The following is a 52,012-nucleotide window of genomic DNA, read 5'->3' on the forward strand; positions in this document are numbered from 1 at the left end:
TGCTGTTATTCCTTACTTTGGTTATGCCCGTCAGGATCGCCGTCCGCGTTCCGCACGTGTGGCTATCAGCGCGAAAGTCGTCGCTGACATGCTTACCGTAGTCGGCATCGATCGTGTTCTCACGGTTGATCTGCATGCTGACCAAATCCAGGGTTTCTTCGATATTCCGGTAGATAACATCTACGGCTCCCCCGTATTGGTGGATGACATTGAAGATCAGCGCTTCGAAAACCTGATGATCGTGTCCCCGGACATTGGCGGCGTCGTGCGTGCACGTGCTGTTGCCAAATCCCTGGGCGTAGATCTCGGGATCATCGACAAACGCCGTGAGAAAGCCAATCACTCTGAAGTGATGCATATCATCGGTGATGTCGAAGGGCGTACCTGTATTCTGGTCGATGACATGGTCGATACCGCCGGCACTCTGTGCCACGCGGCCAAGGCCCTGAAAGAGCATGGCGCTGCCAAGGTTTTCGCCTACTGCACACACCCTGTGCTGTCCGGTCGGGCGATCGAAAACATTGAAAATTCCATGCTGGACGAACTGGTGGTGACTAACACCATCCCGTTGTCCGCTGCTGCTCAAGCCTGTTCGCGTATCCGTCAACTGGATATCGCGCCGGTAGTTGCCGAGGCGGTCCGCCGCATCAGCAATGAAGAATCGATCAGCGCGATGTTCCGTTAAGGGCCCTGCCCTTCTCGAATGTCTCGTTGACGAAAAGCGCCCCGCCCCGGCATTCCTGTCGGGGCGGGGCTTTTTTGCCCATATCGCCTTTAGCGCTGGTCGCAACCGCTGGGGCGAATGTGGTTATTTTGGAGATACAACATGAACGATTTTACTCTGAATGCTGAAGTGCGTTCCGACCTGGGGAAAGGTGCGAGCCGCCGCCTGCGTCGTCTCGCAAGCCTGGTACCAGCTGTAGTTTACGGTGGCGAAAAAGCCCCTGAATCCATCAGCATGCTGGCTAAAGAAGTTGCCAAACTGCTCGAAAACGAAGCGGCTTACAGCCACATCATCGAGCTGAACGTTGGCGGCACCAAGCAGAACGTAATCATCAAAGCTCTGCAACGTCACCCGGCTAAAGGTCACGTACTGCACGCTGACTTCGTACGCGTAGTAGCTGGTCAGAAACTGACCGCTGTTGTGCCTGTACACTTCATTGGTGAAGAAGCCCCGATCAAGAAAGGCGGCGAAGTTTCGCACGTTGTTTCGGAAATCGAAGTGACCTGCCTGCCGAAAGACCTGCCTGAATTCATCGAAGTCGACCTGGCTAACGCCGAAATCGGTTCGATCATTCACTTGTCCGACCTCAAAGCCCCTAAAGGCGTTGAGTTTGTTGCTCTGGCACACGGTGATGACAAGGCTGTTGCCAACGTCCACGCCCCACGTGTTGCTCCAGAAGCTACCGAAGAAGGCGCAGCAGAGTAATTTCACTCTGTTCGCCGGAGTGACCGGAAACATCGCGGACTAGAGCGTAGCGAGAAAGCGGGCGAGAACGCGGAGTTTACATAATGGTAAATGAGCACTTGTCGTCCACTTTTGCCGCACTCCCTGATTGCGGCGATGTTATCCACCACTCCAAGGAAGGGCCCCTATCGTGACTGCCATCAAACTGATCGTTGGCCTGGGAAATCCAGGCGCTGAATACGAACAGACCCGGCATAACGCAGGGGCCCTTTTTGTTGAGCGCATCGCGAACGCACAAGGCGTAAATCTTGTGGCGGACCGCAAATATTTCGGCCTGACCGGGCGCTATTCGCATCAGGGTCAGGATGTTCGTCTGCTGATTCCCACCACGTACATGAACCGCAGCGGCCAAGCCGTCGCGGCACTCGCTGGATTCTTCCGCATCAAGCCTGAAGAAATCCTCGTGGCGCATGACGAACTCGACCTGCCACCGGGCGTTGCCAAACTCAAACTGGGTGGCGGCCATGGCGGTCACAACGGGTTACGCGACATCATCGCGCAGCTGGGCAATCAGAATACCTTCTACCGCTTGCGGCTTGGCATTGGCCACCCGGGCGTAGCCAGTATGGTTTCAAATTTCGTCCTGGGTCGTGCGCCACGCGCCGAACAGGAAAAACTCGATGCCAGCATCGACTTTGCCCTCGGCGTGCTGCCGGATATCCTCGCCGGGGAATGGAACCGCGCGATGAAAAACCTGCACAGCCAGAAGGCCTGACTCACTCCTCGGGGAAAACACCATGGGATTCAATTGCGGCATCGTCGGCCTGCCTAACGTCGGCAAGTCCACCCTATTCAACGCCCTGACCAAATCCGGGATCGCGGCCGAGAACTTCCCCTTCTGCACCATCGAGCCGAACACCGGTATCGTGCCGATGCCGGATCCGCGTCTGGAAGCCCTGGCAGCCATCGTCAATCCAAAACGCATCCTGCCGACCACCATGGAATTCGTCGACATCGCGGGCCTGGTTGCCGGCGCCTCGAAAGGTGAAGGCCTGGGCAACAAGTTTCTGGCCAACATCCGTGAAACCGATGCCATCGCCCACGTGGTCCGCTGCTTCGAAGACGAGAACGTGATTCACGTCTCCAACAGCGTCGACCCGAAACGCGACATCGAAATCATCGACCTGGAACTGATCTTCGCCGACCTCGACAGCTGCGAGAAGCAACTGCAGAAAGTCACCCGCAACGCCAAGGGTGGCGACAAGGATGCAGTGGTCCAGAAAGGCCTGCTGGAGCAATTGATCGCTCACTTCACCCTCGGCAAGCCAGCGCGCACCCTGATGAAGAACATGGGCGCCGACGATAAAGCAGTGGTTCGTGGTTTCCACCTGCTGACCACCAAGCCGGTCATGTACATCGCTAACGTCGCTGAAGACGGTTTCGAGAACAACCCGCTGCTGGACATCGTCAAGGCCATCGCCGAAGAAGAAGGCGCCATGGTGGTTCCGGTCTGCAACAAGATTGAAGCCGAAATCGCCGAGCTGGAAGACGGCGAAGAGAAAGACATGTTCCTCGAAGCCCTGGGCCTGGAAGAACCTGGCCTGAACCGCGTGATCCGCGCCGGCTACGAGATGCTGCACCTGCAGACCTACTTCACCGCCGGTGTCGAAGAAGTCCGCGCCTGGACCGTCCGCGTCGGTGCCACCGCACCGCAAGCCGCTGGCGTGATCCACACCGACTTCGAAAAAGGCTTCATCCGCGCCGAAGTCATCGCCTACGACGACTTCATCCAGTACAAGGGCGAAGCCGGCACCAAAGAAGCCGGTAAATGGCGTCTGGAAGGCAAGGACTACATCGTCAAAGACGGCGACGTGATGCACTTCCGTTTCAACGTTTAACAAGGACCGTGGTTTACACGGACCTCGATAGACAAAAAAATCCCCGTAATCATTCGATGATACGGGGATTTTTCGTTTCAGATGCACAGCGTTAACGCGCGTGCATGGTGCAGGATTTCATGCTCAAGCATGGTTCAGAGAACGCCAGGCGTTAAGCGCTTTACCTCCAGGCGCCCGCAAGGTGGCCCACTCAGTTGCTCACCTGTTTCGAGGCTAAACACTGAAAAATGTAATGGGCACGTAATGCTTTTGCGCTTTTCGTTGATGGTCCCGTGGATCAGCCAGCCATCACGGTGAGGGCAGGCATGCGGCACTTGATATTGCTGATCATCGACAACGAGGGTAAATGTGCCGGAACGATGAAACTCAGATAGCTCGTTCAACAACCCGCCCCCTCTCGAAGAGCTTCTGACGCTGCGCCTTGTCCACGGCGGCATCAAAAGCAGCGTTGGTAATGTCGCGCCCCATACAGATGCCGTGCCAGGCTTTTACCGGGTCCAGATCCCCCGTCGCATCCATCGCTTTAAGCAGGCGCTGGCCTTCTATGGCATGGAATACGTCAATGTGCACGTGCTCCGAATAATACGTATGGGCCTTGATCTGTAAACGCTCGCATATCGACGTGTAACACTCGAAGAAAAAAGGTACGACGGTCTCGAAATAGGTAATGACACCGGCGAAGTACGAAGGATCATCCGCGCGCATCGTTAACCAACAGAACATGTTGGGGAACGAGAAACCGGCCGATGAGTTGGCACCGACGTAGAACTCCAGGTCGATCGGCATTTCCAGCTCTTTGAGGAGGTCGACATACAACGTGGTGTGCGAGCGCTTGAGATTGCCGGAACCAAACTCGTCGATCATCATTCGCAACATTGGCATCTGTGCCGCAAGGCTGAGACGCGGCATGAGGTGATAGAACACCTGCGCTTCGGTAAGACCATCGAGTGCGAATTCCTGAACCAGGATTTTGAACTCGTCTCGCGGCATGTGCTCGGCAACGTAGCGAGCACTTGCAGGGACCTCGCTGCGATCCTCTTCCACCAGGTCGGCCAATTGCTGGCGTAATGCGCCGAGATCGGCCGGCGTATTCGCAGTGCGGGTCTTGTTGATTGTCGAGTAAATCCAGTCACGCTCGAAGGCGGCGATCCGGCTATCAAGTGGCTTGAGCTGCTTGATGCAGGCGCGATTAGCCAGAAACAGCTCTTTCTGCAAATCGCTCATCCCACCGTCCCCTTTTCCGCCAACACCAGGCCTGTGCTGATGACACCTCGGGCCTTGAGTTCTTTTTTGACCTGAGCGTACCAATCGTCAGCCGCAAGATCGAAGTACACGTTGAGCGTCGCGACCAGTTCCCCAATCGATGCTTGTCGAGCGCCAATCGCCAGCCGACAGAGACCGGGTTCCAGATTGGCCAACGAAACGACATTTCCGTCAGACTCAAGCTCCCGTGCCAGCAGCATTTCCCAGCCGATGAAGTAATCCAGGCCTTGTGCGCGCAATAGCTCGATTTGCTTTTGCGTGCGCGGTAGAGAAGGCGAATCCTTGATGCCAATCACCCGAGGCAGTTCAGCGATGGCCAGCAACGTCTCGAAGTTTTTTTCGTTACCGGATAGCGCAGATTCGTTGTAGATGTAGATATTCAATGAGGTGGAATCGTGAACCTCACGATAATGCTCAATCATCTGGTCCTGGCGCGTTCCTTCAGCAAACGGGGAAGTAAACATGACGGCCTGAGCCCCCAATTCCTGCGCCAGCAATGCGTATTCAAGTACCTCGGCAGTCGTTGCGCGCTCGATGCCGGCGATCACCGTTTTATCCTGCGCGTACGCCAATGTCAGTTCCAGCATTCGCTGCCAATCCCTTCGCCCCAGACGCCAGCCTTCACCCGAGGTCAGGCAGGGGATGTAACCGTCGACATACGGTCGCGAACACTGCAGCAGGCGACGCACACTCGACTCACAGATTTGCGACAGTTCATCCAGCGGTGAAATCAACGGAACGAAAACGCTCTTACCAGACATTCAGGAAGTCCTCTTGGTTGATTAACATTTCACCGGACTGCTCAAAAAGGGTCTGCAAGGATTGAGGAAAAGCGGGGCCGGAAACCCACAGGGGGAAAGCCTGGAGGAAAGGCTGCAACACTGTCATTTCCAGCAATTGCTGATCATGAGTAAAAAGAGGCCGGCGATGCTCGAGAACATGCGCGGCCAGCAATTTCTTCTCGACGTTCAGGTGCCCCCAATCAGACTCCAGGCAGGCGCGGCGCAACACTTCATTGCAGTACCCCTGACGCTGGATATCCATTTCTGTATGGAGGACGTCCATGAAGGGGTAATAGACATCCTGCAGGTGACGACTCTTCTTCCAGATGATTGCATCGCAGATACCGATTTGGCCGAAGCTCATCAGCACCTGACGCTCAGAGAAACTGTTGAAGAAACCCAGCGACTTTGCCCGCAGTAGTGGTTCGCTGTGGTGCATCCCCATGAAAACGGTGGCATCGATAATCGGCAGGACGACTTCATCCATGATAATTCTCCAGCGCCTGGGCAATGGTTTCGATCGCCAACTGGAACTCTTCGGGTTTGCGTGCCAGCGCCAGACGGATGTATTTCTGGCCTGTCTGCGGCTTGCTCCAGTAAAAATACTTACCTGGCAGGACGTAAACCGCGTAGTCCATCAGGTAAGCCTGCAGGTCATCGGCTGATACACCTTTGCGCACGATTTCGAACCAGGCCACGCTGGTTTCAACCATGGGCGTCAGGTAGTTCAAAAAGTCACCCTGCAAATGACGCCGGGCGGTCTCGCGATTGACATCGAGCACACAGCGCACGGATTCAAAATCGTCATCACGGCTGTCGTTAATGTATTGCGTCACCACATTCAGAATGAACGGCGAGACATTCAGCAAGACACTGGTCACGATGCTGTAAATGTCGGCGTTGAGGGCCTTACTGGCCATGATCGTGGCGCACTTTGTATCTTGTAGCGGCCAGGTCTTGCCCGTGTCCTCCATGATGATGTACTGGGTACCGATGTCATCGAGAATCGCATACGCATCTAATCGGCTGCCGCCGGCGGTCTTGAAGAACGCCGCAAAGCAGAAATCCAGAATCAGCAACTTGCCGTAGTCCTTGCAGTAACGCGCCACTTCCATAAAGGCCTGCGCGCCGTCAGCGAACATACTTGAGCCGGTGGGATTGTTAGGGTCAACCAGGAAAATCGCATCGACCTTTGCCGCTGCGGTCTGAAGATTTGCGTAGACATCGCTCGGCGAACGAAAGATCGCCTCGTCCAGCGGCGACAGCGGCACTTCCATGTGTTTGAGCAAGTCATGCAGGTTATCGAAACAAGGTTCAATCAGCCCGACACTCATGTCGCGCTTGCGCAGATAGGTCGCTGTGATATGCATGGCGATCGAAGCCGCATAGACCAGGTAAATTTCATCGTGACGCTTGAGCGCATGCTCTTGTCCGTGAAAAGTGAAGAAGGCCTGGATGAACTCTTGCTCGCTCTGGTACTGAGTTTGCCCCTGAGCGCGATACCACAATTCAGGAAGACGATCGACAATCTGTCGCTGGGTGAAACTCTGATCTTGATGTGTATGGGCATCTGCAAGATTGAATCGGGTCTTCAAGGCTGAAATTTCATGTTGCGTGATGTCATCTTTAGTTTTCTGGCGGGTACTCACGACACTCATATTATTGTTCCTGTAAGAGTTAATAGTCATCCGCTGGATAGGCCTCCTTATACTTATCGCTGCGCGGACAACCGACAACTGTACCTACGTGCGAATCAACATCGATTGGCAATCTGAATGATTACAAGATGAGTAAAGCGCCGCCCCTGATTCTAGGTACAGTTGATTTATTCAAACCGTCACTTCATCCTGTTTGTGAATAAGTGGTGGCCACCACCTGCCCTCTTCTTCCACGGACGGAAACTGCGATCAGCATGGACAAAGTCAGCTTTTATAATGTCGAGCACTCAAATGCTTCCCAAGCGCTATTGGGAAACTTGTATGGATTACGAAAAGAGGTGTTCGCTGACAGGCTTAATTGGAGAGTTAGTGTTTGTGGTGGCCATGAAGTCGACGAGTATGACAATGCCTTTTCGACTTACCTGATAGGGACGTGTTCGGGAGTATCGTTAGCCAGTCTGCGCCTGATCAACACGGTGTATCCCTACATGGTTGAGGGACCATTTCGCGATTTTTTCGAGTACACATTGCCCAAGAATATCCGGATCGCAGAGTCAAGCCGGTTTTTCGTCGACAAGACTCGCTCTCGGGCGTTGGGGCTGGGCCAATTTGCCCTCACCGAGATGCTTCTCCTGGCCATGCACACCTACGCTGCCCGTGCAGGGCTTGACTCGATCATCACAGTCGTCAGCCAAGCCATGTCGCGCATCGTTCGCAAGGCGGGATGGCACTACGAAGTACTGGACAGCGGCGAAGCCTCGCCAGGAGAGAAAGTACTGCTGCTCAATATGCCGGTGTCCAGCGAGAATGATCAGCGTCTCAAAGACGCCATCGAATCGAAGAACGGCCAGCCGCTACATGAAGTGGTCGATATCAATTGCCAGCCCACTCCATACCAGTGAACAGCACGGGATTCAGACAATTCCCAGGCTCACAGCCTTGTAGACCGCCTGTTTGGCGTTGCTCACCTGTAGTTTGTTAACGACATTGGACATGTGGAACTTCACGGTACGCACAGAAATGGCGTGAATCGCAGCAACTTCGCTGTAGGCCTTGCCCATCACCACCCATTTCAGTATGCCCATTTCCTTGTCTGAAAGACTGGTATCACCCGACTCTGGAAAGAGTTCACTCGGCGTAAAACTGGCTGTCAGGTTGTTGTGGAACCGGATGAGCGTCATCTGAATTTCTGCCGTGCGGTTCATCATGACTTGCTCGAAGTCGACTCTGTGCTCGGTATTGCAAATGCTGAGTGCTGCGAACAAACCGTTCGAGTCATGCAGATTGAAGGTGAACCCCTTCGAGATCTGGTATTTCTCCGACAAGGTAAATACGTCATTGCCTTGCCCTGGCTCTGTGGACTCAAGCGCCTCTCGCCAGGAGAAAGGAGCAATACACTTCATGCCGTGATTGATCACAGGATCTATCAAGTGGAAATCGGCGGCCTTATAAGCTTCGAGCCAAGGTTCGGGATAGTTCGAAATAATTCGCGGTTTGACTTGCAGGCTTTTATGCATCACAAAATAAGCATAATGACAGCCATTCAAGGATTCAAAGCACCTCTCGAAGGCACGACGCAATCGATAATCCAGTTCGGACTCATCTTTAGCCACCACCCTGTGGTCAAATAGTTGAGTGATCATAAAAAATCCTGTTTTTATAGTATTCAGCTAATTGAATCACCCTTCAATATCGATTACTCAATCAATATCGAATCCAAGGGCCAGGCTTGTAGTAAAAATAAAAGCGCACTACATAGACGAATTTAAGCACGAGCGCCGTAATAGCACAGTCATACAAACCGATCTTTATTAAAAAATGACAGATGACTCATCTGATTAAAGCATACGCTATTTTATTTATAATAATACGTTGAATATAAAAAGCCGCCCTTCCCTCCGGATGAGTGCGGCTTTATGAGCAAGCGGATAATTGAAATAACGGTGTCAGTTCGCGGAGGCTTCCCGAGAATCAGCCAGCCCTGCCTGTACCGCTGGCCGCGACTCGATAACCTCCAGCCAGCGACTCACATGGCTGAACGGTGTGATATCCAGTTCGAGTTCCTCGTGCGTTCGCAACCAGGGAAAAGCCGCAATATCGGCTATTGAGTAGCTGTCTGATGCCAGGTAGACACTCACCGCCAACCGCTGATCCACCACGTTGTAAATGCGTAATGCCTCTTTGCGATAACGCGCAATCGCTTCTTGGTTCTGCGACTTACTGCCGTGCAAAAACCACCAGAGCTGACCGAGCATCGGGCCGATGGCGCCGACCTGGAAAAACAACCATTGCTGGACCACAAGCTGTTCGGCAGCAGACTTCGGCTGCAAACAATCGAACTTGTGCGACAAGTAACTCAAGATGGCTGCTGATTCGAAAACCGAAATTCCGGCCTGATGATCAACGATTGCGGGGATCTTTCCGTTCGGATTGATCAGCAGGTACTCCGGTGAATGTTGTCGTCCTTCGGACAGATTGAACTTCACCTGCTCACAAATGATGTGGGCTTCTTTCAGGAAAATGCTGATCTTCTGCCCGTTGGGTGTATCAGCCGTATAAAAAGTAAGGGGATAAGAGGCGTTCATCGGAGGCTCCATTTGACAGTGATGAATATCATTGCATTTGCAATCATATTAACGCGTGCAGTATGGTGCAAGGACGACGGAACGCACGGAGTGCTTTGAAATATGATCGGTTTTTCCAGTTTCAGCACAACCCGGGAGACCGGCCTGGCAGCCCAGGCCTGTATCGAAAAGATTCAGGCGCTTGCCGATCAGCCCCATGAAGGATCCGCTTCACCGCTCGACACCATGATCGAAATTGCCGATCGCCTGGAACAAGATCCGGAAACGGCAACGAATGTCTGGGTGGTGCGATCCAATCAGCAACCTGGCGCGGAAGCAGCGCACACGCGTATCAGCGCTTGGCCACTGCGGTTCAGCCCACAGGCCTGTTCCAGTGAAAAACCTTTGTTGTACCTGACCCGTTCCGCAACGTCGGCAGAGCTTTGCGCGCTGTCCAACGAGTCCGCCCAGCGCGGGATTTTCTGTAACGACATTGAGACGCTGTCCTCCACCTGGCCCAAGGGCACTCATCCCTGGGTGTCTCTCTGGCTGGCCGCCAACCCGCAATGCCTGCCATTCGATCCAGCCAGCGGCGCGGAGGCACGCGCCATTGCAATGGCTGCGTTGCAGAGCTTGTATGTCGAAGGCCGTCACGGTTTTTACTACATGGCGCTGCACGATGAGCCCAACGAATTCATGGACCCCATCAGCAGCTTCAGCGCGAGCCAGGCGCTCAAAGGCATGTACAAGATCAGCGAGAAAGAAGCTGGCACGCAGCAGCCAAGCGTTCGCCTGTTGGGAGCGGGACTCGCCTTGCGTGCGGTGATTTCAGCGGCGCGGATGTTGCGTGACGACTGGGGCGTGGCCAGCGAGCTCTGGAGTTGCCCCAGCTATACCCGTCTGGCGCGGGATGCCGATAGCGCCCAACGCTGGACCCGAGTGCATCCCGGCATGCCACGGCGCTCCTCGCATCTGCGCGAATGCCTGGACGCCGAGGACTCTCCGGTTATTGCCGTGACCGGCTATGCGCAGCATGTAGTCGATCAGATAGGCGCACACATCACCGCGCGTTTTGTAGCCCTCGGTGCCGAATCAACCGCATCGCTACCAGCCGCACCGAACGCGGGACAGACGGTAGACAAGCGCTGGATTGTCACCTTGGCGCTGCGAGCCCTGGCGCAGGAAGACAAGATCCCCCACGAGTACGTCGAGCAGGCGATGCAGCGTTATCAGTTGCAATGAACCGGCGGTGCTCACACGCCCCGCGAGCTGTTTCTGGCGGCACTTGCCGCGCGCTCCAGGGCTTCGCTGAAGAAACGTTGCTGCTGATCATCGAATTGCGCCAGAAACAGTTCGTCGACGGCGCTTTCGTAAATCTGCCACATCTTCTTGCGCAGCACTTTGCCTCGCTCGGTGATGGCGGCATAGGCACCCCGGCCGTCGTCGCTGGCACGACTGCGCTCGACAAGGCCCTCGGCCTCCAGGCGGTCAATCAGGCGCGTGAGGTTGTAGCGTTCGATCGCCATGACATCGGCCAATTCATTCATGCGCCGGGTGCCGTTGGGACCACTTTCCAGCCCCCACAACGCATCGTACCAAGCGTAAGCAGGTAGCCCGGCCGCAGCCAGGCGGCGCTCGATTTCCCGTATCAGGCACCGATGCGCCCTGACGAATCTGAACCAGGTATCCGGCTCGCTTGAAGACATGCTGCACCCTTCCAATGGAATCGATTTAGTTGCAATTGTAACGCGCAGCACGATAAATTCCGCACATAGTTGCAGTTGCAACTAAAAGCATTCCGAGGGATTGGTGCATGCCGATCCCCTTCGCCAGGGAACCGAACATTCGGTTCTCCCGCTGCACCATCCAGGAGACGACGATGGCACAACAATCAGTGTTTCTCGACGAAGACCCACAAGAAACCCGCGAATGGCTCGAGTCCATTGAATCGGTTCTGAGCGTCGAAGGCCGCCCTCGAGCCCATTACCTGATCGATCAGTTGCTGGACTTCGATGTCACCCAGCATGGAGATTTTTACGGGCGAGTCACTACGCCCTACGTCAACACGATTGCGGTGGACCGCCAGCAAGCCTATCCCGGCGATCTGGCCGTGGAGCGGCGGATCAATGCTTACATCCGCTGGAATGCCCTGGCCATGGTGCTGCGCGCCGGCAAGCATTCGAATGTGGGCGGACACATCGCCTCCTATGCCTCGGCCGCGATCCTCTACGACGTCGGCTTCGAACATTTCTTCCGCGGTCGAACCGAGCAGTTCGGTGGCGACATGGTGTACATCCAGGGCCACTCCTCGCCGGGTATCTATGGGCGCGCCTACCTTGAAGGACGCTTGAGCGAAGATCAGCTGGATAACTTTCGGCGCGAGACCGATCGCGATGGCGTGTCGTCCTATCCCCACCCTCGGCTCATGCCCGATTTCTGGCAGTTCCCCACCGTATCCATGGGCCTGGGGCCAATCACTGCGGCCTACCAGGCACGCTTCATGCGCTACCTCGAAGATCGCGGCCTGAAAGAACATCAGGGGCGAAAAGTCTGGGCATTCCTGGGCGATGGAGAAATGGACCAGCCGGAATCCCTGGCCGCCATTTCCCTCGCCGGCCGGGAGAAACTCGACAACATTATCTTCGTCGTCAACTGCAACCTGCAGCGTCTGGATGGCCCGGTGCGCGGCAACGCCAAAGTGATCCAGGAATTCGAAAGCCTGTACCGGGCGGCCGGCTGGAATGTCATCAAAGTGATCTGGGGCGGTGGCTGGGATGCCCTGCTGGACAAGGACAAAAGCGGTCTGCTACGCCAGCGCATGATGGAATGTGTCGACGGCGAATATCAAAACTACAAATCCCAGAACGGCGCTTACGTACGCGAACACTTCTTCGGTAAATACCCCGAGCTGCTGGAACTGGTCAGCGACATGACCGACGAGGAAATCTGGAAGCTGTCTCGCGGCGGTCACGACCCGGAAAAAGTCTACAACGCCTATGCTGCGGCCATGCGCCACACCGGCGGGCCGACCGTCATTCTGGCCAAGACCGTCAAAGGTTTTGGCATGGGTGAAGCGGGCGAAGGCCAGAACATCAATCATCAACTGAAGAAGATGGGCGAGGATGCGATCAGGGCATTCCGCGATCGTTTTTCGCTGGAAATCACTGACGATCAACTGGGCGAAATGCCCTATCTCAAACCTGCCCCGGACAGTGTCGAGGCGCGATACCTGCAAGCCAGGCGCACCGAACTGGGTGGCTACATTCCAGAGCGAATCAGTGTGGCCGAACCGCTGCAGATCCCACCGTTATCAACCCTGGGCACCCAGCTCAAAGGCACTGGCGAGCGTGAGATCTCCACCACCATGGCCTTCGTGCGGATCCTTGGGACGCTGCTCAAGGACCCGAATATCGGCAAACTGATCGTGCCGATCGTCCCGGACGAATCACGGACCTTCGGCATGGAAAGCCTGTTCCGCCAAATCGGCATTCATTCCCACGTCGGCCAACTGTATACGCCTCAGGATGCTGGCCAACTCAGCTACTACAAAGAGGCCCGGGACGGTCAGATCATGCAGGAGGGCCTGAACGAATCAGGCGCCATCTCCTCTTGGATTGCGGCGAGCACTTCATACAGCACACACGGTGTGATGACCGTGCCCTTCTATATCTTCTATTCCATGTTTGGTTTCCAGCGAGTCGGCGACCTCGCTTGGGCCGCCGGTGACGCTCGGGCCAGGGGCTTTCTGCTCGGTGCGACTTCGGGCCGGACCACCTTGATGGGTGAAGGGTTGCAACACGACGATGGCCACAGTCACGTGCTGTCTTCGACCGTCCCGTGCTGTGTGTCTTACGACCCGACCTATGCCTATGAATTGGCCGTGATTATCCAGGACGGCATGCGCCGCATGTACGTCGAGAACGAGGACATCTACTACTACATCACCCTGCTCAACGAAAACTACGCCCACCCGGACATGCCCGATGGCGCCGAACAAGGGATTCTCAAAGGGATGTACCCGCTCTCGGCCACGGCCACGCAGGTCGAAGGCAAACATGTGCAGTTGATGGGTTGTGGTTCGATCCTGCTGGAAGTCATCGCCGCTGCCCAGTTGCTGGAGTCTGACTTCGGCGTCAGCAGCGAAGTATGGAGCGTGACAAGCCTGACCGAGCTACGTCGCGAAGGCCAGGAAGTCGAGCGCTGGAACCTGCTGCACCCGCAAGAGACGCAGCGAATCGGCCATGTGGAAAGCTGCTTGCAGGACAAGCAGGGCCCCGTGGTCGTCGCGACCGACTACATGAAAATATTCGCCGATCAAATCCGTCCGTTTGTGCCCAAACGTCGCTTCGTCGCGCTGGGTACCGATGGTTTCGGTCAATCGGATACCCGCGAATCACTGCGCAGGTTTTTCGAAGTCGATCGCCACTTTATTGCCGTAGCCGCCCTGAAGGCGCTGGCCGATGAAGGTACGTTGCCAAGGGAAAAAGTGGCGCAGGCAATTGCCCTTTATGGCATTGATCCGGAAAAACAAAACCCCGCCACAGTCTGATAGTTCATCGCTCAAGAAAAAGCCGCGTTTGATACGCGGCTTTTTTGTGCCTGAAATTCGGCCAACACCACCGCCCTTGTAGGAGCGAGGCTTGCCCGCGAAGGCGGAGTGTCAGCTGGCATCAATGGCGAATGACACACCGCCTTCGCGGGCAAGCCTCGCTCCTACACAGGTCGGTGGTGATCAGGCCTTTTTGGTTCTCGGCAGGAAGATCGCCAACACCCCAAACAGCGGCAAGAACGAGCATAGGAAGTACACGTATTCGATGCCGTGAACATCCGCCAGATGCCCCAGCAACGCCGCACCAATCCCGCCAAAACCAAACATCAAACCGAAGAACACCCCGGCAATCATCCCGACGTTACCTGGCACCAATTCCTGCGCATACACCACGATGGCGGAGAACGCCGAGGCGAGGATGAAGCCGATGACCACGCTGAGAATGCTGGTCCAGAACAGATCAACATGCGGCAGGATCAGGGTGAACGGCGCAACGCCAAGGATCGAAAACCAGATCACTGCCTTACGCCCGATCTTGTCGCCAATCGGCCCGCCGAAGAACGTCCCCGCCGCCACCGCACCGAGGAACAGGAACAGGTGCAATTGCGAACTGGCCACCGACAGGTCGAATTTCTCGATCAGGTAGAAGGTGAAGTAACTGGTGAAACTGGCCATGTAGAAATACTTGGAGAACACCAGCAAACCGAGGACCACCAGCGCACTGATCACCCGCTGTTTCGACAAGCCATGGGTCGCCGCCTGGCCTTGCTTGAGCTTGAACAGGTTCAAGTGGTTGGCGTACCAACGACTGATGCGATAAAGCACGAACAGCGCAAACACCGCGAACAACCCGAACCACGCGACGTGGCCCTGGCCGTAAGGAATGATGATCGCCGCCGCCAGCAATGGACCGAACGCCGAACCAGCATTACCACCGACCTGGAAGGTCGATTGCGCCAGGCCGAAACGCCCGCCCGAGGCCAGTCGCGCCACGCGGGAAGCCTCCGGGTGAAAGGTCGAAGAACCGATGCCGATCAATCCGGCCGCCAGCAGGATCATCGGGAAGCTACCGACCACCGACATCATCAGAATGCCGATCAACGTGCACACCGTACCGGCCGGCAATAACCACGGTTTTGGATGGCGATCTGTGTGGTAACCGACCCACGGCTGCAGCAGCGAGGCGGTCAGTTGGAACGTCAGGGTGATCAGGCCGACCTGGGTAAAGGTCAGGCCATAGTTGGCCTTGAGCATCGGATAAATCGACGGCAGCACTGACTGAATCAAGTCGTTGATCAGGTGCGCCAGCGCCACGGCGCCGATGATGCGCATGACCAAAGGGCTGCTTTGTGGAGTCGCGGACGCCGGCGTAGCGCCGGTCTGGGCATTGCTGATAGCCATGAGAATTTCCGTACAACAGAGGGTGCACACGGGCAGGTGCGTCAATGTGCCATTTTTCAGTGCAGCAGCGCCATCCCCTTAGCCTGCTAACGACCTCGTCGTTCATCGAAGAGTGGGTGATAGCGCAACGCCATGGTCTGAATCTTGCCTTGCTTATCCGCTTCAACGCGGCCCCCTTACAAAGGGGATCGAGAATGGGAAGTTTCGCTACAGAGTCGGCCTACAGAGCTGGCGAGGGTGAACTTTCGAGGCCTTTTAAAAGGGCACAAGTCGCGGTCGCAACGATCACGACGCACGCCAATGGTGCGTGGTGTCCAGAGGAGTCATGGGGCATGCAGGCTTTTTTATCACCGGGGATCGGACTGCTGGGGCGTTTTGGCTTCGCACGCAAGTTTCAGTTGCTATTTCTACTATTCATCCTCCCGCTGGCCGGCAGCCTGTTGATGATCGGCCAGGATTATCGCGACAAGCTGCAACTGATTTCCGGCGAACGCGCCGGGGTTCGTCAACTGCTGTCCCTGGATGCGCTCGACAACCTGCTCGCCGCCCAACGTGATCGCGCCGCCCGCTGGCGCGCCACTGAAACCAATCGCCAGCCGACACCGGCAACGATCGCCGCCATGGGCGCTTTCGACGCCGTGCAGCCCGCCGTCGCCCAAGCCACGACAGATTTGGGCAATGCCCTGCAAACCGAAGGCGCGGAAGGTGAAACCCTGAGCCGCTATCAAGCCCTGCAAACCGCGCTCAACGGCCTCGACTCGAAAAGCCTGAGCAGCGTCGGCTGGTGGCCGGACGGTTACGACCGTTTCACCAATGCCCTGAGCGCCTTGCAAGCCTTGCGCGAACAGATCGTCATGGACAATCGCCTGACCCTGGCGCCGTGGTTGGAAACCTATTTGCTGACGCAGATCTCCACGCAGCATGCACCGGACCTGATTGAACGGGTCGGCCGGCTCGCAGCAGTCGGCCAGGCTTCGGTGGTGTCCGGGCAGTTCACTCTGCAAAGCCGCCTGCAATTGCGCGATTTGCGCAGTCGCATCGGGGATGCGCGGGAGCAACTGGTGAAGACCGCCAGCCTGCTCGAAGCGCGGCTGCCGAGTGCCTTGCAGACGTGGGCCGGGCAGTACCATGACAGCCTCAAGCATCTGGATTCGACCTTGAAAGTGCTGGACGACGGCGTGTTCGGCGGCAGCATCAACCTCAAGCCGGAAGACTTCGAACGCAACCTCGATTCACTGCTCACGGACCTCGCCTCGCTGCGCCAGCAATCGCTGGTGTCACTGGATCAACGCCTGGATTACTACCACAGCTCGGCGATCCGCCAATTCATCCTGGTGGCGACGATCTTTGGTTGCCTGCTGCTGGCCGCGCTGTATTTGTTCGTGTGCTTGCAGGCTTCGATTCGTCGTAGCGCCAGCGGCATCACTGTGCTGGCCGAAGCCTTGCGCGACGGAAACCTCAGCCTGCAAGTGCCGGTGCAGGGTCGCGATGAACTGGCGGCAATCAGCACTGCGTTGAATGTCGCGGTGGTGCAACTGCGCAACAGTTTGCTCGGGGTCGATCATGAGACGTTGCAACTGAGCAATGCCGTGCGCACCCTCAACGATCATTCCAGTGGCGCCTTGGGCGAAGTCGAAGCCCAGCAAATCCAGATCAGCCAGATCGCCGCCGCTGCCACGCAATTGGCCGCCACTTCGCAAGGCGTCGCCCAGAGCTGTGAACAAGCGTCCGGCAGCGCCCAGCACACTCAGCGCATCGCCGCCGACAGCAGCCGCGACAGCCAGCGCACCACGGCGAGCATTCAGCAGCTCAATCAACGCCTCAACGACACCGCTGCGGCATTGGGCCGGGTCAGTGAGCAAGGGCAACAGATTCAATTGGTGGTCGACACCATTCGCGGTGTCGCCGAGCAGACCAACCTGTTAGCGCTCAACGCTGCCATTGAGGCTGCTCGTGCGGGCGAACAAGGTCGCGGCTTTGCCGTAGTGGCCGATGAAGTGCGCAGTCTGTCCCAGCGCACGCAATCCTCCACCGCGCAAATCGCCGGCACCGTCGACAGCCTGCGCAATACAGTGAATGAAGCCGTGAGCTTGATGGAAGCCGCTTGCGGCCAGGCCCAATCCGACGCCGAAGCCGTCACGGGTCTGGGTGAACGTCTGGGAGAAATCGCCAGCGCCGTACAGAGCGTCACCGACACCCTGGCGCAAATCGCTACTGCGGTCGAAGAGCAAGCGAGCACCGCCGATGAGGTCAGCGGCAATATCCAGCAGGTCGATCAGGCCGCCGTCAGGCTGCTGGAAGGCGCGCGGGCCGTGAACCTGGCGGCAGACACCCTGAGCCAGGGCAGCAAGGCCTTGAGTGCGAATACCGGGAGATTTCAGCTGCGTTGACGGCCTGCCCCGCCCTGTTTTTTCGGGCCAGGACGATAACCGGTTGAAAGTGTGGGGAAATATTTTAAATTTACGCTTGACGCATCTTCGTTCCAGGTGAATAATGCGCGCCACTTGGCTACATAGCTCAGTTGGTTAGAGCATAGCATTCATAATGCTGGGGTCCGGGGTTCAAGTCCCTGTGTAGCCACCAAGTACTAAAAACGGCTTACCGAAAGGTAGGCCGTTTTTTTATGCCTCGAGAAAAGTGCCCGACAATAGTCAGGCCCGCATCGTCGACAACGCCGACAATCCCCGCTCCCAGATCTGCCAGGTGCGCAGCCAGACCATGGCCTGCCAGTCGCTGTCGGCCGGATAGAACTGCTCCAGCAGATTGAGTTTGATCCCGCGCCCCACCGCATCACTCGGGTTGCCGTGCAGATGCAGCCAATGGTCATCGCGCAAATGACGATGAACGTCTGGCCCCGGATACGTCCCGCACTCGATCACAAACGGCATCAGCCGCATTTGCGGCAAGGCGTTGAGTAATGCCTGCGAGGTGTAACCGGTTGCCGTCGCCGCCACCCCGGTTTCGCTGGTGGTATTGGCGCCGGTGTGCAAGGTGTAGAGCCATGGGCCGTAAATGGCTTGGGCTTCTTCCAGCGCCGGATACGCCGCTTCGGTGATGGTCAACAGCATCGGATGCCCGTACTCCCCTGCCCCGGTGTGCAGGTCGAAGCACATCGCGACCTCGGCATGGGCCACATGTTTGCGCATGATCTGCTGCAACGTGTGGTTCGACCAACTCGGCGCCAGCCCGCCATAGAACAGACCATCGGGGTGACTGTGCTGGCCGCCCTCGACAATCGACATCACCGCCGGCCAACCGTGTTCCTTGATTTGCGCATCGAGCAAAGCATCGGCGCGATCACGCTCGGGGCCCTGCAAATCAGAGCTGGCATAGATCTCATGCAGCGTCGCGTAGGCCTGGTTGTCTGGCAGCGGACGTTCGAAATCCAGGTGATTGCGATTGAGGTCGATGTTGTCTTCATTGACCCGACGCAGCCACGCCGTGCCCCACGGATTGATCAAGTGGATCATCACCACCGCGACATCCGCCGGCAGTGAGCGCTTGCCCAAGTCCTGCATCCATTTGATCTGACACCCGGAGCCATAATAGCCTTCGACCCCGTGAGTACCGCTCAACGCAATGAGCAACCGTTTGGCCGCCGGATCACCGAGCACCGCCACGTCAGTGCTCAACGATTCACCGAACGGCCCTTTAAGTGGGTGCGGATATTCGGTCAACGTCGCGCCGGCAGCGGTGGCCGCCGCGAGGAATTGTTCACGTTGCCCACGGTAACTTGGCTGGGTAGGAAACTCGGTGTGCATGTCTGCCTCTTGTTGGTTTTCTGGCCGTCCTGATGTTCTCGACCCTACAGAAAATCTGCCGGTTCATGAAGGGCAAAAGTGCCTTTGCTGTAGGACGCAGTTTGCGTCGCACCCTGTCCGCCGATAAAGTCCCTCGAACCTTTTCCCACGGACGGAGTGCCCCACGTGTTCCCAGCCTTCCACTTGAGCCGCTATCGCCTGTCAGCCTTGTCGCTGATTGCCGCCGCGCTAACCCTCGCCGCGTGCAACGCGCCACCCACGTCGACATTGCCCCTGGCGCCGGAAGCTGCCACCGGTTTCCGCACGGACCTGCAAACCCGCCACGCCGCGAAACACATGGCGGCAGCGGCCAATCCACTGGCGGCGGCGGCCGGGCGGGAGATGCTGCGTCAGGGCGGCTCGGCCATCGACGCTGCCATCGCGATGCAAGCCGTGTTGACCTTGGTGGAACCGCAGTCGTCGGGCATCGGCGGCGGTGCGTTGATCGTGTTGTGGGACGGTAAGGCCGTGCGCACTTATGACGGTCGAGAAACCGCTCCGTCTGGCGCCACCGAGAAACTTTTCCTGCAAGCTGACGGCACGCCGATGCCGTTCACCCAGGCGCAGATCGGTGGCCGCTCAGTCGGCACGCCAGGCGTGTTGCGTGCGCTTGAGGTGGCGCATCAGAAACACGGGCGCCTGCCTTGGTCCAAGCTGTTCGAGCCGGCGATCCAACTTGCCGAGCAAGGCTTTGCGATCTCGCCGCGTTTGCATCTGCTGATTGCTTCGGATTCGTCGCTGCCGCGTTCGCCGGACATGGTCGCGTACTTTCTGAATGCTGATGGCAGCCCGAAAGCCGTCGGTACACAGTTGAAGAATCCGGCACTCGCCGCAGTATTCAAACGCATCGCCAAGGAAGGTCCCGATGCGTTGTACAAAGGGCCGATTGCCGAAGAAATCGTCGCCAAGGTCCAGGGCCATAAAAACCCTGGCAGCCTTTCGCTGAATGACCTTCAGGCTTACAAGGCCAAGGAACGTGCGCCGCTGTGCACCGACTACAAACGCTGGCAGGTCTGCGGTATGCCGCCACCGTCATCAGGCGGGATTGCCGTGGCGCAGATCCTCGGCACCTTGCAAGCCCTGGAAACCCGCGACCCGCGCTTCGCCTTGGCGCCGCTCAAACCGCTCAAGACCAATAAGCCTGCAGGCATCGAGCCGGCGCCTGAAGCCGTGCATCTGATTTCCGAAGCCGAACGCCTGGCCTACGCCGATCGCGCGCAATACGTGGCCGACACCGACTTCGTGCCAGTGCCGGTCAAGGGCCTGGTGGACCCGAGCTACCTGGCCAGCCGCGCCGCCCTGATCGGCGACCGCAGCATGGGAACGGCCAAACCCGGCACGCCGCCGGGCATTCAAGTCGCCTACGCGCCGGACCGTTCGCCACTGCGCATTTCCACCTCGCAAGTAGTCGCCGTCGATGACGAAGGCGGCGCCGTGTCCATGACCACCACAGTCGAGTCCGCGTTCGGCTCGCACCTGATGGTCCAGGGCTTTCTGCTCAACAACCAGATGACCGACTTCTCGTTCATCCCCGAAGAGAACGGCCAGAAAGTTGCCAACCGCGTCGAACCCGGTAAACGCCCACGCTCGTCCATGGCGCCGACCCTGATCTTCGATCGCCAGAGCGGCGAATTCGTGGCCACCGTCGGCTCACCCGGCGGCTCGCAAATCATCGAATACGTGGCCAAATCCACCATCGGCCTGCTCGACTGGAACCTCGACCCACAAACCGCCATCAACCTGCCCAACTTCGGCAGCCGCAACGGCCCGACGGAACTGGAACAGGGGCAATTCAGCCCGGCACTGATTCAGGCGCTGAAGGACAAAGGGCATGCGGTGAATGAAATCGACATGACCAGCGGAACCCAGGCGATTGTTCGGGTCAAGGATGCGTCAGGGAAAGCGTCGCTGGCGGGCGGAGCGGATCCGCGGCGTGAGGGAGAGGCGTTGGGGGATTGAATCGTACATAGGGATGAGAAAGGGCTTACCGGGAGGTAGGCCTTTTTGGTTATTGACCACGACTAAAGAGAAACGGACTATTCCGCCGGCATGCGTGCCTTTTCACTTATCTGCTTACAGTTTTTGACTTAACGCTGAGAGCGAATAGAGATAATTTTCACACCCTACTAAAGAACAGCCTTATAAATAGGACCTAATGAGGGACTCATTAGAGATAACCTTCCGCGGACCTAGAGATAATTTTCACATGCCTGAATTTTCTCACCATGAGCTTCAGCTTCTGAATCCAACATTCGACTCTCCGTTGGTTGATGTGCTGAGTGAACTGGAGCACCTCCGCCGACTGAGGCTCGAAGGCGATACCCCTGCTCCGGTGTTTTTCCAGCTCAAGGCGATTTTTCATACTTTGGAAAGCTTGGGCTCAGCCAGGATCGAGGGTAATCACACTACTCTGGCCGACTACCTCGACAATAAGATCGAGGGCAAAGCGACAGATAGCGACCAACTGCGCGAAGTGGCCAATATCGAAAAAGCCATGAGCTACATCGAAGAAATCATGCAACCGGGTGAGCCACTGACAGAACGGATCATTCGCGAAATCCATGCGATGACCGTTCAGGAGCTGGAACGCGAAGGTGACAGGACGCCAGGTGCATATCGTCAAGCGCCTGTACGTATCGCCCAGTCGCAGCATCTTCCTCCAGAAGCCTTCCAGGTCCCGGGATACATGCAAGAACTGGTGGCTTTTGTTAACCACGATGACCTACCCAAATACGACTTAATGAAAGTCGCATTGGCCCACCATAGATTTGGATGGATTCACCCTTTCGGAAATGGCAATGGTCGCGTGGTGAGACTGCTCACTTATGCACTTCTGATGAAGTATGGGTTTAACGTGAACACTGGCGGAAGAGTACTGAACCCCACAGCCGTTTTCTGTAACGACCGTGAGCGTTATTACGAAATGCTAGGCGTTGCTGACACCGGTACTACAGCAGGCCTGGAAGCATGGTGTATCTATGTGCTGAAAGGGGTGAAGGAAGAGATTGCCAAAGTTGATCGTCTAACCAACTACACCTACCTCAAGCATTCAATTCTCACGCCCGCCGTTGCGTTCGCTCGTCAGCGTGAATGGATCACCAGAACAGAAGAGGCTGTACTGGATAAAGCGATCATTGAAGGGGTCGTTAAGTCTGCTGATCTCGCAGCAGCATTACCGGGCCAATCAGCAGGCCAGCGCACTTATCTGATCAAAAAACTTGTTAGCCAAGGGATGCTTCTGCCTATCAGTGAAGGAGCAAGGCAGTACACCATTGGTTTCTCGAATAACTACCTGGTGCGAGGCGTTGTAAAAAGTCTTAGAGAACAAGGTTTTATTCCCGCGCCACTGGAAAACCCATAAAACTCAACTGCTGCAAGGTTTCGCATCTTGAAATATCATGAACTATCAAACGAGCAAGACTACCGCTTAGCCCTAAAGGAGGTTTCTGTATTTTTCGATACGGAGCCAGAACCGGGCCCCCCCGAAGCTGATCGTTTTGAGTTTATGATCACGCTCATTGAAAACTATGAAACCGTCCACTTTGTAAATTAGTGGTGTGTCGAACTCTTCATCTCGCTCAAAACCTAATGATAACCCCGGAGGCAGAAAAACCCACCTCCGGGTCCGACTCAGGCCGGCACACCCAAAATAATGTGCGAAGCCTTGATAACAGCCGTCGCACTCACGCCCGGCGCGAGCCCCAGCTCTGCAACCGCTTCCCGGGTGACAATCGAATAAACCTCGCTGCCGCCGTCGAGCCGGATTACCACTTCAGCATTCACCGCGCCATCCGTCACGCTGGTGACTTTGCCTTCCAGGCAGTTACGCGCCGAGAGGCGGATGTCGCTGGATTCGGTCATCAGCATCACCCACGGTGCTTTTACCAGTGCGACCGCTTCCTTGCCGACAGCGAGGCCAAGGCTCTTCACGCTTTCCATGGTCACCACCGCCACCAGCTCATTGCCACCTGCGAGTTTCAGGGACACTTCGGCGTTGACGGCGCCGGGTTGCAGCTGGCTGATGGTGCCCTTGAAGACGTTACGTGCGCTGACTTTCATGATGTTGTTGCCTCTGTTAGTAATTTTTGTATACAACTTTGCACATCATTCGGGATAACGCAGCGCTGTGCAACTAGACGCCAGGATTGACGACTCACAGCTTAGCGACTGATTTTCAACGCTTGCCGTGCTTGGTGCCTTTCCAGCGCCAGGTCGATCAAGCGGCTGACCAGTTCGCTATACGTCATGCCGGTGGCCTGCCACAGCTTGGGGTACATGCTGATGCGGGTGAAGCCGGGCAGCGAGTTGATCTCGTTGATTAACACTTCGCCGCTGTCGGTGAGGAACACATCGACCCGCGCCAGCCCGGAACAGCCGAGCACCTGGAATGCCTCGACGGCCAAGGCGCGAATACGCTCACTCGCTTCAACACTGATATTGGCCGGCACCACCACTTCGGCGGCCTGGTCGTCGATGTATTTGCTGTCGTAGGAATAGAACCCGCTGCGCACCACGATCTCGCCACAACCACTGGCGATCGGCTGATCATTGCCGAGCACCGCGCATTCAATCTCGCGACCGCTGACGGCGGATTCGATCAGGACTTTTTCGTCGAAGCCGAGAGCCAGCTCAACCGCCGCCACGTATTCGGCTTCGTCGGTCACCTTGCTCACACCCACCGAAGAACCCTGGTTCGCCGGTTTGACGAACAGCGGCAGGCCGAGCTTGCCCTGCACTTCGGCGAACCCGGTGCGCGCGGCGCTGGCACGGTTCAACGTCACGAAAGGAGTGACCGCAATCCCGGCGTCTCGCAGCAGGCGTTTGCTGATGTCCTTGTCCATGCACACCGCAGAACCCAGCACATCGGAGCCGACAAACGGCAAATCCGCCATGCGCAGCAAACCTTGCAGGCAGCCGTCTTCGCCGAGGGTGCCGTGGACAATCGGGAAGATCACATCCACGTGGCCCAGCAGTTCCTGGCTCGACGTTTCGACCAATTGCTGACTGGCCTTGCCCGGCACCACGGCCAATTCGCGATTGGATTGATTGAGGGCGATCAGCGCCGGGTTTTCCTGATTGAGCAGGAAGTTCGAGGGATCGTTGAGGTGCCAGTGGCCTTGCTTGTCGATGCCGATCAGTACCGGTTCGAAGCGCGAGCGGTCCAGCGCATCAACGATGTTTTTCGCCGATTGCAGCGACACTTCATGTTCAGCCGAACGGCCCCCGAAAATAATCCCAACCCGCAGCTTGCTCATTGCCTGGCCTCATAGTGAACGTGGTGTTTCATACCACGGCAGCGCGGATGAGTTAAAGACTGAAACTTCGTGTGGTGACGATGAGTCATTGCTAATGCGCAGCACACACCTGCGCTCAGCCAAGCAGAGGCCGCCGCCCTTGAACGCTCAGACCGATCGTCGCAACACCCTTTCCCTCGACGGGCTCAACTTCTTTCTCGCCGACGTGCGCGACGGACTCGGGCCCTACCTGGCGATTTATTTGCTGGCAGTGCATCACTGGGACCCGGCCAGCATCGGCTTGGTGATGACGATTGCCGGGATCGCCGCGCTGCTGACCCAGACTCCGGCCGGCGCGTTGATCGACCGAACCCGGCGCAAACGCGGAGTGATCATCGTCGCGGCGCTGCTGGTGACGCTGAGCTGTTTGCTGTTGCCGTTCATTACTTCATTCACCCTGGTGGCGCTGACCCAGGCCTTGAGCGCTGTCGCGGCGTCGGTGTTCGCCCCGGCCATTTCCGCCATTTCGTTGGGCATCACCGGGCCCCGAGCGTTTACCCGCCGTACCGGGCGCAATGAAACCTTCAATCACGCTGGCAACGCTGTCGCGGCGTTGCTGGCCGGGGGATTTGCGTATTTGTTCGGCCCGGTGGCGGTGTTTTATCTGATGGCGGTGATGGCGCTGGCCAGCGTGATTGCCATCAGTTTCATCGCGCCACAAGCCATCGATCACGACGTCGCCCGAGGCTTCGACCCACAAGGCCCGGCCCACGGCGAACAACCCTCGGGGTTGAACGTGCTGCTGCACAACCGCCCGCTGCTGGTGTTCGCTATTTGTTGTGGGCTGTTTCATCTGGCGAACGCAGCAATGCTCCCGCTGGTGAGTCAGAAATTGTTCCTGGTGAACCTGCAAATGGCCACGCCGTTGACGTCCGCCTGCATCGTTGCCGCGCAATTAGTCATGGTGCCGGTGGCGTTGCTGGTGGGCTGGAAGGCCGATGTGTGGGGACGTAAACCGTTGCTGCTGGCCGGTTTCTTGATCCTGCCATTGCGCGGGGTGCTTTACACCTCGTCGGATGATCCGTACTGGCTGGTGGCCGTGCAATTGCTCGACGGCGTCGGGGCCGGGATCTTCGGCGCCCTGTTTCCCGTGGTGATCAAGGACCTGACCCAAGGCACCGGCCGCTTCAATGTGAGCCTCGGTGCGCTGTCGACGGTGTTCGGTCTGGGCGCCGCACTGAGTAACGGCTTGGCCGGGCTGGTGGTTCAGTCGGCCGGTTACAGCGCGGCATTCCTGACGCTGGCGGCAGTGGCCGCGGCAGCGCTGGTGTTGCTGGTGGTGGCCATGCCAGAGACATTGAATCGCACGCCCACCGTTGCCGAGCAGCCTGTGGCCACGGTGCCGACCTGATCAGCGATTGGCCACTAGATGCGCACCGAACAACAGATAGCAACTGCCGGCAAAGCGGTCCAGCCACTTGCGCGAACGCTCATAAGCCCCCGCAACCCGCCGACTGGCAAACAGCAGCGCCACGCTGCAATACCAACTGAATGACAGGCTCGCCATGGTCAGTACCGCCAGCCCCAACAACATCGGTGGCGGTGAGGCCGGCATCGCGGTGGCGAAGATCGTCGCGACGAACAGCGCCGATTTGGGATTGGTCATGTTGCCGATAAAGCCCCGGCCATACGCCGACCACAGCGTTCGCCCTGCCCCGTCCAGCGAGTTGCCAGCGCCAGGTTGCGTTGCCGGTTTGCGCTTGAATTGCTTCAACCCCAGATAGATCAGGTAACAGCCACCGGCAATCTTGAACGTCAGGTAAAGCGTCGGCGCCGCGCTGAACAGCGACTTGATGCCCAAACCACCGGCCAATCCCCACAATACCGTGCCCGTGGCGACACCCAGTGCCGCGACTACGCCATGTCGTCGGGAACAACTGGCCGCCAGTTGCGCGGTGTTGAAGAAGTTCGGGCCCGGCGTCACCACCGCGACCGTCCACAACAGGGCCAGGGACAATAATGGCGCGGCATAGCTCAGGTCAGTCGGTTCCATGGGACGGGGCGCCTTCGTGGCATCAGAGAAGCCTTGTACCTTGCAACATTTGCCAACAATTTTCTACTCGCCGCACTGACGCCGTTCGTCAGCAGACAAGGATTTGTCACTGGGTTAACGTATTCAACATCGAGCCCAGGACAAGCGGCACCATGACCAAGCACACGCCACCCAGCGACTGGTTCCACCGCGCGCCCAACGTCGGCGGGCTGGAGCGTATCGAGGCGTTTTTTGCCGGTCACGGCTATGACTTCCATCGCCACGACACTTACGCCATCGGCCGCACCCTGGCCGGGGTTCAGAGTTTTCAGTACCGCGGCGCCTGGCGCCACAGTCTGCCCGGCGGCACGCTGGTGCTGCACCCGGACGAAGTCCACGACGGCGAGGCCGGCACCGACAGCGGTTTCCACTATCGAATGATGTACATCGAACCGGCGCTGATCCAGCAGATCCTCGGCGGTCAGCCGCTGCCCTTCATCAAGACCGGACTGTCGACCGATCCGCGCCTGTTCGCCGCCACCGATGTGCTGATGCGCAGCCTGGATGACCCGCTCGATCCACTGGAAGAACAGGACGCACTGTTCGATCTGGCCCACGCGTTGAGCGCAGTGTCCGGCACGCCCGACAAACGCCAGCGCTTAGACTATGTGGCGGCGGAACGCGCCCGGGAGTTCATGCACAGTGCCCTTGATCGCACCGTGACCCTGGACGAACTGGCGCACCACAGCGGTCGGGATCGTTGGAGTCTGTCGCGGGATTTTCGCCTGCTGTTCGGCACCAGCCCCTATCGCTACCTGACCATGCGCCGTCTGGACCTGGTCCGGGCGCTGCTGATTCAGGGCCAGTCGCTGGTCAGTGCCGCGCTGATCGCCGGCTTCACCGATCAGAGCCACATGACCCGCCAGTTCAGCAAAACCTACGGCCTGTCGCCGGCCCGCTGGATGAAAATGCACCGCCGCTGAGTCACGCACAATCGTTCAAGAATCACCTTGATGCGCTGGTTATCGTGGGGCCGGAATCACTCTGGAGAACCACCTGATGAGCACGTTAAAAAGCCTGAACTTCCTGCAGAAAATCGACCTGATCGACCAACACTGGTCACCCCGGGTCATTGCCGAAATGAACGACTACCAGTTCAAAGTAGTGAAGCTGCTGGGGGATTTCATCTGGCACGATCACCTGGATACCGACGAAACTTTCATCGTTCTCGAGGGGCAATTGCGCATCGACTTTCGCGACGGTCACGTGCTGATTTCGGCGGGTGAAATGTACGTCGTGCCCAAGGGCATCGAGCACAAACCCTCGGCGGAACAGGAAGTGAAACTACTGCTGATCGAACCCCGGGGCGTGATCAACACCGGCAGTGAAGGCGGCGAGCGTACGGCGGTAAATGATCTATGGATTTGAAAAACAGCGGAAATACGCAGACTGTGATCGCCGTGATCACTTGACCGACTTCCCGGTCGAGGAATAAGGACATTCCATGAGCGACTTCCCGACACTCGAAACGCCGCGTCTGCTGCTGCGCGAAATAGTGACAGCCGACGCCCCGGCCCTGCTGGCGATACACGGTAATGCCCAGGCCATGCAATGGTTTGGCATGGACCCGATTACCGAAATCGCCCAGGCCCGGGCATTGATAGAGGCTTTCGCCGAATCGCGCGCTCTGCCGAATCCGGGCATCCGTTGGGGCATCCAGGAAAAAACACACGAAGCATTGCTCGGTAACTGTGGCTTCTTCAAATGGAACCGGCAGTGGAAAAGCTGCTCACTGGGTTTCGCGTTGGGACAGTCAGCCTGGGGCAAAGGCTTTATGTCTGAAGCGCTGCAAGCGACGCTGGTCTGGGGGTTTGAACAGATGCAGCTCAATCGGATCGAGGCCACCGTGCATCCCGAGAACCAAGCGTGCTTGAAGTTGCTCGAACGCCTGGGGTTCGTCCAGGAAGGACGGCTTCGCCAGGCGGGTTTCTGGCTGGGCGAGCATCGCGATTTGCTGCAACTTTCGTTATTGCGCGCAGAGTTTGAACCGTCGCCGATCAGCGCTCTTTAGTCAGACTCGCCCAGCGCCTTGCCATCCACCGGATCGCCGATCTTCAGGAAATGGCCACCAGCAACGTGGTGCAAGGTGCGCAGCGCGTCATGCCCTTCGAAGTGCCAGCGGCCCTCGCTGAACACACGCTCATCGGCTTGGGCGGCAATCACCTCGGCGAGGAACAGGTCGTATTGCTGATGATTGTGCGGCTCCGGCAACAACCGGCATTCCAGCCATGCAACGCAACCTTCGAGCATCGGCGCATCAATCGATTCGCCGCTGAAAGTCTGCAAGCCATAGGCCTGGAACTTGTCCTGGCCTTGGTCCTGAGTCAGCGCCAGGCCAGACGTCGAACCGACCGTCTGGACAATATCGGCCTGTGCGACACAGGGCACGTTCACCACGAACGTGCCCGAGGCTTCCAGCAGTTGCCGGGTCCAGGTGGACTTGTCCAGCACCACCGCGATTTTCGGCGGTTCGAAATCCAGCGGCATGGCCCAGGCCGCGGCCATGATATTGCGCTGACCGTCGTGGGCCGCGCTGACCAGCACGGTCGGCCCGTGATTGAGCAGGCGATACGCCTTGGACAACGGAACCGGTCGGCGATGGGAAACGGTCATGGATGTCTGCTCCAGGGAAAACGCCGATTGTAGCGGCAACCCAAGGGCAAGGATCAAGTCGCCAATTGATTGGCAAACTGGCCCACCGCATTCACCACTTTCTGCGCGCCATCCTGAATCTCGACAATCACCGTGCCCGCCTCCGCCGCCAGCGCCAAGCCTTGTTCTGCCTGGAGTTTGCCATCTGTCATCAGGCTTACGGCGTTACGCGCCATGTCCTGGTTCTGGCGTACCACGCCGACAATTTCATCCGTTGCCTGGCTGGTGCGCGACGCCAATTGCCGCACTTCGTCCGCCACCACCGCAAAACCCCGGCCCTGTTCGCCGGCACGCGCCGCTTCAATCGCCGCATTGAGCGCCAACAGGTTGGTCTGTTCGGCAATGCCGCTGATGGTCTTTACGATGGTGCCGATCACCAGCGACTGCTCGTTCAGGGCTTCGATGCCTTCACCGGCGGTTTGCATATGCTTGGCGAGGTCGCGCATCACGTTCACTGCCTGAGTCACCACCGCCGTGCCACGCTGGGCGCTGTTATCGGTCTGGATCGACGTGCTGTAGGCGATGTTGGCTGCCTCGGCGACCGCTTGCTCCTGATTGACCTGATCGGTAATCACCGTGGCGAACTTCACCACTTTGTAGAGCTTGTTGTTGGCATCGACCACCGGGTTGTAGGACGCCTCCAGCCAGACCGTACGACCGTGGCTGTCGACGCGTTTGAAGCGGTCAGCCACAAACTCACCATTGTTCAGACGGCGCCAGAAGTTCTGATACTCGGCGCTGTTGTATTCCTCTGGCTCACAAAAGGTGCGGTGATGTTTACCCTGGATCTGCGCCAGGCTGTAACCCATGCCGTTGAGGAAACGCTCGTTGGCGCTCAGCACATTGCCGTTGAGGTCAAACTCGATCACCGCCGTCGAACGCACCAGCGCACCGATCAGGTTCTCGTGCTCGCGAGACGCTTCGATGGTGCGGGTCAGGTCGCTGGAATAAATCGAGAAATGCCTGATGCGACCGTCCGCCGAACGCACCGGTTGCAGGATCGAACGCAACCAGGCCTCGGCGCCGTTGCCGCGCAACAAACGCACGGTGCCGGCAAAATGTTCGCCACGGGTCAGCGCGTTTTTGAATCGCTGATGAAATTCGCCGGATTTCACGTGAGCCGGCACGATGTCTTCGAGGTGCCGACCGACCAGGTCATTGCTCTTGTAGAGCATCTCGCCAAGAAAATTCTGATTGACCGATTGCACCCGCCCATCAGCATCGAGAGTCAGGACCAGCATCTCGCTTTCCAGGCTGTCCTTCACTTGCAGGAGGCTGGAGAGTTCTTCGCGAAGAGCGGACAGCTCCTGCTTCAAGCGTTTATTGAACATGGGAAAGCACCGATGGGCAGAGATAGTAAGCGGCATGCAGCCTAACCATCGGCCTTGGGGATATTTTCTGAAGAGTGTTTTAGGGTTGTCCTACAAAAATAATGTAGCTGCAGCGGTTATCGAATAAATGTCGGAGGAATTCGCCTTGAAGCACCCCAGACAAAACTCAGGTATGCATCACAAACCGGGCTTCCAGCTTGTTCAACAACTCAAAGGTATTCATGTAAGGAACACCAAATGCCTCACAGACATTTGGAATAGTGAATTTACGCCTGACAGCCGGGTTGTAGGCTTCTTGGGTGACGACCACCGCGCCGGTTGTCATGGCTTTCGCTATAAGCCATGGGTCAGCGCCACCGAGAAAATCCTCCACTGCGCCGGGCTTCATTAGAGGGATCTGTTCAGCAATTTTCGATGCAATGCTTGCAAAGACTGCCTGCGTATTTGCGTCATTGGCTGCATCGAAAATTTCAGCATTTTCCTTCGCCCAATGAGTCAGTTCATCATTACCTTTTGATAACTCATCCCGAACCTGGACGATACTGGCGATCTCCATCGCTTGGTGCTGATGAATAAGCCAAGACCAATAGCCCGGACAAATAGTCATACCGTAATAGCGATTTTTGGCTTCGATCAACGTGTTCGAGTCCAGCAAGTGCTTCATGCCATCAGCCTGCTGGCGTAGGTTTTAAGCTTCGACGGCTGCATGCCAAGCAACTTCCCCGCCTCGCGCAGCAGCAACCGACCGCTTTGGGTTTCGGCTACAACGGCTTTACTGAAGCGCAGACTATTTCTCGTTGACGCTGTTCGGTAATAACTCCCTCCGCCGCCTTCCTTATCCCTGTAGGCCTGCAATTGCTGCTGGTAGTAAGCGCCATATTGCTCTGTAGATATGAAGCCAAGGTCCCTCGCTCGCCGTGCTACAACCAATTTGCTTACCCGAAAACGTGCGGCCAAAGGCGCAAGATTGCTTGTCCACGCTCCATCCATATCCCATTCAGTTCGGATGGTGTCCTGTGGAACCAGAAACTCACCGGCAACCGCATTACAGAAAACCTCCTCATTGCGATCACTCTGACTGCTACCGTCGGAGATTCCCGTGCTACCAATCCAGATATGCGCCAGCTCATGCACCAGCGTGAACAGTCTTGCGCTTGGCGCATCGGCACTGTTGATAAACACCACTGGGGCCAGACGGTCACTGATGGCAAAACCACGAAATTCGCTGACCTCCAATTTGCGATGGGTGTTGCCCAAGACAACGCCACTTCGCATGACCAGAATGCCAACCGACTCGGCGGCACCGATCAGGTCACGCATGTAATTATCCTGGTTGCGCTGCTTGTCATCTTCGCCTTTACGCAGAACCTCGCGCAGGTCGCTGACCACATCCAGAACAGACGATTGAATGGAAAAGCGACCGACAAACGGCAAAGGCGAAACGTCATGCTTCTGGAGATATTCCAGATACCAGTCCTGCTTGCGCAAGACATCCTTGATCGTATCGATCAGGCCCAAACTGGGGGGAGACGGTGGCACGCCACCAACAGTGCGCAGGTCAGGCAGCGGAAGCCGCTCGGAGGGCGGCTCCTTCAAAAAAAGGAAACCGAACGGCACATGTGCAATGGACGCCCACCGTTGCGCCTGACTGAACGTCGGAAGACTCCGTCCTGCCTCCCATTCCCTGATTCTTTGGGTCTTTACGGGCAAACCTTTGGCGACTTGTATTTCAGACAAGCCGGCCCGTAGTCGAGACCACGACAAGAGCGCGGGGTTAATGAAAGCAGACTGACTCATAGGTGAAGTGCACACCATTTGAATGAACGTGGTTGAGATGGAGTAACTATAGGAGTGAGCTTTTCAGACCGTCAATTGAAGGCCCGTAGCCTGTAGGACCACGGTCTAGATGAGCTATGAACGGTCCTGCATGCCCGTTGGAAACGGCGCTCAAGTGATCAGGAATCGCCTTACAAAAAGAGCCATCTTCAGCAACAGACTCGGTATATCCGGCGCGTGTCGGTCAATAAACCCTCCAAAAGGTCAGGAAAAAGACTACGCCCTCTACTGACTTCAATCGCAAAACCCACCGCTCTACCCCGGCCACTTCAGGTATCCTTCGGCTAAATTGCAACAACATGTTGCAAGGTATCTGCCCGATAAGGAGTCCCGTTTTGGAGTTATCGACTGCTGCCTGGATGGTTCATGACACCCGTTTGATTCTTTGCGTCCTGCTGGCGATTGCCACGATTATCGTGTTGATCAGCGCCACCAAACTCCCGCCCTTTCTGTCGATCCTGATCGGTACATTCATTGCCGGTGTCGGCGCCGGTCTGCCGCCCGAAGATGTCGCTAAAGCCTTCAGCAAAGGAGCCGGGGCGATTCTCGGTGAGGCGGGGATCATTATTGCCCTGGGTTCGATGCTCGGTGCGTTGATGGCCGAATCCGGTGCCGCGGATCGCATTGCCTCGACGTTGCTTGGGTTGGGTAAAGGCAAGTCATTGCCATGGGTGATGGCGCTGGTGGCGATGGTGATTGGCCTGCCGCTGTTCTTCGAAGTGGGCCTGGTGATGATGGTGCCGATCATCTTCGTCATGGCGCGCCGTTCGGGTCAGCCGTTGCTGAAGATCGCGATTCCGGCGCTGGCCGGGATGACCACGTTGCACGCCTTGATGCCACCGCATCCCGGGCCGCTGATTGCGGTCAGCGCGTTGCACGCCGACCTCGGGCTGACCATGTTGCTGGGGTTCAGTATCGCGATTCCGGCGGTGATCCTGGCAGGCCCGATCTATGGCAACTGGCTGTCGAAACGCATGCACGTCGATGAGCCGGCAGAGCTCGGCGCCCTGTTCAGCGCCGCGCCCAAGGCCCCGCGCCAGCCGAGCTTCGGCATGTCGTTGCTGATTATTCTGTTGCCGGTGTTGCTGATGCTCGGCAGCACCTTGGCGAAAGTCGCGATGAGCCCGGAAAGCACCGCCGCCCTGACTCTGAAGTTCCTCGGTGAACCGCTGGTGGCGCTGGGTATTGCGGTGATGGCGGCAGTGATCTGCCTCGGCTGGGCCAATGGCATGCCGCGTGAACACGTGGGCGGCACGTTGCGTAAAAGCCTGGCGCCGATTGCGGTGTTGCTGCTGACCATCGGTGCCGGCGGTGGCTTGAAGCAGACGTTGCTCGATGCCGGCGTCAGCCAGACCATCAGCAAAGTCGCCGAAGGTGCGCACATGCCGTACTTGCTGCTGGCCTGGTTGATTGCCGTGGCACTGCGCCAGGCTACCGGTTCGGCCACAGTGGCGACGACGACCACGGCGGGCATTCTGGCGCCGATGATGGCGGGACTGGCGGCGACGCAAAGCTCTTTGGTGGCGCTGGCGATTGGCGCCGGCTCAGTGTTTTTCTGCCACGTGAACGACGCCGGATTCTGGATGGTGCGCGAGTACTTTGGCTTGCAGCTCAAACAGACGATCTGGGTCTGGTCGATCCTGCAAACCATCGTGTCGGTGGTGGGGTTGGTGGGGACGTTGTTGTGGTGGCATTGGTTGACGTGATGGCCGCCCCGTCCCCCGGATAGCTACAAGCAGGGCGCCACGGAACGGCTCCCGACATGGGGCATGCGCGCGCCGAAATACGCCGCGCTGCTCACGCCCACCGCGCCCATCACAGCGCAGAAGATCACGCAGATCCATGGGCTCCACGGCATCAGACCGATCAGCAATAGCGGTGTGATACTCGCCCACGCTGCGTAGGCAATGTTGTAGGTGAAGGAAATCCCCGAGACGCGAATCCGCGCCGGGAACAGGTTGACCATCACCGACGGCACTGCGCCGACCACCCCACAACTGAGGCCGGCCACTGCGTAGGCCAGGCCGATCCAGCTACCGCCGATGATCAGGCAGGTATAAAGCACGCCGATGCCCAATGGCAGCAACAGGCTGTAAAGCATGACCGTGCGCCAGGCGCCGATGCGGTCAACCAGCAAACCGGCGAGCACGCAACCGATGTTCAGGAACACGATGCCCAAGGCGCTCAGGGCGAAGGTGTGACTGGCGGTCATGCCGAAGGTTTTCTGCATCATGGTCGGGGTGATAACCACGAACACCACCACCGCCGAGGTCAGCACGCAGGTGAGGATCATCGCCGGCAACATGGCCAGGCGATGTTCGCGCAGCACGGTGCGCAGCGGCAGTTCGGCCGTCGCATCGCGGCGTGCCTGCATCGCCATGAACACCGGGGTTTCGCTGAGCCAGCGGCGCAACCAGACACCGATCACACCAAACACGCCGCCCAGCAGGAACGGATAGCGCCAGGCGTAATCGAGAATTTCAGCCGGGGTGAAGGCCTGGGCCAGAAAGGTCGCGGTCAACGCGCCGATCAAATAGCCAAACGTCAGCCCAGCCTGGAGGAATCCGAGGGCGTAACCGCGATGCCCGGCCGGCGCGTGTTCGGCGACGAATACCCAGGCGCTTGGCACCTCACCGCCCACCGCCGCGCCCTGAAGAATGCGCAGGGCCAACAGCAACAATGGTGCGAAATAACCGATTTGCGCGTAGGTCGGCATGATGCCGATCAGCAGGCACGGCAGCGCCATCATCAAAATGCTGAGGCTGAAAACCTTTTTGCGCCCGAGTTTGTCGGCGAAGTGCGCCATCAGAATCCCACCCAGCGGCCGCGCCAGGTAACCGGTGACGAAGATCCCGAAGCTCTGTAGCAAGCGCAGCCATTCGGGCATTTCCGGCGGAAAGAACAGCTGGCTGAGGGTCAGGGCGAAAAATACGAAAATGATGAAATCGTAGATTTCCAGCGCCCCGCCGAGCGCCGCAAGGCCCAGGGTCTTGTAGTCCGAACGGGTGAACGGCGCCGGGCGCGTGTCGGTATTGGCAGTCATGAAAAGAACTCTGGCATAGGCAAAAACCAAGGCGCCCATGGTCTACGCAAAATCGGTGACGGACAACCCGTTAGACCAAAGTCCTAAACCAGTAAAACTTCGTCACAAAAAACAGTCGATTGATTTAATGTTGGCACCTGACCAGACGGGCCTTTGCGGCCCGGAACATCACAATAATCATAAAAATCCGAGGTAGTCCCGTGGCCGCTGATATCGACGATAGCCGCTATGCCCGCTTTGCCCTGCGCTGCTCAAGCTTTGCCGAACGCTGGTTCCCCGATTCCTGGGTGTTCGCCGCCCTGGCGGTGATCATCGTTGCCGTGGCGACCATGGCCATGGGCGCCAAACCCACCGACGCTGCCATGGCATTCGGTGACGGGTTCTGGAGTCTGATTCCGTTCACCATGCAAATGGCGTTCGTGGTGATTGGTGGCTATGTGGTGGCCAGTTCGCCGCCAGCGGTGAAGCTGATCGATCGCCTGGCGCGGATCCCGAAAAACGGCCGCTCCGCCGTGGCCTGGGTCGCGTTGATTTCCATGGTTGCGTCGCTGCTGAACTGGGGGCTTTCGCTGGTGTTCGGTGGTTTGCTGGTACGTGCCCTCGCGCGCCGCACCGATCTGAAAATGGATTACCGCGCTGCCGGCGCCGCTGCTTATCTTGGCCTTGGCGCCGTGTGGGCGTTGGGCCTGTCGTCGTCCGCCGCGCAATTGCAAGCCAACCCGGCCAGTCTGCCGCCGTCGATTCTGTCGATCACCGGCGTCATTCCGTTCACTCAGACGATCTTTCTCTGGCAGTCGGGCGTGCTGTTGCTGGCGCTGATCGTGGTCTCGCTGATCATTGCCTACGCCACCGCCCCCGGCCCGAATTCCGCGCGTGACGCCGAGGCCTGTGGCATCGACCCGAGCTTCAACCTACCGCCACTGCAACCGCGCACCCGTCCCGGCGAATGGCTTGAACACAGCCCGCTGCTGACCATCTTGCTGGTGCTGTTGGCGGGCGGCTGGCTGTTCCATGAATTCTCGACCAAACCGGCGATCAGCGCGATCTCCGGGTTGAACACCTACAACTTCCTGTTCCTGATGCTCGGCGCCCTGCTGCACTGGCGTCCGCGCAGCTTCCTCGACGCCGTGGCCCGGGCGGTGCCGACCACCACCGGCGTGCTGATCCAGTTCCCGCTGTACGGCTCGATTGCCGCGCTGATGACCACCGTCAAAGGCACCGACGCCCAGACCCTGGCCCACCACATCTCAACCTTTTTCGTACAGATCGCGTCCCACGACACCTACGCGCTGTTGATGGGCGTGTACTCGGCGATTCTCGGTTTCTTCATCCCGTCCGGCGGCGGCAAATGGATCATCGAAGCGCCGTACGTGATGCAAGTGGCCACCGACCTGAACTACCACCTGGGCTGGGCCGTACAAATCTACAACGCCGCCGAAGCCCTGCCGAACCTGATCAACCCGTTCTACATGCTGCCGCTGCTGGGCGTACTGGGGTTGAAGGCGCGAGACTTGATCGGGTTCTCGTTTGTTCAGTTGCTGGTGCACACACCGCTGGTGTTGTTCCTGCTGTGGGCGCTGGGGACGACGCTGGTTTATACGGCGCCGGTGATGCCGTAAAGGGTGCCAGGCGTTCATCCTCATAGCGATGAATATCCGCTTTTGTGGCGAGGGAGCTTGTTCCCGCTCGGCTGCGAAGCAGTCGAAAAACTAGCGACCCCGTTTTGTCTGAAATATCGCGGCCGCTGGTATCGGGGCCGCTTCGCGCCCCAACGGGAGCAAGCTCCCACGCCACAAATTTGCGTCAGCCGCATCACTGCGGATCGGATCCAACATCGTGTAACCTCCCCGTCACATCGCGCTGCTAGCGTCCCGCCGAAACACATTGCAACAATTTCGTGAAAAGGAATCGAAATGGCCGACGAAAAAGACGGAACCGACCTCCCCTCCCCCGACGCCGATCAACCTGTAGATACCAGTCGCCGCCGCTTCCTGGGTGGCGTTGCCGTGTTGGGTGTCGGGGCAACCCTGAGTGCTTGCGGCACTAAAGGTGATGACACCGGCAAACCGGTCGAGCGCCCGCTGACGCCTACCGAGCTGGATAAAGCCCTGCACGAAAACGTGAAGAACGTCGTGGTGATCTACGGCGAAAACCGCAGCTTCAATAACCTGTTTGCGGATTTTCCGGGGATTGAGAAGCCGCTGTCGGCGCTCAAGCCGGACGACTATCAGCAACGAGACCGCGACGGCAATCTGCTGTCGACCCTGCCGCCAGTGTGGGGTGGCTTGAATCAGGTTGGCCCGCAAACCCTCGACGGTGTGGTCTACCCCGCCGGCACGCAATTCCAGGAACACTTGCCCAATGCGCCGTTCGCCCTCAAAGGCCCGCAAGGTGAAGACTTGCCGCTGAGCCTGGTGACCCGCGATCTGTGGCATGTGTTCTATCAGAATCAGATGCAGATCAATGGCGGCAAGAATGACCGCTTTGTGGCTTGGGCCGATTCCGGTGCCTTGACCATGGGTCATTACACCCAGACCCGCTATTCATTGCGCCTGTGGGATGTGGCCAGGGAATTCGTGCTCTGCGACAACTTCTTCCAGGGCGCTTTCGGCGGCTCGTACCTGAACCATCAATACCTGATCAGCGCCCAAGTGCCGTTCTACCCGGATGCGGCCAACTCGATCGCCAAGCCCAATATCGCTACGCTGCAAAGCGATGATCCGACCGACAATCGCCTCAAGCCACTGGACGCCTCGCCCGCGAGCGCCATGACCGGCCCGCCGCAGTTCGGCCCGAGCCTGCTGACCCCGGATGGCTACGCGGTAAACACCATGGCGCCGCCGTATTGGCCGACCTGGATTCGTGATCTGGAGCGCCCGGATTACGCCAAGCCTCTGCCCAGCGTTCTGGTCCCGCAAACCCACGAGCACATCGGCGACAAGCTCTCGAAAAAGAACGTCGACTGGGCCTGGTACGGCGGCGCGTGGCAAGCCACGATCGATGAGTACAAGGATTCGGGGGCGATTCCGAAAATCCCCAACTTCCAGTACCACCACCAGCCGTTCAACTACTTCAAGCGCCAGGGTCCGGAAAACCCGGCCGAGCGTGCCAAGCGCCTGCGCGATGGCGGGTTGGGCGATGAGTCGAGCACCAACAAATTCCTCGCCGATGCCGAGGCTGGCAAGCTGCCAGCGGTGACGTTTTACAAACCCCAGGGCAACCTGAACATGCACGCCGGTTACGCCGACATCGCCTCGGGCGACCGGCATATCGTGCGGGCGTTGAAAGTGCTGCAGCAAAGTCCGCAGTGGAAAAACATGGTGGTGGTGATCACCGTCGACGAGAACGGCGGCTGGTGGGACCACGTTGCGCCGCCAAAAGGCGATCGCTGGGGCCCGGGGACGCGTATCCCGGCGCTGGTGATTTCACCTTTTTCGCGCAAGGGCACGGTGGATCACACGGTGTATGACACTGCCTCGATCCTGCGCCTGATCACCCGCACCTTTCAGCTGGAAACCCTCGACGGGATCAGAATGCGCGATGACGCGATGATTGCCCGGGGCCAGAAGCCAATGGGGGATTTGACCAACGCGCTGCACTTTCCGGCGTGATTGATTGAGGCTCAAAAGATCGCAGCCTGCGACAGCTCCTACGGGGAAATGTCATTGGCTGCGATTTTTTGCACGGGTACTGGACCGCTCGACACATCTGGTTTCAGTATGTACCCGCCCCCGCCTACGTGGGTCCACGCTGAAAAGGATCTGAGCATGTTCAAACTCGCAGGACTTACCCTCGCCGCGCTCACCCTGAGTGCCGCCGCCCACGCCGATGTCGATCTCAAGCTGGGCAGCACTGAACGCGTCACCCGCCTCTTCGCTTACCCCAACAACTGCAACGTGATCTGCTTCCGCAACTGGACGCTGGAGCAAACCGTCGAGCATTACCTGACCCAGAGCGTGCAGCGCGACGGTTACAGCACCGCGAAAGTCCGGGTCAAAACCGATAACCATCAGCTTTACGCGGAAATCAGCGGCGTGCCCAAGGGTTATGAAAAACCCCTGGCGGCGCTGCTCGATGCCGGGGACTTGGCCTACAACGGCGCCAAAAAGCTCAACATCGATGGCAAATGGGCTTATAGCTGGTACCTGTTCCTGCCGTTGGGCATGGCGCTGGAAAACCGCAAAAGCGTCGAGTTGCTGCACTTCCCGCCGGATTACTCGTTGACCCAGGCCCAGGATTACCTGCGCTCCGCCACCACCGATCGCTGGGCCACGCTGCTGGTCGACAACGGCATTCCGACCGCGCAGACGCCGGGCTACCAGACCATCATCGACATCGCGCCGATTGCCGCACCGGCCAGCGCCGGCAAGGATCTGGAGGGCGTCTACGACTACTTCAAGGACTACCAGACCACCATGGTCAAGGAAGTCAGCCAGAACGCCAAAGGCGCAACGTTGCCGATGGTCGCGTTTGGCGCGCCGGTGCGTAACTGGATCAAGCAGCAATACGGGGCGACCGTAGGTGTGCTGGGCCTGGCGACAATCAGCCCGAGTGCCGGAGTGAAGGTGCCGGTGTTGGGTTCCAACCATCCAAGCTATATCTGGTATGCCGCTGACCCGGAAACCTACACCGGTCCTGACGCCCAGGCATTAGCCGACGCAGCGGGTCTGAAAGTCATGGGCCAGGATTTGAGCGCCGCCTGCTGGCAGGCCGGGATGGGCAGCAAACCGGGTAGCGATCCGGCTGCACTGCTGAAAAGCTGCACCCAGACCTGGCAAGTGACCCAGAAAGCGAAAACCTGCGATCTGTTCTACACCTCGATCCGCAACCTGACCGAAGCCCAGGCCGAAGCCAAGTGCGCCACGCCGCCGATCAAGTCCGAGCTCAATCAGTTGCAAGCCCCGGCACCTGCGGCGGCCATTCCGGCACCGCACATCTGAAACGACAAACGCCTTTGCGCGTGAGCCATGGCCCACACGCAAAGGCGTTTTGTTTTTAGCGCGTTACAACGCCCCGACAGGACGCAAACGGTATTGCGGCGGCAGTTGTTCAAAACCGCTGATGGTCGCGTTCAGGCTTTTCCAGCGACCGTCCTTGATGCCATAGATGCAACCGTGGATCGACAGGCTCTGCCCGCGATGCCAGGCGTTCTGCACAATGCTGGTGTGCCCGACGTTGGCCACTTGCTGGACTACGTTGAGCTCGCAGAGGCGGTCGACCTGTTCTTCTTCGGTGGGCAACTTGGCCAGTTCTTCGCGTTTCTCATAATAAAGATCACGAATCGAACGCAGCCAGCCATCGATCAGGCCCAACTGGCGGTCCTGCATCGACGCACGCACGCCGCCACACCCGTAATGGCCGGTGACCAGGATGTGTTTGACCTTGAGCACGTCCACCGCGTACTGAATTACCGACAGGCAATTGAGGTCGGTGTGCAGCACCACGTTGGCCACGTTACGGTGAACAAACAGGTCACCGGGCAGCATGCCAACGATCTCGTTCGCCGGCACCCGCGCATCGGAGCAACCGATCCACAGGTATTCCGGGGTTTGCTGACGGGCCAGTTTGGCGAAGAAATCAGGATCTTCTTTGGTGATCGCGTCAGCCCAGCGCTCGTTGTTATCAATCAGATCTTGTAATTCGTTCATGCAATGAAGCCTCAAGAATGATGCGCAGGTTTGACAGACGACCGTCCGTCGAGGTCACGCGCATGATGCAGATAGCCCAAACGTCCATGATCGGCATTCCATGCCGGTGGAATTCTCGCACGCCCTGTGGGTCCACCCTAGTAAGGCCCACAGTATGAGGAATTGCCATGACTGAATCACGACGTCCGTACGATGCGGTGCAACCCGAGCCCATCGATGACAACGAAGACCGCATGGGTTCGATGCATGAGCTGGATTTCGACGAGGAAGAACCGAGCGCCAAAATCGGTGACGAGCTGCCGGAAAACGAACGCGAACGCCTGATGCCCCGCGAACGTGTGCGCGAAGCCGGCATGACCGGGGCCTCGACCGACGACCATGAGTCTACCGATGATGACATGAGCCCGGAAACGCTGATCCATGAAGATGGCGCGCGGGACGCCCACGAAGCCGGCCAAGGCAATCAGGCCGATTGGGACCTGAGCATTGTCGATGAAGACGATATCGGTGGCGGCAATGGGTTGGATGAGGCGGAGTTGGCGAAGCGCGATCCGATTGACGGGAATCGTTGATCTGTAGCGCCTGAGCGGACGCCTTCGCGGGCAAGCCTCGCTCCTACAGGCTTTGTGGCGATCACAAATATTGTGTGCGACAAAAAACCTGTAGGAGCGAGGCTTGCCCGCGAAGCTTTTAAAGACTTTCAGTCAACCAAAGTGCAGGCCATGACCACAGCATCTTCCCGCCCACCCACCGCCGGGTAGTAATCCCGACGCCGTCCAATCTCGTTAAACCCATACCGCTCATACAACCGAAACGCCCCACGGTTGCTGTCGCGCACTTCCAGGAAACATTCCCGTGCCTTGGCGTCATACGCCCGGGACATCAAATGTTCCAGCAGCGTCAAACCCAGGCCTCGGCCCTGGTTTTCCGGTTTGACCGTGATGTTCAGCAGATGCGCTTCATCAAGAATGATCTGCACCACACCGTGACCGACCTGCTGCGAGCCTTCGAACATCAGCCAGATCTGGTATTTGCCCAGGCCATCGAGAAAAATTCCGCGCGTCCACGGGTGGCTATAAGCCGCGTATTCAATCTTCAGTACAGCGTCCAGGTCCGCCTCGGTCATTGGGCGGAACGATACAGCGTCACTCATTTGATTCTTTCCAACGCGCCATCAGCCGACGCATGGCTTGCCAGACATCAGCCTTACGCTGTGGCTCTTCCATTAAGAGTTCCAGGCCCGGCAGGGCCCAGACCGAGCCCAGGCCTTCGACCTGGAGTTCACGGTTGAATGATTCGGCATTGGCCTCGCCGGCAAAACGCACCGCCGGCAGGCCGATCAGCCACAGGCAGACACACGGTGCGTCTTCGAGCCGGGCCGAGAGAAAACCTTGCACGAAGTCCCGCGCCGCTTCCGGCCCCTGGTCCATCGTGCCACGGGTCAACAGCGGCCAGCGCACCGGTTCGCCGACGATTTGCGGGCTGTCCGGCAGACCGGCGGCGCGTAACATGTCCTTGAGCAACATGTACGCCGGGTCGCGGGTCTGGAAGGTTTCGCCTGTGGGTAACTCCACCAGCAGCAAACAACGCCCGGCCCGCAGCAATTGCAGGGCGAAACGCGGTGGCGGCACGACTGGCGCCTTTGCCACGACCGGTGCGGCCTCTTCTTCGACCTTGGCCCCCGAGCGCGTGCTGGCCAGCGATGGGCGTGGCACTTCGATTTTCACCCGCTCGGCCGGTTTGACCACCGGTTCCACGGGCGTTTCAGCCACGGCAGCCGGCAGCACTGGCGCGACGACCAACGGCTCGGGCGCTTCCAGCAGTTCTGGCCGCGAAGGCGCAGCAAAGGGCAATTCGGTGCGCGGCAGCCAGTTGACCACCTGCATGGCGGTCAAATAAGCGCGACGACGGGACTCGATAAGCAAAGGTCGGCCACTTGTGGATAACTAAAGTGCGGTGATTCTACCGCCCTTCGCTCAAGATCGCCCGCTGTTGATCCATAGAAAGCCGACTGTCCGTCCCGAGAGTGAATCGCAACCGGCGTGATGCAGTACAATCGCCGCTTTTATTCGACAACCAGCCGGCCATCCCGATGATCGAACCCAAGCGCGTCTTGCGCGCCCTCGCTGAACACTGGGCACTTCTGGAGCCACTGTGCGAGCACTTCGACCAAGGCACCCTGAGCCTCAACGAACTGCGTTCACAGTTGGCCGCCCAGCAACTGGACAGTACACCGCAGGACATCACCAGCCTGCTGGACGTGTGGATCCGCCTCGACATTCTGGTACCCGTGGCGAAAAGCCCGAACCGTTTCGAGCTGAATGCGCAGATCCACGACTTCCTCGCCTACCTGCGCCGTGAGCACCGTCTGGGCCTGTGCCTGGAAATCGAAGCCTATTTGCGCCATCTCGAGCGCCTGGCCGGTTATATCCAGGACGCCTTCGACATCCGCGACGGCCACGACTTGGCGCGTCAATTGCGTTTGCTCGACATGCGCGTACGGGATGTTCTGAAGAAACTCGCCAACGACGAACAGGCCCTCGTAGCCGTCGCCGAGCGCGCCAAGACCAGCGACCGGCAAATCCCGTTGCGTCAGCGCTACGCTGAAGTGTTGGCGACCTGGGACGAATACGTCGAGCCGATGATCCAGTTGGTCAACGCCGACGGCGCCTTCGAACAAGGCGTGCGCAAGGTCGAGAACGTGCTGCTGAAGATGCTCACCGAACAACAGCGCCTCGGCCATCTGGTCGATGACGACATGCTGCTGCGTACTCACGCGCGCATCCTCGAAATGCAGACCAGCGCCCAGTTGACCCTGCGTCACGCTCGCGAGCTGCTGCTGCCATTGCGTGAAGAAGCCCGCCGCCATAACGCCGTGACCCGTGGCGCGGCGCTGGCCTTGTCGGCGATCCGTCGTAAAGGCATCGATGCAGTGCCGCAAGCCGCGATGCCGATGTTCACTCGCCCGCAAAGCACCTTTCTTGGCAGTGCCAGTCAGGTTGAAGCCTACGTCTACGCCTTGGCGCGTTTCGAGCCGAAACCGGCGCGTTTCCCCAAGGCCCACAAAACCCAGAAAGGCGAAGCCCCGCGCGCACCACGCACGGTTCGGGAAATGCTCGAACGCTGCGAAGACGCCCTGCCGATGCCGGACCTGATGACCTGGCTTTTGGAACAAGAGCCGAACGGCGCTACCGACGAATTGCTGTACTGGTTCTCGCGCCTGTCGCGGGAAAAACGCTTCACCCGCGAGCGTCTGGAACGCCGCGATTACCACACTCATGAGCATCAGGTCAGCCTGCGCTCCTTCGCCCTGCTCTCGGCCCGCGACACCGCCGCCGAGGATTCTGCGAGCATCCCAAATGCATCTTGATCTAAACGAACTGTCCCAGCTGGCGCCGATCTTTCGCGAGCTGTTCAAGGGCTACCACGTCAGCCGCCGCGATCCGGAGCTGTACGCGCAACTGTCGAACTTTCAGGACCAGTACCGCACGCTGTTCAAGGCGTTGGGTTTTGAACTGGTCTGCGACACCCGTGGTTTCTACTATTTCGTACCGGACCTCGCCGCTGCTGCGGTGAACAAGACTGCGCAACGCCTGGCGCTGTTCACCTTTATCCTCGTCGAGCACCTGGCCGACCAGGGCCGTGACCCGGTCGCCGTGCTCGACGGTGGCAGCCTTGGCCGCGATGAATTGCCATCGCTGCTGGAGAAGTACCGCGACCTGTTTATCCAGGCCGAAGTGCAGACCGTCGAAGAACTCGAAGAAAAAATCATGCGCCGCATGACTCAGCTCGGTTTTGCCGGCGAAGAAAACGGCATTTACCGCTTCTTGCCGCCAATGCACCGTTTCCTCGATGTCTGCCTGTCGGTTCAGCAGGACCGTGATCTGGCAGCCAGCCTGCACAGCGTGTTGCCATTGCCGGTGCCGGTGTTGATCGATGATGACAGCGACGAAAAACTCCTGGAAACCGATGACCCGCTCGACTTGAGCGACTTCGAAGAAGAAAGCGAAGAAGACGCCATGGCCCGCGCCATTGCCGAAGAACAGGAGACCGACGCATGAGCAAGGAACGCTACGGCATTCGCCGCTTCGCCCTTTTGAACACCGCCGGTTACAGCCTCGGGCTGTTTCCGCTGGAAGAGCCGCTGTCGGTCTACGGCGCGAACAACCTCGGTAAATCCGCGTCGATCAACGCCCTGCAGTTCCCGATTCTGGCGCGCATGTCGGACATGAGTTTCGGCAAGTACAGCCTGGAACAATCCCGGCGTTTCTACTTCGCCTCGGACACCAGTTACATCCTGGTCGAAGTCTCGCTGCCCCACGGCCCGCACGTGATTGGCGTGGTCGGTCGCGGCCCGGGCGGTGGTTTCGGTCACCAGTTCTTCGCCTACGCCGGCAAACTGGACCTGGCCCATTACCAGAAAAACGACACCTGCCTGCGTCAGAAAGAATTGTTCACCAACCTTGAGCGCGAAGGCCTGAAAGCCTACGAACTCAAGCCGGATGAACTGCGGCGTTTGCTGGTCGGCGGTCACACCTCGATTCCGCTGGACCTGACGCTGATCCCGCTGCGTTCCACCAGCGAACAGAGCCTGAAGACCTTCCGCGCACTGTTCATCAACCTGCTGCACATGCGCGAAATCACTGCGGCCAAGCTCAAGCAACTGTTCCTCGACGCCTTCGAACATAGCCTGCGTTCCGGCAGTGTCGATTACATCGCCGCGTGCGAAGAAGCGTTCCGCGATGTACGACGCATGGAGCAGGACTACAACTCGCTGGTCACTGCGGGTCCATTGGTCGAAGCGTTGGCCTCGGGCGTTACCCAGCGCAATATCCTGCGCGGCAAGTTGCATCGCATCTCGCCGCTGCTGGATTCGTTGCTCGGCACCTGGTCGGACTACGCCAGTGCGCGCAAGGAAGAGCTGACGATCCAGGCCGAGCACTACCGCAGCGAGCAGGATGCCCTGCAAAACGATCAGCGCGGCGGTACTCAGGAACTGATGCGCCTGGAACGGGAAATCACCGGGATCCAGCGCTGGCTCGGCGAGTTGTCGGTGCTCAAGCATCGCTTCGCGTTGGTCACTGACGTCAAAGTCCTTGAGCAGCAATTGCTGGCGGCCAAGGATGCCCACGATGAACTGGCCGGAGCGCTGGCCCAGTCCCGGCAGTTCAGCGCCGAAGACCTCGACGAGCGCCTGCGGGATCTGGAAAAACGCCTGAAGTCAGTGAAGCAGCAACTCGATCACGCCGACAACAACAGCTACGCCCGTCTGCGTGAAGAGTTCTCGCAACAGGACGTCGAGCGCCTGATGCGCCTGTTCAACAGCGCGCTGTTCAGCCTGCCGCTGGGCGAGCACGGCATTACGCTGGACGAGGACGGCCAGTGGGTCAAATCCCTAGAACTGATCCTCGATGGCTTCAAGGGCGAGCGTTTCGAAGTGCCGGGCCTGGCCATCGACATCTCGCACATTGAGCCGCCGGCCCTGCAAGCCCTGGCTGACCGCGCCGCATTGCGCGATCAGAAAGAGCGCCTGGAGAAAGAGCTCAAGCAATTGAAAACCCAGGCTGCCGTGGTCGCTGACCGCGCGGCGAGCAAGACCCAGACCGAAGCGCTGTACCAGCAAGTGCTGGATGCGCAGAAAGCCTTGGAAGATTTCCGTCGCGCGCAAACCTTGAGCGCCGAGGAAGACGACAAGCTTGAGCAACTGGCGCAGATGGAGGCGGCGCAGGAAGAGTTGAAGCGCTCCAGCGATGCCTTCACCGAACGCGTCCAGCAACTGTCGGCCAAGCTGCAACTCGTCGGCCGGCAGATCGGCGACATGGAAGCCAAGCAACGCACCCTCGACGACGCTTTGCGCCGCCGTCAGCTGCTGCCGGCAGACTTGCCGTTCGGCACGCCGTTCATGGACCCGATCGACGATTCGATGGACAACCTGTTGCCGCTGCTCAACGACTATCAGGATAGCTGGCAGGGTTTGCAGCGCAGCGATGGCCAGATCGAGGCGCTGTATGCGCAGGTTCGTCTGAAAGGCGTGGCCAAGTTCGACAGCGAAGACGATATGGAGCGTCGCCTGCAATTGCTGATCAACGCGTATGCGCACCGCACCGACGAAGCGCTGACGCTCGGCAAGGCTCGTCGCGCCGCCGTGACGGACATCGCCCGGACCCTGCGCAATATCCGCAGCGACTACGACAGCCTCGAACATCAACTGGCGCTGTTCAACCGCGAGATCAACAAGCGTCAGGTCTCCAACCTGCAGAGCTTCCGCATCGTACTTGCGCCGAACAAGGAAGCCCTCAAGCACATCGACCAGATCATCCACAGCGCCGGCCAGTACGAAGAAGGCGAAACCCTTTCCGTATTCGACCTGAGCCAAAGCGCCGATCAGGACAACAAGAACGAAGAAGCCAAGGAATACCTGGCACGGCTGGTGGCGGCGAACCACAACCAGCTCGGGCTCAAGGATTTGTTCGAGCTGGCGTTCGAGATCACCAAGGTCAACGGTCAACCGGTGATCCACACCGACATCGACGGCGCCGCGTCCAACGGCACCACCATGACCATCAAGGCGCTGACCAACATGTACTTGTTGCTGCACTTGATGGACCGCGACCAGGCCGGTCGCGTGCGCCTGCCGTACTACCTCGACGAGGCGGCGGACATCGACGAGAAGAACCAGGCTGCATTGCTGGAAACCAGCCTGCAACTGGGCTTCGTGCCGATCCTGGCGAGCGTGAAGCCGCAGGTCTGCGCCAGTGTGGCGATCGACCTGGAAGGTGGTAGTGGGCCGAACGGGATCTACATCGATGAGGCGGACTGGAAGTACATCCGCCGGCATGATGAGGTGAAGGCGACGTTGAATGTTGATGCGGATGAGCCGGAGCTGGATGCGGTTTAGGTTGAACCGTTAGATATGAAAAAGGCCGCGATCCATTGGATTGCGGCCTTTTTTATTGAAGGTTTTCAGTGATTTTGAGGGGCCCATCGCGAGCAAGCTCGCTCCCACATTTTGATCGCATTCTCATGAGAGAACGCGGTCACCTGTGGGAGCGAGCTTGCTCGCGATGGCGTCACTACAGACGCCGCTGAATTATTTGCCGAGTGAAATCTTCGGCGCCCAAGTCAGCCATTCATCTTCAAACTTATCGAACAACGGGAACGTCTGCTCTGGTCGGGCCGGCGTGCCCATACGCTCACCGTCCGGCGTGGCGAAAGCGATACCGCCCTGGATCAACGTCTCCAGCGACTCGGTCCGCACTGTCGCGCCTTTGAACAAACCGAAGTCCAGGCCAAAACCGCTGGTGTTCCAGAAGCGCGTGCCGCTGCGCACCAATGGCGCGTACTTCGGCTCGATCAGGATGTGCACCAACACGCGGTCTGCGGTTTGACCCAACTCGTAACCGGTCACCTTGCCGACGGTGATTTCGCGATAGGTCACCGGCACACCGGTTTTCAGCGAACCACGGCGAGCTGCGCTCAACACCAGACTCAAACCGGCCTCAACCTTGGCGGAGTCCGGCGGATTGGCCAGGGCAACGAAGTTTTTCTGCGGGCCGAGGTTTTTCGCGGCCGGTTGCACTTCGATGTACTGACCGGTGACCAGGGTTTCGAGGTTCGAAGTCTTGATCAGACCCAACTCTGGCTTGACCACCCAGAACTGACTGCCCACCCGGGCAATGCGTTCCGGCACTTCGGTAATCCGCGCGGTCAGCATCACCGACTGCAAGTCATCCGTGAGGTCGACGTCCTCAATCTTGCCGACATCCAGCCCTTTGAAGCGGATTGGCGTGCCGGTGCGCAAACCGTCGGCACGATCAACCTTGATGGTGACCACCGCGCCTTTCTGGTTCGCCTCGTCATGGCTCGGGAACAAACGGAAACGCGGGATCTTCTTCTGCAACGGCGCCTTGGCTTCTGGAGTTTCGAAGGCGATACCGCCGGCCATCAGGCTTTGCAGCGATTCACTCTTGACCTGAATGCCGCCGGTCAAGCCGCCGCTGAGGGTGATGCCGCTGGCGTTCCAGAATCGCGACGAGGCGTTAACCAGGCCTTCGTACTCCTTCTCGATGTGAACGCCGATTACCAATTGTTTCTTGGTCTTGGAGAACTGGTAACTCTGGACCGAACCGACCTTGACCTGCTTATAGAGCACCGGGCTGCCGACCTCCAGGGAACCGAGGTTCTCGGTGAACAGCACCATGTGCAGGCCGGGTGAACGCAAGTCCAGCGGCGGCGCCTTGGCCCGCGCCACGAATTCGCGCTGCGGTGCACTGCCCTTGTCGCCGGGACGAATGGCGATGTAGTTACCTTTGACCAAGGCTTCCAGACCGGTGATGCCGGCCAAGGAAATCGACGGTTTGACCACCCAGAACTGAGTGCCGGTGACCAGGTAATCCTCGGCCAGCGGGTCCAGCGTCAATTCGGCGGTGGCGGCAGACAGGTCCGGATCGATCTTCAGCGCCTTCAGGTTGCCGACCTGGATGCCTTTGTACATCACGGGCGTGCGGCCAGCCTGCAGGCCTTCGAAGTCACTGAGTTTGACCTTGACCCGAATACCGGCAGCGGCTGCGTCGAAGTCTTCATAGAGACGGAACGGCAGGCTTGGATCGGTGGGCGGGCTGTCCTTGCGGTTTTCCGGGGTGGCGAACGCGATGCCGCCGGCGACGATGCTGGCCAGGGACTCGCTGCGGATTTTCACCCCGGACAGGTTGGCGTCGATGCTGATGCCGCTGGAGTTCCAGAAGCGCGTGTGTTTGCGCACCAGACTGGCGTAGGTGGGCTCGATAAAGACCTTGAGCTCGACCGTGCTTTGGTCTTCGGAGAGCAGATAGCTTTTGACCTGACCGACCTTGATCTGCTTGTAGAACACCGGGCTGCCACGGTTCAACGAACCGAGACGATCAGCCTTGATGGTCAGGTGCAGACCGGGCTTGGAGTCCGACAGTGGCGGCTCTTCGGCCAAGGCCTTGAACTTGCGGGTCGGCTCGCCTTCACCGGGGCTGACGGCGACATAGTTGCCCGACACCAGGGTTTCCAGACCGGTGATACCGGCCAGGCTCACGCTTGGTTTGACCAGCCAGAAACGGGTGCTGGTCTTGAGGTATTGCTCCACGTCCTTGTTCATCTCGATGGTGGCAATTACCCCTTTGGAGCTGCCTTCGTCATCAAGCTTGAGAGTCTTCACCTTACCGACCGACATTCCTTTGTAGACCACTTCGGTCTTGTTGGCCTGGATGCCCTCGCCGCTTTCGAAGCGCACCTGAATCTCGATGCCGGTTTCGTTATAGGCACGCCAGCCGAGCCAGCCACCGATGATCAGGGCGATCAGTGGCAGGACCCAGATAGCTGACCAGTTTGAGGCCGGTCGGGTTTTTGCTGTAGGCAAATCAGTCATGGTCGTCGTCCGACTCCGTGTTATCCCAAATCAGTCGGGGATCGAAAGTAACTGCGGCAAGCATCGTCAAAATCACCACACTGGCGAAGGCGATGGCGCCAAGATTGGCTTCGACGCTGGCAAGCCGTCCGAAATTCACTACCGCCACCAGAATGGCGATCACAAAGATATCCAGCATCGACCAGCGGCCGATGAACTCGATAAAGCGGTACATCACAATCCGTTGGCGTGCCGACAGAGGCTGACGCCGTTGCACTGAAAACAGCAGCAACGCGATGCCCACCAACTTGAACGTGGGTACCAGAATGCTGGCGATAAAAACCACGGCGGCGATGGGAATCATGCCGTGCTGAACCAGCTGGATCACACCGGACATGATGGTGCTGGGATCGCCCTTGCCCAGCGAGCTGACGGTCATGATCGGCAGCACATTCGCCGGAATGTAGAGAATCGCGGCGGTGATCAGCAACGCCCAGGTACGCATCAAGCTGTTTGGACGACGGGCGTGGACCAGCGCACCGCAACGGGTGCAAACCTGCTCATCGGTGTCAGCTTCCTGCTTGTTCAACTCGTGGCATTCGATACAAATCAGAATGCCTGCATCAATCGCCCGCATGGGCATCTTCTCCTGACAAAGCCTGCCAGATCTGGTGAGGCGACATCACAACCTCCAACCACACCTGAACCAACAACAAACTGATAAAGCACGCCAGGCCAAGACCGACGGTGATCGCTGCCATATCTGCCAGCTTGACGATCGCTACCAGCACGCCCATGAGGTAAACCTCGAGCATCCCCCAATCCCGAAGGTGGTGGTAAACGCGATAGAGCAACAAACCGTAGCTGCGCCCGATATCGAAACGAATGCTCAGTAGCACGAGCAACTGGCAGAGTAACTTGAGCAGCGGAATCCCCATGCTGCACAGAAATACAACGACCGAGACGCCCTGCATGCCGGTATTGAACAAGCCGACAACGCCGGTCCAGACAGTGTCTTGCGACGATTGCCCGAGTAGATTGAGCTGCATGATGGGTAAAAAGTTCGCCGGGATATACAACAACAGTGCGGCGATGACCAAGGCGAGACTGCGCTGAACCACGTTGTGCCGGTGGGCATAGAGTTCGTAGCCGCAGCGCGGGCATAGGGCTTTCTCGCCACGGGCGAGTTCGGGCTTGCGCATCAGCAGGTCGCACTCATGACACGCCACCAAGTCGTCCAGCGGTAAATCTGACAGCCCGGGGGCGTCAACCGAATCTGGCATAAAAGGCTCTTGCTCCGAAAAAGATGGGCCTATTCTAGTGTTCTGAATCGAAAATAACTGTGCAAATTTGTGCTGCTGGCGCAGCGCACTTTCCTGCGGGCAAAAACAAAACCCCTACCTGCATACGCAGATAGGGGTTTCGGAATTTAATCTTGACGATGACCTACTCTCACATGGGGAAACCCCACACTACCATC

The 52,012-nt window shown here is 58.3% G+C and carries 46 protein-coding genes, 1 tRNA gene and 1 pseudogene; 23 read left to right on the forward strand and 25 right to left on the reverse strand.

All coding sequences use genetic code 11. The features are described 5' to 3' along the window. From ACIOYV_RS31710 to ychF, 4 genes are all read left to right on the forward strand, one after another. The coding region (locus ACIOYV_RS31710) for a ribose-phosphate pyrophosphokinase (protein WP_401330203.1) at positions 1 to 685 on the forward strand (685 nt) is incomplete at its 5' end. Positions 686 to 826: 141 nt separating this feature from the next. After that, a complete protein-coding gene (locus ACIOYV_RS31715; protein WP_163911940.1) occupies positions 827 to 1,429 on the forward strand; it encodes a 50S ribosomal protein L25/general stress protein Ctc in 603 nt (200 codons plus the stop codon). 169 nt (positions 1,430 to 1,598) lie between these two features. After that, positions 1,599 to 2,183 carry an aminoacyl-tRNA hydrolase gene (gene pth, locus ACIOYV_RS31720; protein WP_054045702.1) on the forward strand — a complete coding sequence of 195 codons (585 nt, stop codon included), beginning with the start codon at positions 1,599 to 1,601 and terminating at the stop codon, positions 2,181 to 2,183. A 22-nt stretch (positions 2,184 to 2,205) separates the two neighbouring features. Then, positions 2,206 to 3,306: a redox-regulated ATPase YchF gene (ychF, locus tag ACIOYV_RS31725; RefSeq protein ID WP_054045704.1), complete on the forward strand. Its 1,101-nt coding sequence runs from the start codon at positions 2,206 to 2,208 to the stop codon at positions 3,304 to 3,306. 134 nt (positions 3,307 to 3,440) lie between these two features. Here ychF and ACIOYV_RS31730 read toward each other — a convergent pair whose 3' ends face one another. The 5 genes from ACIOYV_RS31730 to ACIOYV_RS31750 are packed head-to-tail and all read right to left on the reverse strand — an operon-like array spanning position 3,441 to position 7,009. Then, positions 3,441 to 3,743 carry a Rieske (2Fe-2S) protein gene (locus tag ACIOYV_RS31730; RefSeq protein WP_401330208.1) on the reverse strand — a complete coding sequence of 101 codons (303 nt, stop codon included), beginning with the start codon at positions 3,741 to 3,743 and terminating at the stop codon, positions 3,441 to 3,443. Beyond that, positions 3,673 to 4,530: an iron-containing redox enzyme family protein gene (locus tag ACIOYV_RS31735; protein ID WP_401330211.1), complete on the reverse strand. Its 858-nt coding sequence runs from the start codon at positions 4,528 to 4,530 to the stop codon at positions 3,673 to 3,675. Before ACIOYV_RS31735 ends, ACIOYV_RS31730 begins: the two co-directional genes overlap by 71 nt. Continuing rightward, complete coding sequence (locus tag ACIOYV_RS31740; protein WP_401330214.1) at positions 4,527 to 5,330, reverse strand: dihydrodipicolinate synthase family protein; 804 nt, start codon at positions 5,328 to 5,330, stop codon at positions 4,527 to 4,529. Before ACIOYV_RS31740 ends, ACIOYV_RS31735 begins: the two co-directional genes overlap by 4 nt. After that, positions 5,320 to 5,838 (reverse strand): DUF6190 family protein, encoded by a 519-nt coding sequence (locus ACIOYV_RS31745; protein ID WP_401330217.1) that lies wholly within the window; start codon positions 5,836 to 5,838, stop codon positions 5,320 to 5,322. Before ACIOYV_RS31745 ends, ACIOYV_RS31740 begins: the two co-directional genes overlap by 11 nt. Beyond that, positions 5,831 to 7,009, reverse strand: coding sequence for a pyridoxal phosphate-dependent aminotransferase (locus ACIOYV_RS31750; RefSeq protein ID WP_401330220.1), 1,179 nt, complete (start codon positions 7,007 to 7,009; stop codon positions 5,831 to 5,833). The genes ACIOYV_RS31745 and ACIOYV_RS31750 overlap by 8 nt, the downstream gene beginning before the upstream one ends. Positions 7,010 to 7,263: 254 nt before the next feature. On the opposite strand from ACIOYV_RS31750, the gene ACIOYV_RS31755 reads away from it, so the two are divergent. Beyond that, positions 7,264 to 7,911: an acyl-homoserine-lactone synthase gene (locus ACIOYV_RS31755; protein WP_401330223.1), complete on the forward strand. Its 648-nt coding sequence runs from the start codon at positions 7,264 to 7,266 to the stop codon at positions 7,909 to 7,911. A 12-nt stretch (positions 7,912 to 7,923) separates the two neighbouring features. On the opposite strand, the gene ACIOYV_RS31760 is transcribed toward ACIOYV_RS31755, so the two are convergent. Then, complete coding sequence (locus ACIOYV_RS31760; RefSeq protein ID WP_401330226.1) at positions 7,924 to 8,652, reverse strand: LuxR family transcriptional regulator; 729 nt, start codon at positions 8,650 to 8,652, stop codon at positions 7,924 to 7,926. Positions 8,653 to 8,955: 303 nt separating this feature from the next. Continuing rightward, on the reverse strand, positions 8,956 to 9,594 hold the full coding sequence (locus tag ACIOYV_RS31765) for a glutathione S-transferase family protein (protein WP_401330229.1): 639 nt from the start codon (positions 9,592 to 9,594) through the stop codon (positions 8,956 to 8,958). 102 nt (positions 9,595 to 9,696) lie between these two features. Here ACIOYV_RS31765 and ACIOYV_RS31770 point away from each other — a divergent pair, with 102 nt between their 5' ends. Further along, positions 9,697 to 10,815 carry a transketolase-like TK C-terminal-containing protein gene (locus ACIOYV_RS31770; protein ID WP_401330232.1) on the forward strand — a complete coding sequence of 373 codons (1,119 nt, stop codon included), beginning with the start codon at positions 9,697 to 9,699 and terminating at the stop codon, positions 10,813 to 10,815. A gap of 11 nt (positions 10,816 to 10,826) precedes the next feature. On the opposite strand, the gene ACIOYV_RS31775 is transcribed toward ACIOYV_RS31770, so the two are convergent. Continuing rightward, the gene (locus tag ACIOYV_RS31775; RefSeq protein WP_401330299.1) at positions 10,827 to 11,279 is read right to left on the reverse strand and encodes a MarR family winged helix-turn-helix transcriptional regulator; all 453 of its coding nucleotides are present in this window, start codon (positions 11,277 to 11,279) and stop codon (positions 10,827 to 10,829) included. A 173-nt stretch (positions 11,280 to 11,452) separates the two neighbouring features. Here ACIOYV_RS31775 and aceE point away from each other — a divergent pair, with 173 nt between their 5' ends. Further along, a complete protein-coding gene (aceE, locus tag ACIOYV_RS31780; protein WP_401330235.1) occupies positions 11,453 to 14,122 on the forward strand; it encodes a pyruvate dehydrogenase (acetyl-transferring), homodimeric type in 2,670 nt (889 codons plus the stop codon). Between the two features lie 183 nt (positions 14,123 to 14,305). Here aceE and ACIOYV_RS31785 read toward each other — a convergent pair whose 3' ends face one another. Further along, positions 14,306 to 15,523, reverse strand: a complete 1,218-nt coding sequence (locus ACIOYV_RS31785) for an MFS transporter (RefSeq protein WP_054045706.1) — start codon at positions 15,521 to 15,523, stop codon at positions 14,306 to 14,308. 332 nt (positions 15,524 to 15,855) lie between these two features. On the opposite strand from ACIOYV_RS31785, the gene ACIOYV_RS31790 reads away from it, so the two are divergent. Then, complete coding sequence (locus tag ACIOYV_RS31790; RefSeq protein WP_401330239.1) at positions 15,856 to 17,913, forward strand: methyl-accepting chemotaxis protein; 2,058 nt, start codon at positions 15,856 to 15,858, stop codon at positions 17,911 to 17,913. A 116-nt stretch (positions 17,914 to 18,029) separates the two neighbouring features. After that, positions 18,030 to 18,106, forward strand: a tRNA-Met gene (locus ACIOYV_RS31795). 68 nt (positions 18,107 to 18,174) lie between these two features. Here ACIOYV_RS31795 and ACIOYV_RS31800 read toward each other — a convergent pair. After that, positions 18,175 to 19,284, reverse strand: a complete 1,110-nt coding sequence (locus tag ACIOYV_RS31800; RefSeq protein ID WP_401330242.1) for a DUF2817 domain-containing protein — start codon at positions 19,282 to 19,284, stop codon at positions 18,175 to 18,177. Between the two features lie 165 nt (positions 19,285 to 19,449). On the opposite strand from ACIOYV_RS31800, the gene ggt reads away from it, so the two are divergent. Both ggt and ACIOYV_RS31810 read left to right on the forward strand, forming a co-directional pair. Next, a complete protein-coding gene (gene ggt / locus ACIOYV_RS31805) occupies positions 19,450 to 21,282 on the forward strand; it encodes a gamma-glutamyltransferase (RefSeq protein ID WP_401330245.1) in 1,833 nt (610 codons plus the stop codon). Positions 21,283 to 21,529: 247 nt separating this feature from the next. Continuing rightward, a complete protein-coding gene (locus tag ACIOYV_RS31810; protein ID WP_401330249.1) occupies positions 21,530 to 22,684 on the forward strand; it encodes a Fic family protein in 1,155 nt (384 codons plus the stop codon). A 269-nt stretch (positions 22,685 to 22,953) separates the two neighbouring features. Here the strand turns inward: ACIOYV_RS31810 and ACIOYV_RS31815 are convergent, their stop codons facing one another. Both ACIOYV_RS31815 and ddlA read right to left on the reverse strand, forming a co-directional pair. After that, on the reverse strand, positions 22,954 to 23,382 hold the full coding sequence (locus ACIOYV_RS31815) for a molybdopterin-binding protein (protein ID WP_401330252.1): 429 nt from the start codon (positions 23,380 to 23,382) through the stop codon (positions 22,954 to 22,956). 101 nt (positions 23,383 to 23,483) lie between these two features. Continuing rightward, positions 23,484 to 24,578 carry a D-alanine--D-alanine ligase gene (ddlA, locus tag ACIOYV_RS31820; protein WP_401330255.1) on the reverse strand — a complete coding sequence of 365 codons (1,095 nt, stop codon included), beginning with the start codon at positions 24,576 to 24,578 and terminating at the stop codon, positions 23,484 to 23,486. 94 nt (positions 24,579 to 24,672) lie between these two features. Here ddlA and ACIOYV_RS31825 point away from each other — a divergent pair, with 94 nt between their 5' ends. After that, complete coding sequence (locus ACIOYV_RS31825) at positions 24,673 to 25,968, forward strand: MFS transporter (protein ID WP_401330258.1); 1,296 nt, start codon at positions 24,673 to 24,675, stop codon at positions 25,966 to 25,968. Here the strand turns inward: ACIOYV_RS31825 and ACIOYV_RS31830 are convergent, their stop codons facing one another. Beyond that, complete coding sequence (locus ACIOYV_RS31830; RefSeq protein WP_054045718.1) at positions 25,969 to 26,610, reverse strand: LysE family transporter; 642 nt, start codon at positions 26,608 to 26,610, stop codon at positions 25,969 to 25,971. A 152-nt stretch (positions 26,611 to 26,762) separates the two neighbouring features. Between ACIOYV_RS31830 and ACIOYV_RS31835 the strand changes: the two genes are divergently transcribed. The 3 genes from ACIOYV_RS31835 to ACIOYV_RS31845 all read left to right on the forward strand — a co-directional run bounded on the left by ACIOYV_RS31835 (position 26,763) and on the right by ACIOYV_RS31845 (position 28,660). After that, positions 26,763 to 27,572 (forward strand): AraC family transcriptional regulator, encoded by an 810-nt coding sequence (locus ACIOYV_RS31835; protein WP_401330261.1) that lies wholly within the window; start codon positions 26,763 to 26,765, stop codon positions 27,570 to 27,572. A gap of 76 nt (positions 27,573 to 27,648) precedes the next feature. Then, positions 27,649 to 28,017 carry a cupin domain-containing protein gene (locus tag ACIOYV_RS31840; protein WP_401330264.1) on the forward strand — a complete coding sequence of 123 codons (369 nt, stop codon included), beginning with the start codon at positions 27,649 to 27,651 and terminating at the stop codon, positions 28,015 to 28,017. 76 nt (positions 28,018 to 28,093) lie between these two features. Then, complete coding sequence (locus ACIOYV_RS31845) at positions 28,094 to 28,660, forward strand: GNAT family N-acetyltransferase (protein WP_401330267.1); 567 nt, start codon at positions 28,094 to 28,096, stop codon at positions 28,658 to 28,660. Here the strand turns inward: ACIOYV_RS31845 and ACIOYV_RS31850 are convergent. From ACIOYV_RS31850 to ACIOYV_RS31870, 5 genes and pseudogenes are all read right to left on the reverse strand, one after another. Continuing rightward, positions 28,657 to 29,262 carry a flavin reductase family protein gene (locus ACIOYV_RS31850; RefSeq protein WP_401330270.1) on the reverse strand — a complete coding sequence of 202 codons (606 nt, stop codon included), beginning with the start codon at positions 29,260 to 29,262 and terminating at the stop codon, positions 28,657 to 28,659. The genes ACIOYV_RS31845 and ACIOYV_RS31850 overlap by 4 nt on opposite strands. Positions 29,263 to 29,315: 53 nt before the next feature. Then, positions 29,316 to 29,747 carry a methyl-accepting chemotaxis protein gene (locus ACIOYV_RS31855; protein WP_265045836.1) on the reverse strand — a complete coding sequence of 144 codons (432 nt, stop codon included), beginning with the start codon at positions 29,745 to 29,747 and terminating at the stop codon, positions 29,316 to 29,318. Between the two features lie 156 nt (positions 29,748 to 29,903). After that, positions 29,904 to 30,668, reverse strand: a pseudogene (locus ACIOYV_RS31860) (PAS domain-containing protein); the annotation flags it as partial. Positions 30,669 to 30,798: 130 nt separating this feature from the next. Continuing rightward, positions 30,799 to 31,296 (reverse strand): DUF4411 family protein, encoded by a 498-nt coding sequence (locus ACIOYV_RS31865; protein ID WP_401330273.1) that lies wholly within the window; start codon positions 31,294 to 31,296, stop codon positions 30,799 to 30,801. Beyond that, positions 31,293 to 32,429, reverse strand: a complete 1,137-nt coding sequence (locus ACIOYV_RS31870; RefSeq protein ID WP_401330276.1) for an ImmA/IrrE family metallo-endopeptidase — start codon at positions 32,427 to 32,429, stop codon at positions 31,293 to 31,295. Before ACIOYV_RS31870 ends, ACIOYV_RS31865 begins: the two co-directional genes overlap by 4 nt. 374 nt (positions 32,430 to 32,803) lie before the next feature. Between ACIOYV_RS31870 and ACIOYV_RS31875 the strand changes: the two genes are divergently transcribed. After that, positions 32,804 to 34,174 (forward strand): gluconate:H+ symporter, encoded by a 1,371-nt coding sequence (locus ACIOYV_RS31875; RefSeq protein WP_401330279.1) that lies wholly within the window; start codon positions 32,804 to 32,806, stop codon positions 34,172 to 34,174. Between the two features lie 23 nt (positions 34,175 to 34,197). Here the strand turns inward: ACIOYV_RS31875 and ACIOYV_RS31880 are convergent, their stop codons facing one another. Beyond that, a complete protein-coding gene (locus tag ACIOYV_RS31880) occupies positions 34,198 to 35,511 on the reverse strand; it encodes an MFS transporter (protein WP_290029552.1) in 1,314 nt (437 codons plus the stop codon). Between the two features lie 200 nt (positions 35,512 to 35,711). Here ACIOYV_RS31880 and ACIOYV_RS31885 point away from each other — a divergent pair, with 200 nt between their 5' ends. The 3 genes from ACIOYV_RS31885 (at position 35,712) to ACIOYV_RS31895 (ending at position 40,451) form a co-directional block, all read left to right on the forward strand. After that, the gene (locus ACIOYV_RS31885; protein ID WP_265040915.1) at positions 35,712 to 37,130 is read left to right on the forward strand and encodes a short-chain fatty acid transporter; all 1,419 of its coding nucleotides are present in this window, start codon (positions 35,712 to 35,714) and stop codon (positions 37,128 to 37,130) included. Positions 37,131 to 37,424: 294 nt separating this feature from the next. Beyond that, positions 37,425 to 39,122 (forward strand): acid phosphatase, encoded by a 1,698-nt coding sequence (locus ACIOYV_RS31890; protein WP_401330283.1) that lies wholly within the window; start codon positions 37,425 to 37,427, stop codon positions 39,120 to 39,122. Positions 39,123 to 39,278: 156 nt separating this feature from the next. Continuing rightward, positions 39,279 to 40,451 (forward strand): hypothetical protein, encoded by a 1,173-nt coding sequence (locus ACIOYV_RS31895; protein ID WP_401330286.1) that lies wholly within the window; start codon positions 39,279 to 39,281, stop codon positions 40,449 to 40,451. A 63-nt stretch (positions 40,452 to 40,514) separates the two neighbouring features. Here the strand turns inward: ACIOYV_RS31895 and can are convergent, their stop codons facing one another. Next, positions 40,515 to 41,159, reverse strand: a complete 645-nt coding sequence (can, locus tag ACIOYV_RS31900) for a carbonate dehydratase (RefSeq protein ID WP_054045742.1) — start codon at positions 41,157 to 41,159, stop codon at positions 40,515 to 40,517. Between the two features lie 167 nt (positions 41,160 to 41,326). On the opposite strand from can, the gene ACIOYV_RS31905 reads away from it, so the two are divergent. Beyond that, positions 41,327 to 41,731, forward strand: a complete 405-nt coding sequence (locus tag ACIOYV_RS31905) for a serine kinase/phosphatase (protein ID WP_265040920.1) — start codon at positions 41,327 to 41,329, stop codon at positions 41,729 to 41,731. A gap of 128 nt (positions 41,732 to 41,859) precedes the next feature. Here the strand turns inward: ACIOYV_RS31905 and rimI are convergent, their stop codons facing one another. Further along, positions 41,860 to 42,312, reverse strand: a complete 453-nt coding sequence (gene rimI / locus ACIOYV_RS31910; protein ID WP_054045745.1) for a ribosomal protein S18-alanine N-acetyltransferase — start codon at positions 42,310 to 42,312, stop codon at positions 41,860 to 41,862. After that, on the reverse strand, positions 42,305 to 43,045 hold the full coding sequence (locus ACIOYV_RS31915; RefSeq protein WP_401330303.1) for an energy transducer TonB: 741 nt from the start codon (positions 43,043 to 43,045) through the stop codon (positions 42,305 to 42,307). Before ACIOYV_RS31915 ends, rimI begins: the two co-directional genes overlap by 8 nt. A 206-nt stretch (positions 43,046 to 43,251) precedes the next feature. On the opposite strand from ACIOYV_RS31915, the gene mksB reads away from it, so the two are divergent. From mksB to mksF, 3 genes are read left to right on the forward strand one after another with little or no spacing between them, the layout of a single operon-like run. Then, the gene (gene mksB, locus ACIOYV_RS31920; protein ID WP_054614061.1) at positions 43,252 to 44,529 is read left to right on the forward strand and encodes an Mks condensin complex protein MksB; all 1,278 of its coding nucleotides are present in this window, start codon (positions 43,252 to 43,254) and stop codon (positions 44,527 to 44,529) included. Next, on the forward strand, positions 44,519 to 45,220 hold the full coding sequence (gene mksE, locus ACIOYV_RS31925) for an Mks condensin complex protein MksE (RefSeq protein ID WP_027925914.1): 702 nt from the start codon (positions 44,519 to 44,521) through the stop codon (positions 45,218 to 45,220). The genes mksB and mksE overlap by 11 nt, the downstream gene beginning before the upstream one ends. Continuing rightward, positions 45,217 to 48,057 carry an Mks condensin complex protein MksF gene (gene mksF / locus ACIOYV_RS31930; protein ID WP_401330291.1) on the forward strand — a complete coding sequence of 947 codons (2,841 nt, stop codon included), beginning with the start codon at positions 45,217 to 45,219 and terminating at the stop codon, positions 48,055 to 48,057. The genes mksE and mksF overlap by 4 nt, the downstream gene beginning before the upstream one ends. A gap of 192 nt (positions 48,058 to 48,249) precedes the next feature. Here the strand turns inward: mksF and ACIOYV_RS31935 are convergent, their stop codons facing one another. From ACIOYV_RS31935 to ACIOYV_RS31945, 3 genes are read right to left on the reverse strand one after another with little or no spacing between them, the layout of a single operon-like run. Next, complete coding sequence (locus ACIOYV_RS31935; RefSeq protein WP_401330294.1) at positions 48,250 to 50,553, reverse strand: intermembrane transport protein PqiB; 2,304 nt, start codon at positions 50,551 to 50,553, stop codon at positions 48,250 to 48,252. Further along, a complete protein-coding gene (locus ACIOYV_RS31940) occupies positions 50,546 to 51,169 on the reverse strand; it encodes a paraquat-inducible protein A (protein ID WP_054045754.1) in 624 nt (207 codons plus the stop codon). Before ACIOYV_RS31940 ends, ACIOYV_RS31935 begins: the two co-directional genes overlap by 8 nt. Continuing rightward, positions 51,156 to 51,815, reverse strand: a complete 660-nt coding sequence (locus ACIOYV_RS31945) for a paraquat-inducible protein A (RefSeq protein WP_163911854.1) — start codon at positions 51,813 to 51,815, stop codon at positions 51,156 to 51,158. Before ACIOYV_RS31945 ends, ACIOYV_RS31940 begins: the two co-directional genes overlap by 14 nt. Positions 51,816 to 52,012: the final 197 nt, after the last annotated feature.

This window comes from Pseudomonas sp. NPDC087342 (assembly GCF_044744265.1).
Classification (GTDB): Bacteria; Pseudomonadota; Gammaproteobacteria; order Pseudomonadales; family Pseudomonadaceae; genus Aquipseudomonas; species Aquipseudomonas nunensis.

Excerpts from the sequence above, each read along its gene's own strand:
- ACIOYV_RS31870 (WP_401330276.1), bottom strand. The coding sequence starts at position 32,429 with ATGAGTCAGTCTGCTTTCATTAACCCCGCGCTCTTGTCGTGGTCTCGA.
- ACIOYV_RS31730 (WP_401330208.1), bottom strand. The coding sequence starts at position 3,743 with ATGCCGCCGTGGACAAGGCGCAGCGTCAGAAGCTCTTCGAGAGGGGGC.
- ACIOYV_RS31940 (WP_054045754.1), bottom strand. The coding sequence starts at position 51,169 with ATGCGGGCGATTGATGCAGGCATTCTGATTTGTATCGAATGCCACGAG.
- ddlA (WP_401330255.1), bottom strand. The coding sequence starts at position 24,578 with ATGAGCAAGCTGCGGGTTGGGATTATTTTCGGGGGCCGTTCGGCTGAA.
- ACIOYV_RS31855 (WP_265045836.1), bottom strand. The coding sequence starts at position 29,747 with ATGCGCGACCTCGCCAAGCATATGCAAACCGCCGGTGAAGGCATCGAA.
- can (WP_054045742.1), bottom strand. The coding sequence starts at position 41,159 with ATGAACGAATTACAAGATCTGATTGATAACAACGAGCGCTGGGCTGAC.
- ACIOYV_RS31815 (WP_401330252.1), bottom strand. The coding sequence starts at position 23,382 with ATGAAAGTCAGCGCACGTAACGTCTTCAAGGGCACCATCAGCCAGCTG.
- ACIOYV_RS31905 (WP_265040920.1), top strand. The coding sequence starts at position 41,327 with ATGACTGAATCACGACGTCCGTACGATGCGGTGCAACCCGAGCCCATC.
- mksF (WP_401330291.1), top strand. The coding sequence starts at position 45,217 with ATGAGCAAGGAACGCTACGGCATTCGCCGCTTCGCCCTTTTGAACACC.
- ACIOYV_RS31835 (WP_401330261.1), top strand. The coding sequence starts at position 26,763 with ATGACCAAGCACACGCCACCCAGCGACTGGTTCCACCGCGCGCCCAAC.
- ACIOYV_RS31770 (WP_401330232.1), top strand. The coding sequence starts at position 9,697 with ATGATCGGTTTTTCCAGTTTCAGCACAACCCGGGAGACCGGCCTGGCA.
- ACIOYV_RS31755 (WP_401330223.1), top strand. The coding sequence starts at position 7,264 with ATGGACAAAGTCAGCTTTTATAATGTCGAGCACTCAAATGCTTCCCAA.
- ACIOYV_RS31760 (WP_401330226.1), bottom strand. The coding sequence starts at position 8,652 with ATGATCACTCAACTATTTGACCACAGGGTGGTGGCTAAAGATGAGTCC.
- ACIOYV_RS31830 (WP_054045718.1), bottom strand. The coding sequence starts at position 26,610 with ATGGAACCGACTGACCTGAGCTATGCCGCGCCATTATTGTCCCTGGCC.
- rimI (WP_054045745.1), bottom strand. The coding sequence starts at position 42,312 with ATGAGTGACGCTGTATCGTTCCGCCCAATGACCGAGGCGGACCTGGAC.
- ACIOYV_RS31765 (WP_401330229.1), bottom strand. The coding sequence starts at position 9,594 with ATGAACGCCTCTTATCCCCTTACTTTTTATACGGCTGATACACCCAAC.
- ACIOYV_RS31850 (WP_401330270.1), bottom strand. The coding sequence starts at position 29,262 with ATGACCGTTTCCCATCGCCGACCGGTTCCGTTGTCCAAGGCGTATCGC.
- ACIOYV_RS31810 (WP_401330249.1), top strand. The coding sequence starts at position 21,530 with ATGCCTGAATTTTCTCACCATGAGCTTCAGCTTCTGAATCCAACATTC.
- ACIOYV_RS31890 (WP_401330283.1), top strand. The coding sequence starts at position 37,425 with ATGGCCGACGAAAAAGACGGAACCGACCTCCCCTCCCCCGACGCCGAT.
- ACIOYV_RS31895 (WP_401330286.1), top strand. The coding sequence starts at position 39,279 with ATGTTCAAACTCGCAGGACTTACCCTCGCCGCGCTCACCCTGAGTGCC.
- ACIOYV_RS31800 (WP_401330242.1), bottom strand. The coding sequence starts at position 19,284 with ATGCACACCGAGTTTCCTACCCAGCCAAGTTACCGTGGGCAACGTGAA.
- ACIOYV_RS31740 (WP_401330214.1), bottom strand. The coding sequence starts at position 5,330 with ATGTCTGGTAAGAGCGTTTTCGTTCCGTTGATTTCACCGCTGGATGAA.
- mksE (WP_027925914.1), top strand. The coding sequence starts at position 44,519 with ATGCATCTTGATCTAAACGAACTGTCCCAGCTGGCGCCGATCTTTCGC.
- aceE (WP_401330235.1), top strand. The coding sequence starts at position 11,453 with ATGGCACAACAATCAGTGTTTCTCGACGAAGACCCACAAGAAACCCGC.
- ACIOYV_RS31785 (WP_054045706.1), bottom strand. The coding sequence starts at position 15,523 with ATGGCTATCAGCAATGCCCAGACCGGCGCTACGCCGGCGTCCGCGACT.
- ACIOYV_RS31750 (WP_401330220.1), bottom strand. The coding sequence starts at position 7,009 with ATGAGTGTCGTGAGTACCCGCCAGAAAACTAAAGATGACATCACGCAA.
- ACIOYV_RS31845 (WP_401330267.1), top strand. The coding sequence starts at position 28,094 with ATGAGCGACTTCCCGACACTCGAAACGCCGCGTCTGCTGCTGCGCGAA.
- ychF (WP_054045704.1), top strand. The coding sequence starts at position 2,206 with ATGGGATTCAATTGCGGCATCGTCGGCCTGCCTAACGTCGGCAAGTCC.
- ACIOYV_RS31735 (WP_401330211.1), bottom strand. The coding sequence starts at position 4,530 with ATGAGCGATTTGCAGAAAGAGCTGTTTCTGGCTAATCGCGCCTGCATC.
- ACIOYV_RS31840 (WP_401330264.1), top strand. The coding sequence starts at position 27,649 with ATGAGCACGTTAAAAAGCCTGAACTTCCTGCAGAAAATCGACCTGATC.
- ACIOYV_RS31775 (WP_401330299.1), bottom strand. The coding sequence starts at position 11,279 with ATGTCTTCAAGCGAGCCGGATACCTGGTTCAGATTCGTCAGGGCGCAT.
- ACIOYV_RS31715 (WP_163911940.1), top strand. The coding sequence starts at position 827 with ATGAACGATTTTACTCTGAATGCTGAAGTGCGTTCCGACCTGGGGAAA.
- mksB (WP_054614061.1), top strand. The coding sequence starts at position 43,252 with ATGATCGAACCCAAGCGCGTCTTGCGCGCCCTCGCTGAACACTGGGCA.
- ACIOYV_RS31915 (WP_401330303.1), bottom strand. The coding sequence starts at position 43,045 with ATGCAGGTGGTCAACTGGCTGCCGCGCACCGAATTGCCCTTTGCTGCG.
- ACIOYV_RS31825 (WP_401330258.1), top strand. The coding sequence starts at position 24,673 with ATGCGCAGCACACACCTGCGCTCAGCCAAGCAGAGGCCGCCGCCCTTG.
- ACIOYV_RS31935 (WP_401330294.1), bottom strand. The coding sequence starts at position 50,553 with ATGACTGATTTGCCTACAGCAAAAACCCGACCGGCCTCAAACTGGTCA.
- ACIOYV_RS31745 (WP_401330217.1), bottom strand. The coding sequence starts at position 5,838 with ATGGATGAAGTCGTCCTGCCGATTATCGATGCCACCGTTTTCATGGGG.
- ACIOYV_RS31865 (WP_401330273.1), bottom strand. The coding sequence starts at position 31,296 with ATGAAGCACTTGCTGGACTCGAACACGTTGATCGAAGCCAAAAATCGC.
- ACIOYV_RS31880 (WP_290029552.1), bottom strand. The coding sequence starts at position 35,511 with ATGACTGCCAATACCGACACGCGCCCGGCGCCGTTCACCCGTTCGGAC.
- ACIOYV_RS31945 (WP_163911854.1), bottom strand. The coding sequence starts at position 51,815 with ATGCCAGATTCGGTTGACGCCCCCGGGCTGTCAGATTTACCGCTGGAC.
- ACIOYV_RS31790 (WP_401330239.1), top strand. The coding sequence starts at position 15,856 with ATGCAGGCTTTTTTATCACCGGGGATCGGACTGCTGGGGCGTTTTGGC.